Consider the following 56,919-nt stretch of genomic DNA (forward strand, 5'->3'; position numbering starts at 1 on the left):
TATAGGGAGTGAATTCGTTCTGGCAAGCGGATAATTGCAAAAAGATGGCTTTCGCCGCTCGTTCGCTCATAAAGCCACCAGTCAGCATATTTAACCGGCGAAATCAGCTTGCTACAGGCACCGCGATAGCAAAATCAGGCTATCTGCCACGGTTTATCACAGCACTCTCACTTCTTGCCCTTATCAACACATCGGTTTTAATTGAACATTTGAAAAGCCAATTTATAATTAACTTTTAAAATGTTCAATTAAGGTTTCGTCATGCATCAAATCCTGGATAGCCGTAAAGAGGAGAAAATTGTTCCTCTGTTCCGCCTCGGGTTTCGGCCTTTCTTCCTGCTCGGCGCCTTGTTCTCAACATTGGCAATGCTGGGCTGGCTTGGGCAGCTCAATGGCTGGTTCGTCCTGCCGGGGATTGACAATCCCGTCTGGTGGCATGCTCACGAGATGTTGTTTGGCTTCGGAGCAGCAATTGTTGCAGGATTTCTGCTGACCGCAGTGCAAAACTGGACAGCTCACCCCGGGGTTAGAAGCTGGCCGCTAGTGCTGATCGTAGTGCTGTGGGCATTGCCGAGAGCTTTGCTACCCTGGCTGGGCGAACACAATACCTTCTTGATGGCGGCAGACCTGCTCTGGCTGCCGCTTTGCGCTTGGTATCTGGCCAAACCTATCGTGCAGACTAAACAATGGCGCAACCTCTTCTTTGTGCCTCTGCTGGTTGTTCTGACCCTGCTCAACGCCGCCAGCTGGCTGTGGCAGGCACAGTGGCCAGATATGGAACATCTGTTCATTACCGCTGTGCTTTTGTTTACGAACCTGATCGCAGTGATGGGAGGACGAGTCATCCCCTTCTTTACCGCCAGAGCTACCGGGATGGAAAAAGCTGTTCCTATTCTCTGGTTGGAGCGTGCAGCCCTTGCCACGCTGTGGCTCACCCTGGTGAGCTGGCTGCTGCTACCCACACAGTGGACCACCAGCATCTATATGTTCCCTCTATATATAGTGGCGGCCGTTTTGCATCTGTGGCGCCAGTTGCGTTGGCGACTGCCGTCCACTCTTGGCCAGCCTCTCTTGTGGTCGCTGCACCTCGCCTACCTGTTTATCCCACTTGGATTGTTCGCACTTGGTGCTCTGGTAGCCGGCCTGCCCATCAGTCTGTCGCTGGCCAGCCATCTGCTCAGTGCTGGCTGCATGGGAACAATGATCCTGGGGATGATAGCCCGGGTCTCCCTTGGTCACAGTGGCCGGGCCTTGCAGGTGGGGCGCAGGATCCAGTACGCGTTCGCGCTGGTGATCATGGCCGCCCTACTCAGGGTCCTGATCCCGCTATTCTGGCCTGCCTATACCCTGCACGGTTGGAACCTGAGCGGCCTGGCATGGAGCCTGGCGTATGGTCTGTTTGTCTGGGTCTATGCCCCCATACTGACCAGCCCTCGTGCAGATGGGCGACCTGGCTGAGCCACCAGCTCAAGACCTGCTGGCCGGATAGTGGATCAGATTGTGGAAGATAGCCGGGGCCACCCCCTGATTGCGATAGCCATGAGGGCGATCAGCCGCAAAACGCACCGCCTCTCCCTGTGTCAAGGAACGCCACTCTCCATCCACCAGCACTTCCATCTGGCCGCTGATGACGATGACATGTTCGGTCACCCCGGGTTCATGGGGTTCTGATTCTCGCTGATAACCGGGCAACAGAGTCAGCTCAAACAGTTCGAATCCAAAGCGCCTCTCATAAGGAAAGAGAGGCGCAACCTGCATACCCTCTCCCGCCGGCTGCTGGCGAATCGCATCGGCGGTGCGGTAGAGCACCTCGTTCTGCGCAGCAGGCGCAGGCTCGATGAAACTGGAGAAGGAGACCCGAAATCCGGTCGCGATCTTCCACAAAGTGGCCACCGTCGGGCTCGATTCCCCTCGCTCAATCTGGCCCAGCATCGCCTTGCTGACGCCAGTCTCTCGCGCCGCTACATCCAGGCTCCAGCCCAGTTCACTGCGTAAACCCTTCAGACGTTGTGCCAGATGCTGATTCACCTCTTGCATGACTGCCTCTTTAATTGCGCCAGCATTAATTGCCTTGTGCGCTATAACGCACATCGATATAGTCTGGTGCAATATTGTACGTAATAACGCACAAACCGCCACAACCCCACAAGGACGTTATATGCCCTTTGCCCTTCCCCATCTGGTCGCCGGCTTCATCGCCGTGATGGTCGGTTATACCAGTTCGGTCATCCTGATCATTCAGGCAGCCACGGCAGCGGGGGCTGATGCAGCCCAGCTCGCATCCTGGCTATGGACGCTGGGTATCGGCATGGGCATCAGTTGCATCGGCCTCTCCCTCTATTACCGCATCCCCGTCTTGACCGCCTGGTCGACCCCGGGGGCCGCCCTGCTCATCACCAGCCTGGGCAACTTCACCCTGGCCGAGGCCATCGGCGCCTTCATTATCTCTTCCCTGCTGATCACCCTGTGCGGCATCAGCGGCTGGTTCGATCGGCTAATGCGTCATATCCCCGCCCAGCTGGCAGCGGCCATGCTTGCCGGGGTACTGCTCAAATTCGGGCTGGATCTGTTCAAAGTCGCCCCGGCAGATCCAATGCTGCTCGGCAGCCTGTTGTTGGCATTCCTGCTCGGCCGCCATCTCTGGCCACGCTATACCATGGTACTGGTGCTGGCAGTCGGCATCCTCATCTGCCTGTTGAGAGGAGAACTGCGGCTTGACACCATTCACTGGCAACTGGCCGGCCCGGTCATGACCTGGCCAGAGTTCTCCCTTGGTGCCATGTTCGGTATCGCTCTGCCACTGTTCATCGTCACCATGACCTCCCAGAACATGCCGGGCATTACCATTTTACGGGCCCACGGCTATCAACCCGCCACCTCATCTCTCATCACCTGGACCGGCCTGACCGGTCTGCTGCTGGCTCCATTCGGCGGTTACGCCTTCAACCTGGCGGCCATCACTGCTGCTATCTGCATGGGGAAAGAGGTGGATCCGGATGCCAACCGGCGCTGGCCCGCGGCAGTGTGGGCTGGCTGCTTCTATCTGCTGACCGGCTGTTTCGGGGCCACGGTGGCGGCGCTGTTCACTGCCTTCCCGGCGACACTGGTGACCTGTGTCGCCGGGTTGGCCCTGCTCGGCACTATCGGCAGCAGCCTGCACACCGCATTGCAACACGATGATGCCCGTGAGGCCGCCCTGCTGACCTTCATCATCACAGCTTCCGGTATCAACCTGCTCGGCATCGCTGCCGCCTGCTGGGGACTGCTCATCGGCATGGGGCTCTATGGCATCCAAATTTATCGACAAAGGAATCAATTGGATCACAAACCGTGAACCATTCCACACTCTCCGTACAAAATAGTTCACAACTGAAACTAATTTTAATCTAGTGGCATCAGGCGGCATCTTCTTCCCAATTTGCCGCCTGTCAGGTTCATATAACGGAGAATAAAAATGAAAAATCAGGCTGTCTTGTTATTGCTGGCCATACTGGGCGCCACGAGCGTCCAGGCTGCCGATACGGATCGGGAGCTGGCGCGCCAGCTCGCGCTACAACAGAAGAGTTTGCTGCCTCTGGTAAGCAATCCTCAGTACCAAAGCCCGCTACCAGAGTTGTTGAAGAAAGCGCCCACCCGCCTTAAACGGCAAGCAACCGATGCCAATCAGGCAGCGATCGCCCGACAAGGGCTCAACGGGGAAGTGAAGCAGTTGATGCAGCTGCGACTGGCCAACCCGGAACAGGCTGCCGCCTTGCAACAGGGGGTTGAACCGCTGGTCGCTTATGTCCCAAGCGGTGATGAGAAGAGCTGGAGTGCCATCGAAGCGTTCGACAGCGCCGGCAATCCGGTCTATCTGGATGTCGACAAGGCACCGGCCCGACCCGTGCTCGTGGTCGAAGCCGATCCGGTGAAAGCCAAAAATGCCGGTCTGCAGGTGATGCGCAAGGCGTTTGCCGCGGCCGATATGCAGGCAGCCCCCCAACCCAAGGCTTCTGCCAGCACTGCACCGCTCAAAACCAGCATCCTGAAAAAGATCAGACTGAAAGATGATCAGGAGCCATGGCTGCTCGGTGCTGCCGAGGTTTATGCCGTCGTCGCCGGGGTCAACCCCAGTCGGGATGAACCCGTGGTCGATATCGTCGATATGCCCTACCTCGACTATGACAATACCGACTACACCCCCAACCAGATCCTGGTTTACTGGGATCGCTACCGCTGGGGTGCGGTTGATATCGTGATGATGGAGCAGGATGACAACGTCAACTACAAGGAGCTGGCCGACCTGCTGATTGAGGCGCTCAAGCTCGGCTTTACCGCTGGCGGAGTGCCGGAGGGACTCCCCTTCCTCGATTTGGGCGGTCGTATCGTCAAGGCGCTGCCCGACTCCTGGATGACCAACGACGATGACTATCTGGATACCTTCTACACCCTGGAGCAGGACCAGAGTTATCACCAGTATCCGGGAGCGGCAGGCAATGCGGTGATCGATCTCGAGCCGAAAGAGATCGCTCCGACCAGACCCTGACGGGTCGCCATAACAAAAAAGCCAATGAGCAACTCATTGGCTTTTTTATCCCTCTGGCGGTTACGGCTGACCTTTCGGTCGCACCCCCAGGGTGTGGCAGATGGCATAAGTCAATTCGGATCGGTTCAGGGTATAGAAGTGGAAATCCTTGACCCCTTCCTGACTCAGCACCCGCACCTGATCGATGGCGATACTCGCACCTACCAGATTACGAGTCATCTGATCGTTCTCCAGCCCTTCAAAACGCTGATGCATCCAGCGCGGGATCTTCACGTTGGTGAAGCCGGCAAACTTGGCCAGGGTCTGGTAGTTGGAGACCGGCAAGATCCCCGGCACGATTTCGGCATCAATACCGATAGCGGCGCAGCGATCCCGAAAGCGCAGATAGGTCTCCACATCGAAGAAGAACTGGGTAATCGCTCGGTTGGCACCGGCATCGATCTTGCGCTTGAGGTTGAGCAGGTCCGACTGGGCGCTCTTCGCCTCCGGGTGGCCTTCCGGATAGGCCGCCACCGAGATATCGAAATCAGCTTCAGCCTTGAGCAGGGCAACCAGATCGGTGGCATACATCTCGGGCTTCTCCAGCCCCTGAGGCAGATCACCACGCAGTGCCACAATATGGCGGATACCGCTGTTCCAGTAGTCGCGGGCAATGGTACGCAACTCGTCGCGGCTGGCATCGATACAGGTCAGGTGGGGCGCGGCAATCAGGCCGGTGCGCTCCTTGATATCCTTGATCACCTTGTGAGTGCGATCCCGGGTACCTGAATTGGCGCCGTAGGTCACGGAGACAAACTTGGGTTCCAGCACTTTCAGTCGCTCAATGGACTGCCAGAGCGTGTTTTCCATCCCTTCACTGTTGGGCGGGAAAAACTCGAAACTGACCGATATATCGCCATTCAAATCTGCCAGACTCTGGTTGAGCGCTTCAACCTGACGTGCACTGTGAAATCCCATCTGCTCTTCTCCCTGTCCTGCAATCCATCTACGCACGCCAAAACGGATGTTTGGACGTCTAAACGTCTCTATATTTATGAGCAAAGCAATATAAAGTCAACTGTCATTTCACAAACACCGTCAGATGAAACTCATCGTTACAAATTAATCAACGACTAAGCGGAACTCATCATCCCAAAATTATCCCGAGCGAGTTATGATAGACGACGGATCGTCCTGGACGTTCTGAATCTGCGTGTGATTGTTTGGCCGGAGAATCAATTCTCCGGCCCCTTTTTATCTACTTCTTCCTGCACCTGCCGATAAAAGATTGAATCTTCGCAGGAGCACCATCATGGATACCCACCCCGGCTTTGCCACTGACTTGCTGTTTGATCGCTATCAGGGCGAGGTCACCCGGCACGAGCAGTTCTGGGCCGTGCACACTCCGGATGCTCCCGACTACTACTTTGGCAACTATCTGCTGCTTGCCTCTCCCCCCAGTGACAGGGATAAAGGATGGCTGGAAGCCGCATTCGATCAGCTGATTGGCCAGGATCCCAGGATCCAGCACCGAACTTTCCAGTGGCCACTGGCCGAAGGGCAGAACAGCCGGGTCGCCGGCTTCGTCACTACCGGATATCAGTATCTAGAGTGCGTTGTTCTGGCACTCGACAAGGATGGCTGGCAAATGTCCGATAGCGCTCTTTCCCATGCCGAAGTGCGTGCATTCAAGCCTGCTGACTGGCAGGAGTGGATCGACTTCGAGCTCCATGAGCGAGATGAAGCTCATTCAAAGGAGAGTTATCTCTCCTACCTTCACTCCCGCAGCGAGCTCTATCAGGCAATGATCGCCGATGGACTGGGTAACTGGTGGGGGGTCTGGCTGGATGAGCAACTGGTTGCCAGCTGCGGTCTCTTCTTTACCGATAAATTGGGGCGCTTTCAGTTGGTGAGAACTCACCGGAAATGGCGTAATCAGGGGCTCTGCCGCCAACTGCTGAGCCAGGTTGCCCAACACGGGCTGACTCGCGTCGAACAGCTAATCATAGTGGCCGACGAGCACTATCACGCACAGCGGATCTACCGCTCGCTGGGTTTCACTCCGGTCGCTCGCATCGGCAGCCTCTGCCGCTGGCCCCATGAAACCCGGTAGGATGGCAACAAAAACGGGAGGCTGATGCCTCCCGTTCCTTTTACAAACTCCGCTATTGCTGAGGCGCCTCCAGCTCTTTGGAGAGCGCCTGCTCCACCTCATGGGGGGGTGCAGGTTGTGGCGCGGCAGCAGACGACGCTGGCTGAGCAGGAGCAACCGATGCCACTGGTGCAGGTGCAGGTGCAGGTGCAGGTGCAGGTGCAGGTGCAGGTGCAGGTGCAGCAGGAGTGTCGGTCGTTGCAGGGGCCGCGGAAACTACCGCAGCCGGTGCGACAGCATCACACTGACAATCCTGCCCCTTGGCCTTGTTGCCCTGATGGGGCGCATACCATCCCTTGAGGCCATTCTCCAACCGCTCTGCGGCAGCCTTGGGCTCCAGCTTGCCGAGCAACACTGCCTGACTCACTTCCGCCAGCTCATCCCCCAGCTTGGGAGTACCACGAGAGAGGATCTGGGTCGCCACGCGAATGGTCGAGTCACACTGATCGCGCCACCCCATCATCTCCCTTGCCGCCGGATTGGTGACATCAAAGAAGTGGTTGGAGAGGGAGAAAAATCCCGGCAGCGAGTTGGTATAGAGCTCGGCAAACTGCGGGGTTGTCAGCCACTGCAGGAAAGCCATTGCCCCCTCTTTGTTCTTGCTGGCCGGATTCATCCCCATGCCGATGTCGGTGTGATCGGTAAAGAAGCAGCCATCTCCCTGTTTCGCCACTGGCGGACGCATCACGCCGAAATCAACCTTGCCGGTAAAAGGTGCAATCTCCCAAGAGCCTGCAACATAGAAAGCGGCCTTGCCGGAGGTAAACAGCTCGTTACTGGTCGCATAATCGCGACTCTCGGCCCCCTCGCCAAGATAGTCGTGCCAGCGAGCCAGCTCATCGAACACCTTCACGTATTGCGGGTTGTCGAGCCGCTCCTGTCCGCCAATCAGCGCCAGTCGCCCATCCTCACCCTTCCAGTAATTGGGACCGATGTTCTGGAAACCCAGTTCGGAGGCAACCCAACTCTCGGAGCCACTCATGGCAAGCGGCACATAGCGGCCATCCGCCTTCACCTTGTCGAGTACAGCAAAGAACTCATCACGAGTTTGCGGTACGGCCAGTCCCAGCTCGCTGAAAATCTTCTTGTTGTAGAAGAAGCCATGGATCACCGAGGCCATGGGTACGCAGAAGGTCTGGGCACCGGAGTCAGTCTGCCAGGGTGACTGGGCAAAACTCGGGAAGTTTTCCATTCCCGCCATCTCGGTCAGCTCGGCCAGATGACCCGCCTTGAATAGCGCCAGCGAATCATCAAACGGGCGGCAGGTGATGAGGTCACCGGCCTTGCCCCCTTTCAGATTCTCCCACAGGGTCGGCATGTAGTTGACGTTCTGAACAGGGTGAAAACTTACCTTGATACCGGGATGTGACGCTTCGAATGCCGGAATGATCTTCTGTTCCCACAATGCCTTGTCATCGGTACGCCAGCTCTCTATCACCAACTCACTGGCCATCAACTGGCCACACAACAGGAGACTCAGGGCTCCAATCCACTTTTTAGACATAAGCCCTCCTAGACCTTGAAATGTGCGATCAATTGCTGCTGTTTGGCGACCAGGTCGGCCAGCACTTCGCTGCTGCTGGCTGACTCACGCGCCTCGCGCTCCGTCTCGTACGCCACCTCGGCAATACCCGAGATATGGCGAGCCACCCCCTGGCTGACCGAGATTTGCTCCTGAGCGGCGTGCGCCACCTGATCCGCCATCGACTTGATGGCCCCCATCCGATCGGCGATGGATTGCAGTGCACTATCCATCTCACGAGTCTGCTCGACACAGTTCTGGGTCTGCTCCTGACTGCGCCCCATTACTTCGACAACATGCTTGCTGGAGCTCTGCAGGTTCTCGATCATCGCCTGGATCTCCTCGGTCGACGTCTGGGTGCGATTGGCCAACGCCCGCACTTCATCAGCTACCACCGCAAAGCCGCGACCGGCATCGCCAGCCCGGGCGGCTTCGATGGCGGCGTTCAGCGCCAGCAGGTTGGTCTGTTCGGCAATGCTGCGGATCACATCGAGAATGCTGCCAATATTGTTGCTGAACTCGCCCAGCTTGTAGGTGATGCCAACGGCCTCCTCCATGGCTCCGGCCAGTTGTTCGGTAATTCGGCGGGTAGTCGCCACTTTCTGGCGGCCACTGCGGGCCTCTTCATCCGCCAGATCCACCTCGCGCTTGGTACCATCAGTGGAGCGCGCAACCTCGGTCGCACTCACTTCAAGTTCGGTGATGGCTGCAGCGACCTGATCGGTCTGGCTCTTCTGCTCCTGCACCCGCGACATGGCGCGTTCGCTAATCTCGGCCGCCCGGCTCGCCTCATCCACCAGATGGCGGGAAGCCGCATTGATCTGGGAGAGCAGCTCCCCGGTCTTGCCCGCCAGCGTATCGATAGATCGGGAGAGGCTGCCAAACTCGCAACTGCTGCGATAGTTGATGCGGCGGGTCATATCACCGGCCGCCATGTAGCTCAGCTCCTTGTCGATCATCTGTAACGGCCGCTGAATACTGCGGGTGGTGGTATAACCAATCACCAGTGCTGCACCGGCAGAGATGGCAGCAACCACCAGGATCCAGAAACTGGCGCTGGTGACCGCCGCATCGGCATTGACCCGGCTTTCACTGGCAATTGCGCTCGCGGATTTACCCATCTCATCGAGCAGGTTCAGGCTGTTGATCAAGCTGGCATCTAGCTGCTGGTTCTGGCTTGCCAGTGACAACTCCAGCTGCTGGGCCTGACGCATGGTGGCCAGCAGGCCCTGCGGGCCAAGTGCCAGCTCCTGCATCCGATCCAGATTGGCGACGAAACGGGCTTTCACATCATCAGGTACCAGCACCCGATCCAGCCGCTTGCGGGCCATCTCGATATCCTTGCTCAGCACTTTCTCCAACTCGTTCAGGTCGGTCTTGGCATCGGCACGGCGAATGTTCTTCAAATCACGGGCAATACCAGAGGTAATCAGCTCAGCCTTGTTGCGCATGGAGCGTTTGCTGGCCGTCTGTTGCAGCAGCAAGTCGGCAGCCCACTGGTAGGTATCTTCGAGGCGGATAAACGCCATCTCCAGCTTGCGGCGCTGATCCAGCGCACTGACCCATTGGCCATGCTGGGCCAGCACTTGATCCGCCAGCGAGTAGAACTGGCGAGTTGCATTTTCGACCTGCTGAAAACGGGCTCGGGCATCCGCCACGTCGGTAAATTTGCCCATCTCCTGACTGAGCTGAGCAAAACGGTTCTGCTGCTCTTTGAACTGGCTGGCCAGCTGTGGCAGCTGACCTCCCTCTTCGCTGGTACGGTAGATCAGCACCCAACGGTTGCTATCCTGCAACGCCCCCTTGAGACCCGCGACGGCGACGACCAGTGGCGTTGCCCGATCGGAGACAGCCGATAGACCCTCGTTGATCCCTTTGATTTTGAAAGTACTGATCACGCCAAGCAGGATCAGCAACAGCAGCATCAACACGAATCCTGCGATGATCCGCTGCACAATAGATAAACCCATGGAGACATCCTCACTCATTGGGGAAAGGTAAAGTGAACATAGTCACTATCGGCGGGGGTGGCTAATTACTGAAACCAGGTTTGGGTATTTAATTGATTTGTATGGGGCTGGATCACAATCAGTGGCAATTGCGGGGACAAAAAAGCCCGACACAAGCCGGGCTGAAAGAGACGTACATTGCTATTTTCTACGGCCCCAGAGCAAAGGGCCGTCGGCATCAGATCATCAGAAACGGTAGCCTGCGCCAACCATAAAGACCATCGGGTCAATCTTAGCGCTGATAGTACCAACGGATTGAGTATGAACGTCGGTATCAATATCCATGATCCAGGCAGAACCGTTCACAAACCAGCGGTCAGTGATAGCCATATCGATCCCCACTTGCCCTGCAACACCCCAAGAGCTGTCCAGACTGATATCGTCATTTGCCAGTGGGCCACGGCCCTTCTCATCAAAGAAGGTTGTGTAGTTGACACCGACACCGACATACGGGCGTACCTTGCTCTGGGCATCGCCAAAGTAGTACTGCGCCATCAGAGTCGGCGGCAAGTGTTTGACCTTGGCCACTTCGGTATCACCCAGTTTCACAGAGTGGGAGAACGGAGTTGCAGCCAGCAGTTCAACACCGAAGTTATCGGTAGCCATATAGGTCAGTGTCAAACCAAGTTGCATATTGTCATTGATGGTCAGGTCAATCGGAGACGTGCTCTCTTGCGGAGAGACAAACGCGGCACCACCACGAACCAGAATGTCGCCAGCCTGGTGGGCCATGGCGAAAGGAGAGGTCACTGCAGCGGCAATCATCAGAGGAAGTAATTTTTTCATCACGTAATCCCTTTTTTTGTTTTCATTTGATGCTGTAAGCCTGCTGACTATAGATCCTTGTAAATGCAAAGTTATTGACTTGGAGCAAAGGTTGCACAGAAATAAATTGATTGCGCTGACATCTTTGCGGTTCGTTTCATCCCCCTCTCGGAAAGCCAAAAACCTCGATTGCGTCGCCTTGATGACAATACCGCTTTGATTAAGATGCATTTCAATCTCACCTTATCTGGGCAATTCCCCTCGGCGCCTTGTTGTTAATCAATGTAAAAAAGCGTATTTTTGCGGCGCACAAGTTATCAGGAAGTAATGGTTTATTTATGAAGAATCAGTCTCGGTGGCAAAAGGTGGGAGCCATACTTGCTGCCATCTGGGGAATAGGTTCCTTTCTCTTTATCCTGTTCGGTTTCATGTTCGCGATAGCCTACCTAGTGCTCGTTCGTCAGGGTTAACCGCGACTCTTTGACATCTGCTCGGTTAACAGCAAGCTATGCGCGAGCTGTTCAGCGGAGTGACCAACAACACCATCAGGCACTCTCCCCGAATAACCTCGCCACTGGTTGCGGCCCCCCTGTTTCGCCTGATAAAGCGCCATATCGGCCAGCTTGAAGCTATGGCTCCAGAATGAATTCAGCATCGCACCATGCAGCGGGTAACTGCAATATCCCGCGGAAACCGTCAACCACAGTGGCAGCTCCTCACGGCCAAAACGGTGCTGAGCAATGCGCTGGCGGATGTATTCGACACGCAGGGCCACCTCTTGTTCATCTTCTACCTGCAACAGCAGCAGAAACTCCTCTCCCCCCAACCTGACGAGAGGCTCACTCTCGCCAGCGACCAGTTTACGCAGCAACTCGGCCAGCTGACCCAGCACCAGATCACCGATATCGTGCCCCAGCTCATCGTTGATCCGTTTGAAGTGATCGAGATCGAGCAGTAGCAACAGGCAAGGGGTCGCAACATGGGATCGCAACCACTCATCCAGATAACGTCGGTTAAAACAGCGGGTCAACGGATCGGTGAAAGCGGCCGCTTCCATCCGGTTCGATCTCGCCAGCAGCTGATCATGCTGTTCACTCACCTTGCTGGCCATTTCTCGAAACTTGCCGCTCAGCATGGCCATCTCGACACTGCTGTCGATCTCCGGGATCAAGCCTGCATCCGGTTTATCGCCAAAGCGCTGCAACGTCGCAACCAACTGCTGCAGGGGAGTCAGTACGATAGCCTTCAAGCGGGACATGGCGATGGTGACGCAGATGAAGCTGATAACCAGCATGCCAACGAAGGTCCAGAGGGCCCCCTCAAGTACACCGCTCAAAACCGTCCGCTCCTCTTCGATTTGCAGAGTCAGCACAGGGTGACGCTCACTGCTCAACAGGCGAACCTCTCCCCGAAGACGCGCCAGACCCAGATTGGTCAGGCGATAGGTCATTTGTGGCCCCAGCGGCGTAAACGAAGCGGAGAGATCTGTATTGATATGGGTAATGGCCAGCGGCAGAGCGGTGCGATCCGATACCTCGCCAAGATAGCTCTTGTCGAGCCAACGCAAGAGCAGCAAAAAGCCGTTGAACGTGGATGCCCCCTTGCTATCCCGAATGGGCTGCCAGGCATACATCAGAGGCCCCCACTGGGAAGAGCGGATCCCGTGCAGATTGCCTCCGCCCAGCGCCAATGACTGCTCTCTCAGCTCTCTTTTCAACTCGTCTAGAAAGTAAGGAAACTGACCCGGATTGACACCGGGGGCATCGGGCAGCAGGGTGCGGGTCCAGACCTCATAACCATTGAGATCCATGAAGCTCATCAGATTGAGACTGAAGTCCTGCATCGTCATGTCATTGAGCAGATTGGATTCAATGTAAGCGCGCTTCTTGCTGGCCATAAAGCGGTAGCTATCATCCCAAAGCCCCCAGTCACGACTCAAGGCATTCAGCGAGGCCAGATCGGCCTGCACCACCCGACTAACCCGGAGTAAATGCTCTCTCATCCGCTGATCTTCAATGCGGTTGGCGGCTGGCACCTGAGCCCAAGCCACCACGATCAACAGCAACAAGATGGCGCCCAGCCAGACAGGAAACATGGAGTAAGCCAACTGATGATCGATGGTGCGCGAAGCCTGAGCCATAAACCGACATATCCATTGCAGTGATGCTGCGATGCCACGCACCGCCCGAAACCTCCACGCTCCCGATTTTCATCATAAAAAAGGGGCCCAAGGCCCCACGATTATAACGGTTTATCTCTCCAGCAGGGGCCGTAAAAAGCGTGCTGTATGAGACTCTTTATTGGTGCAAATCTCCTCTGGGGTCCCCGTCACCAGAATGCGGCCACCACCAGCGCCCCCCTCCGGACCCAGATCGACGATCCAGTCGGCGGTTTTGATGACGTCCAGGTTGTGCTCGATGATGACGATGGTATTGCCGCGATCCCGCAACTGGTGCAGCACCTTGAGTAGCTGCTGGATATCGTGGAAGTGCAGCCCGGTGGTCGGTTCGTCCAGAATGTAGAGGGTCTGGCCGGTATCCCGCTTGGAGAGCTCCCGCGCCAGCTTGACCCGCTGCGCCTCACCGCCCGACAGGGTGGTGGCCGACTGACCGAGGCGGATATAGGAGAGGCCCACATCCATCAGGGTCTGCAGCTTGCGCGCCACCGCCGGCACCGGATCGAAGAACTCGCGGGCATCTTCCACCGTCATCTCGAGGATTTCGTGGATGTTTTTGCCCTTGTACTTCACCTCCAGCGTCTCGCGGTTGTAGCGCTTGCCCTTGCAGACGTCGCACGGCACGTAGACATCGGGCAGGAAGTGCATCTCCACCTTGATGACCCCATCCCCCTGACAGGCCTCGCAGCGCCCCCCTTTCACGTTGAAGGAGAAGCGGCCCGGCTGATAGCCACGGGAACGCGCCTCCTGAGTGCCGGAGAGCAGCTCGCGGATCGGGGTAAACAGGCCGGTGTAGGTGGCCGGGTTGGAGCGCGGGGTGCGGCCGATAGGGCTCTGGTCGATATCCACCACCTTGTCCAGATGCTCCAGTCCTTCCACGCTGCGATAGGGCGCCGGGGTGGATTCGGTGGCCTTGTTCAACTCGCGGTGAGCGATGCGGAACAAGGTGTCGTTGATCAGGGTCGACTTACCAGAGCCGGAGACGCCGGTGACGCAAGTCATCACCCCAATCGGCAGATCCAGGTTGACGTTGCGCAGGTTGTTGCCGCTCGCCCCCTTGAGCTTCAACCACTTGCCGGTGAGCGGAGTCCGCTCGGCGGGAATGGCGATCTGCTTGCGACCGGAGAGGTAGTCACCGGTGAGTGACTCGGGATTATTGATGATCTCTTCCGGCGTGCCCTGGGCGACGATGGCACCGCCGTGCACCCCGGCTCCCGGGCCGATATCGAGCACATGGTCGGCGAGGCGGATAGCGTCCTCGTCGTGCTCCACCACGATCACCGTGTTGCCGAGATCACGCAGGTGAGTGAGGGTCTTGAGCAACCGCTCGTTGTCACGCTGGTGCAGGCCGATGGAGGGCTCGTCCAGCACATACATCACCCCCACCAGACCTGCACCGATCTGGCTGGCCAGTCGAATGCGTTGCGCTTCGCCGCCTGAGAGAGTCTCGGCACTGCGCGACAGGCTCAGGTAGTTGAGGCCCACGTTCACCAGGAAGCCAAGCCGCTCGACGATCTCTTTGAGGATCTTCTCGGCAATCTGGGCGCGCTGGCCGGTCAGATTCAACCCTTCGAAGAAGGCCAGCGCATCACCGATGGACTGCTCGGCGATGGCCGGCAGGTTGCGGTTGTCGACGAAGACGTGGCGCGCCTCCTCCCGCAGCCGGCTGCCACCGCAGCTGGTACAGGATTTGTTGGCTATGTATTTGGAGAGCTCTTCGCGCACCGAGTTGGACTCGGTCTCCCGGTAGCGCCGCTCCATGTTGTGCAGGATCCCCTCGAACGGGTGCTTGCGCACCACCACATCGCCGCGATCGTTCATGTAGCGGAACTCGATCTCGGTGCGACTGGAGCCGCGCAGGATCACCTCCTGGGTCTTGAGTGGCAGATCCTCCCACGGCGTCTCCAGATCGAACTTGTAGTGCTCGGAGAGGGATTTGAGCATCTGGAAGTAGTAGAAGCTGCGCTTGTCCCAGCCGCGGATAGCGCCATTGGCCAGACTGATGGCCGGATCGCCGATCACCTTGGCGGGATCGAAATATTGCTGCACCCCGAGGCCGTCGCAGGTTGGGCAGGCACCGGCCGGGTTGTTGAAGGAGAAGATGCGAGGCTCCAGCTCAGACATGGAGTAGCCGCACTCCGGACAGGCGAAGTTGGCGGAGAAGGTCATAGGGGCAACCCCCTCTTCACCGTCCATCGGCACTACCAGTACGATGCCGCCGGAGAGGGTCAGTGCCGTCTCGAACGACTCGGCCAAACGCAAGGCAAGGTCATCGCGCACTTTGAAGCGGTCCACCACCACCTCGATGGTGTGCTTCTTGTGCAACTCCAGAGTCGGAGGATCTGAGAGATCACACACCTCGCCGTCGATGCGGGCACGGATGTAACCCTGGGCCGCCAGATTTTCCAGCAGCTTGGTGTGTTCCCCCTTGCGATCGCGCACCACCGGAGCCAGCAGCATCAGCTTGCTCCCCTCCGGCTGAGCCAGCACCTGATCCACCATCTGGCTGATGGTCTGGGCGGCGAGCGGAATGGCGTGAGTCGGGCAGCGCGGCTCACCGACCCGGGCGAATAGCAGACGCAGGTAGTCGTAGATCTCGGTGATGGTGCCGACGGTCGAGCGCGGGTTGTGGGAAGTGGACTTCTGCTCGATGGAGATAGCGGGCGAGAGCCCCTCGATATGGTCGACGTCCGGCTTCTCCATCAGGGAGAGGAACTGGCGGGCATAAGCGGAGAGCGACTCCACATAGCGGCGCTGCCCCTCGGCATAGAGGGTATCGAACGCCAGAGAGGACTTGCCCGAGCCGGAGAGGCCGGTGACCACGATCAGCTTGTCGCGGGGCAGGGTCAGATTGATGTTCTTGAGGTTGTGGGTGCGAGCACCCCGGACCACGATCTTTTCCATCTTGTTGCACGCTCGATACAGAAACCTGAGCGAGTCAGTATGGCATAGAGACTACTGGATGAATAGACAGGCATTATCTATCGCCGTTATCCTTTTTTACGATGGATAGCCCCTTCGTCACACCCTGACCAAGGCGGCGAGTTTGCCCTCAATCCACACCAGCAAGCGCTCGCCCGCAGAGTGATCAACTGTTACTATTGGGGGCTAAACCTGAATCAGAACATGCGAAACGAGCACTCTGATTGCTGCAACGGTTATAGAAAAACCATGCTGTTCAATATGATAACGACATGGTCATGAAAAAAGCGCGGTAACTTATTTAGTGGGTCCAGGCCTTGCCTGACCGGAATATAAAGGTGGAAGAGAGATTATGGCCAGTCGAGGCATCAATAAAGTCATTCTGATCGGTAACCTCGGGCAAGACCCGGAAGTACGCTACATGCCGAGTGGCGGTGCTGTGACCAACATTACTCTGGCCACCTCTGAAACCTGGCGCGACAAGCAGACCGGTGAGCAGAAAGAGCGCACCGAGTGGCACCGCGTCGTCTTCATGGGCAAGCTGGCCGAAGTGGCTGGCGAGTACCTGAAGAAAGGCTCCCAAGTTTATGTCGAAGGCAAACTGCAGACTCGCAAATGGCAAGATCAGAGCGGTCAGGAGCGCTACACCACTGAAGTACTGGTCGACAGCTTCACCGGCGTCATGCAAATGCTGGGTGGCCGTCCGCAAGGCGGTCAGGGCATGGGCCAGAACATGGGTGGCCAGCAAGGTGGCTGGGGTCAGCCGCAGCAAGCCATGCAGCAGCCGATGAACCAGCAGCGTCCGGCCGCAGCCCCGCAGCAAAACATGCAGCAGCAGGGTGGCTACGGCCGTCCGGCCCAGCAGCCCCAGTCTGCCCCGCCGGTCTACAACGAGCCGCCGATGGATTTCGACGACGACATCCCCTTCTAAGTCGTCGCAAGATCAAAAAAGCCCTGATTAATCAGGGCTTTTTTATATCCATATCACAGCAGTCACTGTTCTGGAGAAAACCGATTTATTTCCCGTCAGGGATGGATACCAAAAGATTGCTGTTTCGGGGGGAATAATCACGGCATTGTCCGCGGGCCGGAAACATAAAAGCCAGCCCATCACAGGCTGGCTTTGTACTGGCTCCGAAGGAACAGCAGTAAGGGAGCGTTACTTCATTGCGCTGCCGTTTTTCAGTTCTGCTTTCTGACGTTTGGCTTCGCGTTTCTCTTTCAGTGACATCTGCGGTTTTTTCTTGGCATCTTTGCCGTTGTGATGTTCTTTGTTACTCATCATCAAACTCCAAAAATGTTACCCAGACAGTTGGTTCCTCAAAGGAGCCAGCATGTCATCCGAATCATCAACTTCAGTACGCTATATGCGATGGCACCTGACCATCACCAGACCCAGCATACCCCCCATATGCGTCCGGATCCAGCCTCATTCTCCGTCTCATAAAGCCCCTGTTCCAGGCAGGGGAATGAGGCTGGCATGAAAGACCAAAAAAGAGTTATTCGCATTATTAAATGTTGTTCCACTGATATTCTCAGAACAACCTCATGAAAAATGAGCGAATAATAAAATAAGGCAGAGAAGGAACTTGTTTATAAATATTCAATGCATTTAAGCGCCACAATTTTAATAAGCATTCTCAATATCACCGGAAACATGAAGTTACAACCCTGAATAGGTTATTTCCGAACAACTCTATATAATGGCCGGCCACATCGGAAAGTCAGCTATTTATTCAGGAAATAGTCTCATGAGCAGAAAAACCAGAGCAGCCATGGTATCGGTCTGTTCCAATATCAGCCTGATCACCATGAAACTGGTAGCCGGATTTGCCAGCGGCTCGGTCAGTATTATCTCGGAGGCCATCCACTCCGCCATGGATCTTGTGGCCGCCCTGATCGCCCTGTTCGCCGTGAAAAAGTCCGATCTGCCTCCCGATGATCGCCACCCCTATGGCCACGACAAGATAGAGAACGTCTCCGGCGTCATCGAAGCACTGCTGATCCTGCTCGCCGCGGGCTGGATCATCTTCGAGGCGGTCGACAAAATCCTGCAACCAACCGCCATCGAGAGCATCGGCTGGGGTGTGCTGGTGATGGTGATCTCGGCGCTGGTCAACAGCGGCGTCTCAGCCTACCTCTACAAGGTGGCCCGGGAAGAGGAATCGGTTGCACTGGCAGCTGACGCTCTGCATCTCAAGGCGGATGTGCTCACCTCTGCCGGTGTTGCGGTCGGCCTTGGCGGGATCTGGCTGGCCGGTCTGTTTGGCCACTCTCTCGCCATACTCGACCCGCTGGTCGCCATCGGGGTTGCCCTGTTTATCGTCAGAGAGGCGATCGGCATGCTCAATGAGGCCTTCCAGCCCCTGATCGACGAGAGCATGAGCCCGGAAGAGCTGGCTATGACCAGCCGCATCATCACCGAATGCTGTCCGAGCGCCAGCGGCTTCCACGACCTGCGCAGTCGCCGTGCCGGTCGTCGTCGTCATATCGACTTTCACCTAACCCTGCCGCCCGAGATGAGCATTGGTGAAGCCCACGATATCTGCGACCGGATCGAGCACGCCATCATGGCGGAGCTGCCCCACGCCATCGTGCTGATCCATGTCGAACCGGATGAGGCACTGACAGAAGCGCAGCTCACTCTCAGCTGAAATGCGGCAAACGGACAGGAAAAAGTCGCGAATATCCGGCGAAGTCACACAATCAAGTCTTTGTTCGGCGTAACGGCGATTGCATGGGGGTGTGATATGACAACTGTGTTAGGGTGGCTGACACCCTGCCGCAGGAGCGCACCATGAAAAAGCTGGAAATGAAAGATCTGACCGAGGCGGAAAAAGCCGAGATAGCCCTGATGCTGCAAAAGGCGCAAGCCAATGCCGATCACCAGCTGACCAATGGCGAGCGGAACAAGATCCGCGAAGAGGGTCGCCTGAAGATTGTGGCCGACCGCGCCGAAGCGGCCAAGGCAGCCTCCAAGCTGGCGCGGGAGAAAGCCAAAGAACGCGCCAAGAATCAGGCATTGCCAGAAACCTTCAGCTGGATAGATTCGGTCAGCAACAAATTTCGCAGCAAACGCTGAGCAATCCGGATTCTGATACAAGAGCCGCCTCGCCCTGTGCGAGGCGGTTTTTTTGTGTCTCGCAAGAGACTGATAATCCCCAAACGGGAATGTTATTTTTGAGCCCACCAGGAACCGTCGTTTTACACCGTTGCTTTGCTTACAACACCATCCCGGGAAAATTATTTCTTCATGGAAAAAGCGCAAAGCATGCGCCTATCCGATTGATATACATCACGTTTGTTTTTTACTGCATCAGGTTAAATTCACGATAAAACGTTAAGAACGAGATAACATTTGCTTTAAAAAAGAGTGCGTGTTCTAATCGTCAGCGATAGTTCGGCAGTTCAGTCCTGATTATGTTAGGCAGTCATTTTAGTAAAGCAGTGATTAGTGCAAGTATTATTTCGATGATGCTTGACGAATAATTCTCCTTCTTTAGTGCTTCCCATACGTATTGCTGACGAAAAATCAAATTTGCCATTTGATGGCATTTCTAACACTAAATTTAAGAGAAATTATTATGTCTAAAGTGACTGGTACCGTTAAGTTCTTCAACTCCGAGAAAGGTTTTGGTTTCATCTCCCCGGTTGATGGCAGCAAAGATGTGTTCGTTCACTTCTCCGCCATCCAGACCCCGGGTTTCAAAACCCTGGACGAAGGTCAGCGCGTTGAGTTCACCATCGAGCAAGGCCAGAAAGGCCCGGCTGCTGCTAACGTAGTAGCTCTGTAATTCACGCCCGGGCAACCGTCCGGTCTGAATGAAAAAACCCGCCAAGGCGGGTTTTTTGCTATCTGCTCACCGCTATCCCCTCCCCGTCCCTCACCAGCTCCGAGCTGTTTTTCGCTGCCTCTTATCAATTGAGTCTCTAAACAAGCTTCGAATGGCTTCTCATGCAGAGATCTTGAGGAAAAATTCCAGTTATCCGCTGCTTTTGTCACAGATTCTTGCTATTTTGCGCGCCACCAACGCAAACGATTTCCTTCACACTTTCAGGATTAGTTATGGCAAAGCAAGATATGGCCGCCCAAACAGGGACAGGCGGCTTTCTGGACTCTTATTTTTCCATTTCTGCGCGCGGCAGCAGCGTGCGTCAGGAGCTGGTCGCGGGGCTGACCACCTTCCTGGCGATGGTCTACAGCATCATAGTGGTGCCGAACATGCTGGGTGCTGCCGGCTTTGAGCAGGGCCCGGTGTTTGTGGCCACCTGTTTGATCGCCGCCTTCGGCTCCCTGCTGATGGGGCTGTGGGCCAAGCTGCCGATGGCCATCGGTTGCGCCATCTCCCTCACCGCCTTTACCGCCTTCAGTCTGGTACTGGGTCAGGGGCTGAGCATTCCGGTTGCCCTCGGCGCCATCTTCCTGATGGGAGTGCTGTTCACCCTGATCAGCGTCACCGGCGTGCGCCAGTGGATCCTGGATAACCTCCCCTCCGGCATCGCCCACGGCACAGGTATCGGTATCGGTCTGTTCCTGCTGCTGATCGCCACCAACGGCGTCGGCATGGTGATCAAGAACGAAGGGGCCGGTCTGCCGGTGCAACTGGGTGAAGTGACCGCCTTCCCGGTCATCATGACGGTGCTGGGTCTGGCTGCCATCTTCGGTCTGGAACGTCGCAAGGTGCCGGGCGGCATCCTGATGGTGATTATCGCCATCTCCATCCTCGGCCTTATCTTCGACCCGAAAGTGACCTGGCAGGGCTTCTTCGCCATGCCGAGCCTGACTGGCGAGAAGGGCTCGCTGGTAGGCAGCATGGATCTGCTGGGCGCCCTCAATCCGGTGGTCATTCCGACCGTACTGGCACTGGTGATGACCGCCGTGTTTGACGCCACCGGCACCATCCGTGCCGTGGCCGGTCAAGCGGGCCTCATCAACGAACGTGGCCACATCATCAGCGGCGGCAAGGCCCTGACTGCCGACTCCGTCAGCAGCATGGTGGCGGGCGCTGTCGGTGGCGCTCCGGCTGCCGTTTACATCGAATCTGCCGCAGGCACTGCGGCTGGCGGCAAGACCGGTCTGACCGCCGCGCTGGTCGGCGTGCTGTTCCTGCTGATGATCTTCCTCTCCCCGTTGAGCTATCTGGTACCGGCTTACGCCACCGCACCGGCCCTGATGTACGTCGGTCTGCTGATGCTGGGCAACGTCACCAAGCTGGACTTCAGCGACTCGGTCGATGCGCTCTCCGGCATGCTGTGCGCCGTCTTTATCGTGCTCACCTGCAACATCGTGACCGGCATCATGCTGGGCTTCGTGGCGCTGGTTATCGGTCGCCTGTTTGCAGCCGAGTGGAAGAAGCTGAACGTCGGCACCGTTATCATCGCCGTGGCACTGGTGGTCTTCTATGCCGGTGGCTGGGCCATCTAACCCGTCCGCATATTCCGGTTATAGCGAAGGGCCCTGCGGGGCCCTTTTTCATGGCTGTGAGTCAGCTAACAGTTTCCCGCCCGCTTGCCCTGCACCGTTTCAGATTGAAACACCCATCCCCCTTCTGCTGTTTCAAATCCGAACCAAATCGACCGTCATTTTTATCCCCTTTTCTGTCGTTAGACTGGCTCCATCAACCATTTGCCCACCCGAGCGGTGGCAAGCCAAGGAGTGAGCCATGAAGAAACTGATCAATGCCGTCGATGCCGTGGTCCGTGAACAACTGATGGGGATGGCAGCCGCCCACCCCGAGCTCAAGGTACGTATCGAACCCCACTACATCACCCGCGCCGACTCCCCCGTGATGGGCAAGGTGGCGCTGGTCTCCGGCGGTGGCAGCGGCCACGAGCCGATGCACGGCGGTCTGGTGGGCAAAGGGATGCTGGATGGCGCCTGCCCCGGCGAGATTTTTACCTCCCCGACCCCGGATCAGATGTACGAGTGCGGTCAGGCCGTGGATGGCGGCGCGGGCGTGCTGTTTCTGGTGAAGAACTATACCGGCGACGTACTCAACTTCGAAACTGCGGTCGAGCTGCTGCACGGCGACGGGGTCAAGGTGGGCTTTGCCCTGATCGATGACGACGTCGCGGTCAAAGACAGCCTCTACACCGCAGGTCGCCGTGGGGTTGCCACGACCGTACTCTGCGAGAAGCTGGTCGGCGCCGCCGCCGAGGCGGGCTACGACCTTGCCCGTTGCGAGGCGCTGGCTCGTCGCATCAACAACCAGAGCCGTACCATAGGCGTGGCCATGCATGCCTGCACCGTGCCTGCCGCTGGCAAGCCCTCCTTCACTCTGGCGGACAACGAGCTGGAGTTCGGCGTCGGTATCCACGGCGAACCGGGCATCGAACGTCGCCCCTTCACCGACCTCAATACCCTGGTGGACGACATGTTCAGCGAGCTGGCGGACAACACCCCCTATGGCCGCACCCTGCGCCACTGGGATCGCACCAGTGGCAGTTGGCAGGAGGAGCACACCTTTATCGAACCGCTCAACAAAGGCGATCGAGTCATCGCACTGGTCAACAGCCTGGGCGGTACCCCCATCTCCGAGCTCTATGGCGTCTATGGTCGCCTTGCCACCCTGTGCGAAGAGGCGGGCATCCATCTGGTGCGCAACCTGATCGGCCCCTACTGCACCTCTCTCGACATGACCGGCATCTCCATCACATTGCTCAAGGTGGATGATGAGCTGATGACCCTGTGGGATGCCCCCGTTCACACCCCCGCCCTGCGTCGCGGCTGCTAAGGAGTGCCGATAGCCATGCTAAGCAAACACCAAATCGTCAACTGGCTGCTCGACTGCGAACATATCTTTACCGAGCAGCGTGACTACCTCACCGCGCTGGATACCGATATCGGCGACGGCGACCATGGCCTCAACATGCAGCGCGGCTTCGCCAAGGTGGCCGAGAAGCTGCCGGCGGTAGCAGACAAGGATATCGGGCAGGTACTGAAAACCACCGGCATGACCCTGCTCTCCTCGGTCGGCGGTGCCAGCGGCCCGCTCTACGGCACCTTCTTTATCCGAGCCGCGGCCAGCAGCGATGCCTGCCAGAGCCTGAGTCTCAGCCAGCTGTGCAAGATGCTGAGTGACGGGGTGGAGGGGATCGTCTCCCGCGGCCGTGCCGAGCCGGGCGACAAGACCATGTGCGACGCCTGGTGGCCGGCACTGGCCGCCCTGCAACAGGCGCAGCAACAAGAGTTGCCCCTCAACGAAGCGCTGGACAAGGCAGTAGCGGCCGCAGCAGCCGGTACCGAGGCCACCATCCAGATGCAGGCCCGCAAGGGGCGCGCCAGCTATCTTGGCGAGCGCAGCATCGGCCATCAGGATGCCGGGGCCACCTCGACCCTGCTGCTGCTGACCGCCCTGCGTGACAGAGCGAGGTTGTGACATGATCGGAATCGTAGTTGTCTCTCACAGCGCCCTGCTGGCGGCCGGCTTGAAAGCGCTGGCCGACCAGCTCGGCAGCCCGGCCAGATTGCTACTGGCGGCCGGGGTCGATGACCCCGACCACCCCATCGGCACCGATGCCATCGCGGTGATGAGTGCGATTGAAGAAGCGGACGACGGCAGCGGCGTGCTGGTGCTGATGGACTTGGGCAGCGCCCTCCTGAGTGCCGAAACCGCCCTTGAGCTGTTGCCCCCGGAGCTGAGCGCGAGGGTGCGGCTCTGCCCCGCCCCGCTGGTCGAGGGTACTCTGGCCGCCGTGGTGGCGGCCGGTTACGGCCTGACGCTGGATGAGGTGGCCGCCGAGGCGCTCGGTGCCCTTGGCCCGAAACAGGCGATGCTGCCTGCCAGCGCGGCGCAGACCGCCACCGAGACGGCCCCCGTTGCTGACGACGGCTGGCTGCGCTGTGAGGTGGTGGTGGATAACCCCCACGGCCTGCATGTGCGCCCCGCCGCCCGACTGGTGGCCGCCCTCAAGCCCTTTGCCGCTGAGCTCAAGCTGCAAAAGGGGGATAAAGAGGCCAATCCCCGCAGCCTGACCCGGCTCGCCATGCTCAACGTGCGTCAGGGCGACCAGCTCACCCTGCTGGCACGCGGCGAGGATGCCGCCGCAGCACTGACCTGCTTCCAGCAGCTGGCCGACGAGCGCTTTGGCGACTGACGCCACTGTTTCAAGGGGCTGCACTCGCTCGCTGAGCCTGTGCAGCTTCATTCAAGACGAAGGAGTCCCCGGCACTGCCGCCCCTTCGCCCCGATTCTTAATTCATAAAGAGAGAGGGATAAAATATGGACCGCATCATCATCAGCCCCAGCAAATACGTACAAGGCAACGGGGCCCTCGCCAATATCGGCAACTACGTGAAAGCGCTCGGCAGCAAGCCGCTTATTCTGGCTGACGCCTTCGTCACCAAGCTGGTAGGCGATACCGTGGCCACCAGCTTCCACGGCGCCGGTATCAAGCCGGAGTTCGACTGCTTCAACGGCGAGTGCTCCCGCCCCGAGATCGACCGCCTGCTGGCCCGCTGCCAGCAGACCCCGTTTGACGTCATCATCGGCATCGGCGGCGGCAAAACCCTGGATACCGCCAAGTCGGTCGCCTTCTACCAGAAGGTGCCGGTGGTCATAGTGCCCACCATAGCCTCCACCGATGCCCCAACCAGCGCGCTGGCGGTCATCTACACCCCGGAAGGGCAGTTCAGCGAATACCTGATGATCCCGACCAACCCCAACATGGTCATCATGGATACCGGCGTGGTCTCCCGCGCTCCGGTACGGCTGTTGGTCTCCGGCATGGGGGATGCGCTCTCTACCTACTTCGAGGCGCGCGCCAACAAGGTCTCCGGCTGCCAGACCATGGCCGGTGGCGCCTCCACGCTGGCGGCGCAGGCCATTGCCGAGCTCTGCTACAAGACCCTGCTGGCCGATGGCTACAAGGCCAAGCTGGCGGTGGAACAGGGGCTCTGCACCAAGGCGGTGGAGAACATCATCGAGGCCAACACCTATCTGAGCGGTATCGGCTTCGAGAGCAGCGGTCTGGCCGCCGCCCACGCCATCCACAACGGCCTGACCCAGCTGGCCGAGTGTCACCACCTCTATCACGGTGAGAAAGTGGCGTTCGGTACCCTGGTGCAGCTGGTGCTGGAGAACGCCCCGATGGCGGAGATTGAAACCGTGCTGACCTTCTGCCGCTCGGTGGGCCTGCCGACCAACCTGCATATGATGGGGGTCAAGGAGCTGGATATGGCGCGCCTGATGGAGGTGGCCAAAGCCTCCACCGCCGAGGGCGAGACCATCCACAACATGCCGTTCAAGGTCACCGCCGAGGATGTGCTTGCGGCCATCGTCACCGCCCACCAGCTGGGGCTGTAACCACGCCACCGCTGACCTGCCATATAACAAGGCCCCGCAACTGCGGGGCCTTTTCATTTTCTGCGGGCCGGTTCGCAACGGCTCACCGTCAGCCGTGATAGTCGGAGGGATCGATCTCGAGCAGCTTGAGTCGCCGCCAGAGGGTGGTACGGCTGATACCCAGATGCTGAGCCATCTGGCTCACCTGCCCCTTGCAGGCGTGAGCGCAGCGCAAAATGGCTTGCCGCTCCAGCTCCGCCAGCGTGAGCAGCGGTTGCCCCACCACCTCGTCGGCCACCCGCTGATAGCCGTGCCGAATGGCAGCGGGCAGCGCCTCGGGCGGGATCGGCCCCTGACCGGAATGAAGCAGCGCATGCTCGACGGCGCTGCGCAGCTCCCCCAGATTGCCGGGCCAGGGATAGGCGAGCAGACAGTCGAGGGCCGCCGGACTGAACTGGCGTACCGGCTCGCGCCCCTGCGCCGCCAGCTGCTGGCTGATAAGGCCCGGCAGATCGGCCGCGCGCTCCCGCAGCCCCGGCAGCCACAGCTCGCACGCCTGCAAGGCATAGAGCAGCTGGCGGCCAAACAGCCCCTCCTGCACCAGCTGCTCCAGCGGGGCGCTGCTGGTGGCGATGATGCGCACCTTGAGCGGCAGAATGCGGGCCGAATCGAAGCGCTGGATGCGGCCGGTCTTGAGCAGTTGCAGCAGCGCCGCCTGCATGGGAGCAGAGAGGCACTCCACCTGCTCCAGTACCATGGTGCCACCGTGGGCCAGCTCGAACTTGCCCGCCCGCTCCTGCCCCGCCTCGTCGGAACCCATCAGCTCCAGCGCCATCCGCTCGCTCGGCAGCGCCTTGCAGTTGAGGGTAATGAGCGGTCCGGCGGCCCGTTCGCTGCCAAAATGAATGGCCTCCGCCAGCTGGGCCTTGCCCACCTCCTCCTCGCCGCGCAGCAGGATCGGCCCCTGACTCTGGGCCGCCTGCCGGGCGTAGCGCAGCAGCTTGCGCATTGCGCTCGATTCGCCCACCAGCGCCGACAGCTCGGGCACCGTCTGGTGCAGCTGGTGAATGGCCCGCAGCCGGTCGACCGGGTGCAGCAGGGCGATAAAGCTGACCCCCTCCGGCCCCGGCAGCGGCTTGAGGCTCACCAACGCATTGATAAACTCCCCCTCCTTAGCACCGAGCCGCTCCAGCGTCACCTCCACATGGCTGAGCGGCGTCTGCCCCCTGATGGCCAGTTGCAACCGCTGCGGCAACAGCAGATGCTGCTCCAGTGGCTGGCCGAGACAGAGTGCCGGATCGAGCCGCAGCCGGTTGGCCGCCAGCGCGTTGAGGTAGCGCAGCCGTCCCTGCGGGTCCCAGGCCAGCACGCCGTCATCCATGCCATCGAGCAGGGCGTAAAGTTCGCTCAGGTGATGCTGGGACTCCTGCATCAGGGTCTCCATCTGCAGCAGATGGGCCAGCTCGCGCCCGGCGCTGACGGTGAGCGCCAGATCGCCGGCGCTCGCCTCCTCCACCTTGCAGATCAAGGCGATGATGGCGACCTGACGGCCATTGCTGTTGTAGACCGGACTGGCGCAGCTGTGCCAAGGATGGAGGGTCTGGTTGAAGTGCTGGGTGCCGCTGACGCAGAGCGGCACTCCCTCCAGCGCCGCCAGATTGATGGCATTGGTGCCGATACGCCCCTCGCTGAAAAAGGCACCGGGGCCAAACCCCAGCGCCGCCAGCTCGCGCAGGGTGTCGGGGTGGCCGGTCTGGGCCAGCAGGCAGCCGCTCTCGTCGGTGAGCAGCAGGGCGCAGGGGCGCCCCTCCATAAATTCGTAGAGATCTTCGAGGGCCATCTCGCCGGTGGTGAGCAGGTCGCGCTTGCGCTGGCGCAGGCTCTGCAAGGTCTGCCCCTTGGCGCAGTGGGGCGGATGCCAGAGGGTGGCACTGGTCTGGTGGGCGCAGCGCAGCCAGGATGCCTGCAGATAGTCGGGCCAAGCGAGCAGCGGCTGAAGGTCAGATGGCATGGTCACAGCAATATCCGGCAAGATGTGAGCCGACCATTTAACCACGCCAGCGCCCCCGATTCAGTGACCTGCCTCAGAGGGTGGCAACCCCGCCCTCCTCCCGGTCGGGTTCACCGTCGGCAAATTGCTGGCCGAGCCAGTGGCAGAAGGCGCGGCACTCCGGCATTCCCTCGCTATCCTGATGCACCAGCAGATTCCACTGCGGCCCCTTGACCCGACGGGTGGAGAGCGGCAACAGCAACCCCTGCTGACGGGCGGAACGGGAGAGCAGTTCGCTCACCAGCGCCACACCGAGTCCGGCGCTGGCGGCCTCCAGCAGCAGGCCGGGATCGGAGAAGTTGAGCCCCCGGGTCTGCAGGTGCAGCTCCTCCCCTCCTCTCAGCGTCCAGTGATGCCAATCCAGCTCCCGCTCGCCGTGCAGGGTGGTGCGCTCCCCCGCGGGTCGGGACAGCACGGTTGCGGTGGCCACCGGCAGCAAGCGATCCGCCAGCAGGTGCTGATGGCGACACTCGGCCTGCGGCCCGAGATCCCAGCGCAGGGCAAGATCGACGGTCTGCTCCGCCATGTCGGGCTCTTCATCGCTGGTAAACAGCCAGAGATCGATGTCGGGATGGAGGCGATGAAACTCCCCCAGTCGCGGTAGCAGCCAGTGGCGAGCGATAGCGGTGCTGGTGTTGAGCACCAGCTGGTTCGGTTTGCGGTACTGCTCCAGCCGCTGGATCCCCATCGCCAGCTGCAACAGCACGCTCTGGGTGGTCTCCAGCAGATCCTGCCCCGCATCGGTCAGCGCGACCGAGCGCCCCTGCCGGTGAAACAGCGGCTGGCCGAGCAGCTCCTCCAGCGAGCGGATCTGCTGGCTGATGGCGGACTGGGTCAGGTGCAGCTCCTGCGCCGCCTGATGAAAACTGCCGAGTCTGGCCGCCGCCTCAAAGCCCCGCAGCACGTTGAGCGGGGGCCACTGCTTGAACACCATTGATTAGCTCCACTTATCACTTTTACGGAAAATTGATCGTTTGTTCGCCACCACCTGCGGGAATAGTCTATTCCCATCGTCAGCAATCTTAATAGTACCTAATCAGGGTGGTGATATGCGGGAACAGGGAATCATGGCAAAGGGCTGGTTTATGCCCGCCGAATGGTGTCAGCACGCAGCGACCTGGATGGTCTGGCCCCACAACAAGGCGCTGTGGGAGTCAGGTTGGGGCGTCACCCTCACCGGCGTGCAGCAGGACTTCGCCCGGGTGGTCAATACCATTGTCCGGTTCGAGCCGGTCAAGCTGGTGGTCGACCCTTCCGCGCTGGCCGAGGCGCGCGCGCTCTGTGACCAGCGGGTGACCCTTGTCCCCATTGCGGTGGATGACAGCTGGTGCCGCGACTCCGGCCCCACCTTTATCTGTCACCCGGAACTGGGCAGTGCCGGGGTGAGCTGGCGCTTCAACGCCTGGGGCGGCAAATCGGCCCACCCGCTCGATGAAGGGCTGGCTCGCCGCATCCTCAACAGTCTGGAGCTCGATACCATCGGCAGCTTTCTGGCCAACGAGGGGGGCGCCATCCATGTGGACGGCGAAGGCACCCTGATCACCACCGAATCGGTGCTGCTCAACAGCAATCGCAATCCGGGGATCAGCAAGGGCGAGATCGAGCAAATCTTCAGCCGCCTGCTCGGCATCGAGAAGACCATCTGGCTGCCGGGAGATCCCGACCATGTCACCGGCGACATGACCGATGGCCATGTGGACGGAGTCTGTGCCTTCAGTCGCCCCGGCCAGCTGCTGGTGGACGCCACCCGCGATACCAGCTCGACCTATGCCCGTATCGTCAGGGAGAACCGCCGTGCCCTGATGCTGGCCACCGATGCCAGAGGGCGCACGTTCGAGCTGCAGGATCTCTACGAGGCCAGCGAGGCCATCGATACAGAGGCCGAGGTCTTTTGTGCCTCCTACACCAACTTCTACATCGCCAACGGCGCCATCATCATGCCTGCCTATGGCGTGGCCAGCGACCGGGAAGCGGCAGCAGTGCTGCAGCGCGCCTTCCCGCAGCGGGAGGTGGTACCGGTGCAGATCAACCAGCTGGCACACGGCGGCGGCGGTATCCACTGCATCACCCAGCAACAGCCGGCATGGCCGGTACGAGGATAAGAGGATGGGCAACATCACCGTCGCAACCACCCAGTTTGCCTGCAGCTGGGATCTGCCACGCAATCTCGATATGGCGGAGAGTCTGGTGCGGGAAGCGGCCGCCAAAGGGGCGGGTCTTATCCTGCTGCAAGAGCTGTTTGCCACCCCCTACTTCTGCATCGAGCAGCACCACGGCCATCTGGCGCTGGCCGAGTCGTTCGAACAGAGCCGGGTGCTGCGCCGCTTCTCGGCACTGGCTCGCGAGCTTGGCGTGGTGCTGCCCATCAGCTGGTTCGAACGTGCCGGCAACGCCTTCTTCAATTCGCTGGCACTGGCGGATGCCGACGGCAAGCTGCTGGGGGTCTATCGCAAGACCCATATTCCCAATGCCATCGGCTATCAGGAGAAGGAGTACTTCAGCCCCGGCGATACCGGCTTTCGGGTCTGGGAGTGCGCGGCAGGGCGGATCGGCGTCGGCATCTGCTGGGATCAGTGGTTCCCCGAGGCGGCGCGCAGCATGGCCCTGCAGGGTGCTGAGCTGCTGCTCTATCCCACCGCCATCGGCTCGGAGCCAGGGGCGGCCCATCTCGACTCCCGCGATCACTGGCAGCTGACCCAGCGCGGTCATGCCGCCGCCAACATCCTGCCGGTGATAGCCGCCAACCGGATTGGCAGCGAGGTGGCCACCACGGATCCCGACCTGCAGATGACGTTCTACGGCTCCTCGTTCATCACCGACCACAAGGGAGCGCTGCTCGCCGAGGCGGACAGAACCACCCCGGGCGTGCTGGTGCAGGAGCTGGATCTCGCAGCCATGGCCGAGGAGCGCATGAGCTGGGGCATCTATCGGGATCGCCGCCCCGAGATGTATGGCACCTTGCAGAGTTTGGATGGCCACCAGAGCCGGAAGACAGGCAACCACAAAGGAGTGTTGGCATGACAGGCAGACTATCCCGCACGCTGGCGCTGCTCGCAGCCATGTTGTGCACCGGCGCCGCAGCCGCGCTCGACCAGGAGCAACCGGCCGACAAGGTGCTGCGCCTCTACAACTGGGCGGACTATTTCGCCCCCGATACCCTCAGCGCCTTTACCAAAGAGACCGGGATCCGGGTCATCTATGACGTCATGGACAGCAGCGAAACCCTCGAAGCCAAGCTGATGGCTGGTCACAGCGGTTATGACCTGATCTTCCCCGGCGACACGGTAGCGGAGCGGCTGATGCGTGCCGGCAGCCTGCAACCGCTCGACAAGAGCAAGTTGCAGCATCTGGCCGATATCGAGCCGGGTTTGCAGCGGATCCAGCAAGCCTATCCCCATTCACGGGATGCGGTGGTCCCCTACACCTGGGGCACCATAGGGCTCACCTACAACGCCGGGATGATCAAACAGAGGATGGCGGATGCCCCGACTGACAGTCTCGACATGCTGTTCAAGCCCGAGCTGGCGGCCAGGTTTGCCGACTGCGGCATCTCCATCATCGACTCCCCCGACGAGGTGCTGGCGGTAGTGCTCCACTATCTGGGACGTGAACCCCGCAGTGGCAAAGCGGCGGATCTGGATGCGGCCCTGGCCCTGCTCAAGGGGATCAAACCCTATATCCGCAAATTCCAGTCCCAGCCGGCCACCCAGCTGGTCAACGGCGACATATGCCTCTCCCTCGGATACAGCGGCGACATGACCCAAGCGCGTCGCAGCGCCGCCGAGGCTGGCAAGAAGGATCAATTCGAGTACCGTTTACCCAAGGAAGGGAGCACTATCTGGATGGATACCATGGCGATCCCGGCGGATGCCGCCCATCCTGAATACGCCTACGCCTTTATCAATTTCGTGATGCGCCCGGCCAACATGGCGGCCATCAGCAACAGCACCGGTTATCCCACTGCCAGTGCCAAAGCAAAATCCATGGTTGATGCGGCCATGACCGGCAACCCGGATATCTATCTGGATGACGCCACCTATCAGCGGCTCATCCCGGGCCAGGATATCGCGCAATCCGCCATGCGAGCGCGCATGCGGGCCTGGACTCGCTTCAAGAGCAGCCTATGAATCATAAGGAGTTTTTCATGCCATCCCGACGCAACGTATTGAAACAGCTGGCGGCCATCGGTGCGCTGGCAGGGCTCGGCAATCTGCCCGGCAAAGCCTTCGCGGCCGACGGCGCTAACCCGGAAGAGAGCGCATTGGCGGCTGCCAACACGCCCTTTCATATGCCGGAAGAGTCGACGTTCCAGACCTGGGTCTGGGTCGCCTTTGCCGCAAGCGCGGCCATCTGGGGTCGCGATTACAAGGAGGTGCAGGCAACCATCGGCCGGCTGGTGCAGGCCATGGTGCCCTATACCCAGGTCAACGTGCTCTGCCGCGAAGCCGAACAGGCGCTGGCCCGCCAACTCTGTGGCGAACAGAACACCCGCTTTATCGTCGCCGAGCTGGACGATATCTGGCTGCGCGATACCGGCGGCGTCTTCGTCCAGAACGGCGAAGGGGAGCTGGGGCTGGTGGATTTCAACTTCAACGGCTGGGGCGACAAGCAGGAGTACGAACAGGATGCGGGCGTAGCCGAGCTGGTCAGCAAGCAGGCGGATGCTCACTATCTGCAGAGCAAACTGACTGGCGAGGGGGGCGGCATCGAGGTGGATGGCAACGGCACCGCCATCCTGACCGAGAGCTGCTGGCTCAACAGCAACCGCAATCCGGGGGTGAGCAAGGCACAGCTGGAGGCGGAGCTGAAAGCCAATCTGGGGCTGCGCAAAATCATCTGGCTGCCGGGCATCAAGGGCAAGGACATCACAGATGCCCACGTCGACTTCTACGCCCGCTTTGTCCGCCCCGGGGTGGTGGTGGTCAATCTGGACAACGATCCGGAGTCCCACGACTACGAGGTGACCCGCCAGCATATGGCCATCCTCAAGCAGGCCACCGATGCCGACGGCAACAAGCTGGAGCTGCATGTGTTGCCACCCCCGCTCGATGGGCGGGACAACCGCTTTAGCCGCAGCCGCGATTTTGCCGCCGGCTACATCAACTATCTGCCGATCAATGGCGCGGTGATCGCCCCCGAGTTTGGCGACAAGGCCGCCGACAGCTACTGCCACGAGCTGCTGACCCGCCTCTACCCGGGTCGCGAAATCGTGCAGATCAATATTGATCCGGTCGCCGCCGGTGGCGGCGGCATTCACTGCATCACCCTGCACCAGCCGGCCTGACCCTCTCCTACCCACTGATAACTCAGGGCGTTGCGACGCCCCGGGTTATTTATCCATGCTCATTTCCGTTGATCACAAGCCCCTGACCCGCCGCCGTTCCACATCTTGACCAGCTATGTCATATGGGGTGTCATTTCGATCACACTCCCGAGTTATTCATGCAGCTGAGACGGGATGGCGCTTTCCATTGCCGCCCCAGAAGTGTATTTTTGCCCAGAGTGAAAGTAGAGCCAAAAGAGTAAATCGCTAGTGTTGTTTAGATTTATGTGAAAGGCTCTATCAACGAATTATTACCAACCTCCATCTAATCACTGTCAGAGGTCAATTGTGTTAGAGACAATCATTGCAGTCGTCAGTGCGTTTACTGCACTTGGCAGTTTCTGGTTTACATGGAAAGAGTGGCGAAAAATAAATAAAAAAATTGCAATGCTATCTGACTCAGGGGCTGCAATCGAAATTTTACCTGCTTGGTATACAGAAAGAATGATGCTTGACCACTGGTATTTTGGGATTAGAACTACAGATGGTCATGTAATTGCAATTAGTCAAATTAAAGCAATTTCAGATGATGGTAAATGGATGGATGTTCATCTTTTAACTGAAGATGAAATCCCAAATAACAAAAACGAAAAATATGTTACAGCAGTAGCGGATGATAGAAGGTTAGCGTCAATTCAAATTGACAAGATTGTCATCGCATATGACCTTACCTCAAGCTGAATGAAATTTAACAATTAGTTATAGGCCTCACGGCCTCCATTGGGCGTTGCTGACGCGACGCGCCTCAACAAATCGTTAGGTAAATATCATAAATGACCGGTCCACTTGAAATTATCAAAGCAATGCCAGAGGTAACTAAAGCAATTTACTCTGACGCCGCGTCCAAGACGCTTCAAGAAATAGGAAAGATAGGTGTCGATGCGGTTAAAACCTTTCGTCTAGCTCTATTTCCTTTGCAATTCTCGGCGGCATATCAAGATCGTCTCGCGGCTTACATTGATTCAGCCATTCGAGGGATTCCAGAAGAGAGAAGAATCCCCCCACAGCAGTCACTGGCACTCTCTATTTGTGAACGTTTGAAGTTTTGTGAAGAAACAGAAGAAATTTCACAGTTATACGTTGAGTTACTGGCTCTGGCGATGGACAAGGAGCGTGTCGGAGAAGCACATCCTGCGTTTATCAATATAATTTCTCAACTTGCACCAGATGAAATATTGGTCATGCGCCAACTAGGTGAAGCCAGCCCAGTTGGAGAGGATGGTGCCTTCAAGATATATTTCCGTGAAATACATGGAACAAAACAAGTAATGTCGAGCAAAGCCAAAGAAGAAGTGCTCGATACTTCAAATCTTTCTCCCGAAATCAGAAACCTAGTTTCCTCAATTTCCGTCAATATAGAGGAGTTAGCACAACCAAATCTCTACTCCACGTTTCTCGAACATCTCACATCTCTAGGTATCGTTTCGTACACAAATGATCCAGTAAATGACGGTGTTATTAAAGGAGTGCTGCATGGGTCTAAGTTAGCCCAAATGCTATGCATAAAGCTCAGTGAATTCGGAGACCTGTTTTTCAGAGCTTGCGTGAAAAAACATAACGAATCATCCAATCCCACCCATAGTTCGCGTCAATCCATTTCCCCGCGATAACGAGCTCCCGCATTTCCCCTCTGCCAAATGCCGCTGATTCACGGAAATACCGGAACAGCGGCATCTCGATCCTCCAATCTGGCTTCGCTAATCAAACCGGTATAGACGGTAACACGAGTTGCATACGAGTTGGCACAAATCGGCCATTGCCTGTGGCAGGCCTGTTTCGAGCCAAATCGTGGCGCAGGGGTTGGATTAGGTGTCGGTATAAGAAAGAATTGGGTCATTTAACACAAATCCATAAATTCAGCTTATACCGCTTGCCCGCTCTGCTTTACCGCCATAAGTCACCCGCATTTCTCTCGGACAGATGCCGCTGATTCATGGAAACACCGGGACAGCGGCATCTCGATCGTCCGATTACGCTTCGCTAATCGAACCTACATGAGACGGTCATATGTGGGATATGGAGGTTGGCGAGGATCAACCAATCTGACTCGATCGCCATAAACCACGATCACCACAAACAAAAGAGCCGCCCAGTTCACACCGAGCGGCTCTTTGCACCAGCGATGGAGACTGAATCGTCTTGTTACCGAACCATCACTCGGCCTTGGGCGCTTCAACCGCCGCAGTCGCCGGTTGGTCATCTTCCTTGATCCAGGCATCCAGCAGGGTGTAACCCACCGCCAGCACCACCGGGCCGATAAACAGACCGATGATCCCCATCGCCAGCAAGCCGCCGATAACCCCCACCAGAATGAGGATGAGCGGCAGATTGGCGCCGCGTTTGATGAGGAAGGGGCGCAGAAAGTTGTCCATGGTGCCCGCAAACAGTGACCAGACCAGCAGGAAGGTGCCCCAGGTGGTGTCGCCACTCCAGTAGAGGTAGCCGATACAGGCCAGCAGCACCGGGAAGGGGCCGATCTGGGCGACGATCAGCAGGAACATCACCACCACCAGCACCATGGCGTAGGGGATACCGGCAATCAGCAGGCCAATACCGGCTACCGAGGATTGCACCAGCGCGGTCACCACCACGCCCATGGCCACGGCTCGGATCGCCTGTGAAGCGAGCACTGTGGCGTTGTCGCCCCGTTGCCCGGCCAGACGGTGGGCAAAGCGGCGAATGCCGGTCGCCACCACTTCACCGGAGTGGTAGAGCAGGCCGCAGATGCCGACAGTCAGCAGGAAGTGAACGAACAGCAGCCCCAGATTGCCCGCCTGAGCGGCGAGCCAGCGGGCGGTCTGGCCAAAGTAGGGAGCCAGCTTGGCAAACAGCACCTGACCACCGCTCGCCAGAATTTGCTGCCAGAAGCCGTAGAGCTTGTCACCTACCAGCGGAATTTGTTGCAGCCAGAGCAGCTCGGGCGGCGGCGACTGGCTGATATTGGTGCCCAGCTCGATCAGCATGGGCGCTTTCTCCGCCACATTGGCCAGCGTCATAAAGAGCGGGATAACGAACATCAGCAGCAGCAGCAGCGTCATGAAGAGGGCCGCCAGCGACCGCTTGCCCCACAACACCCGCTGCACCATCAGCATCAGCGGCCAGGTAGCGATGGTGATCATGGTGGCCCACACCAGTGCAGGCAGGAACGGCTGCAGCACCAGGAAACAGGAGATAATCAGGATGCTGAGAAACAGCACCCCCAGGGTTATCTTGGCCAAATCCACTTTTTTCATGTTCATAGGGTTTCCCTGTCAGGGCATCCGCCCCTGGGTCGAGAGTCTTGTTTCAAGAGAGATAGTATCCACCAGAGGCCAGCGCTCAACCAGAGCCCCAGCCCGAAAAAGAGCGCAAACTGACCAAGCAGGATAGTGAGCGAACTACTGGTCAATAGCGGCAATGCCCACGCGCACGCCACCATCAGCAGCATGCCCGCCAGCACCACGGCACCGGTCAGCCACGGGCAATAACCGTCGCGCACCAGCGTGACCCGCCCCCCAAGCCAGAGGCCCAGCGCCGCCAGCCCGATCCCGGCCAGATGGGCCGACTGGCTCAGGCCAGCGCAACCCAGTGCGGCGACGATCAGCAATCCCCAGGCAGATGAACGCTGATCCAGCCGCCAGTAGGGGCGAACCGCCAGCAGCAAGGCGCCGATCAGCAGGCCAACCGCCACATCGGAGATAAAGTGCACCCCGAGCCAGACCCGCGCCAGACCTGTGGTCAGCGCCAGCAGCAAGGCCAGCGAATAGGCCAGCCCGCGCCGGGCAGGCCAGAGCCAGCCAAGCAGCGCGCCCCAGAACAGCAGGGCCGATGCGGTGTGACCGCTCGGCATGCCAAAGCCCTGGGCGCTGTGAGTCGCCAGTTCAGGTTGCAGATGGAAGGGGCGCGGCCAGCCGATCCCCTCCTTGCTCGCCTGCACCAGCAGCCCGAGCCAGAGCATGGCAAAGAGCAGCTGGCGCAGCCGCGGCCACCCCAGCAGCGGGAGCAGCAAAGGTATCAGGGCAAGCTGAAAGCCGCCTGAACCAAACAGATTGCTGACCGACAGCCACCAGACATCGGGCCCCAGCCACTGTTTCAGGCGCATCATCAGCGGGATCTCGGCCTGATGCAGTGCATTGCCCTGCGCCACGAAATCGGCCTGCCAGCGCACCTCGCTCTCGGGCAGCTCGCCAAGCCGGGCTTGCAGCCAGTCGAGCTGATCCGGGAAGCGGCGCTGCGCGCGGGGCAGCTTGTCCACCGCGATCAAGCGGGCGTTGAGGATCTCCCCGCCCAGATTGGGGGCCTGCAGCAGCGAGACAAAATCGGAATCTTGCTGGGCGACAATAGGCTCCAGAGTGCGGCAGGCAAAAACCTGCGCCTTCTGCCAGCGACCAAGATCCGCGACGACTTCGCCGCGCAGGCCGGTCTCTTCATACAGCTCGCGCAGGGCCGCCTGTTCGGGGCGCTCGTCGCCATCTATGTAGCCGCCGCTCAGGCTGTAGCGGGAGGAGATGCGATCCTGCACCAGCAGCAGTTGATCCTGATGGCGGATGGCGCAGACTGCCGCCGTCGGTGCCGCCGGTTCGGCGCTCAGGGCTGGCAGAGCGGCAAACAGCGCCAGCAACAGTAAAAAGAGGGTTCTCGACATCAATTTGCTTTCCCTATGCACAATGGCGACAAGCCTCCCAGAAATCAGATAGTTGGGCAATGCTGGCGGCCTGTTCAGCGCTGATCCGGCCATGATGGCCGCACCGGGAAGATTGCGATGAGCGAGGGCACTCCCTACTATTGGCGGCTATCTTCAATGTCATGCAGCAACCGCTGGAGCCCTTCATGAGACAGTTCGGCTTTTTCCTCGGCATCGCCATCGGTGTCATCCTGATCCTGTTCGGCAGCATCGTCATCTTTCAGGCCCTGCCTGCGGCACTGGACGTGCTGGAGATGCCAAGCCGCATCCCGTTCGTACGCGAGGTCTACACCTGGCTGATGACCAGCGCCAACGGCCTGACCGCCCAGCTGGAGCAGAACTTCCTGGAAGCGTTCCAGACCGTGCTCAAGCTGATCCTGCTCATCACCTTCATGTGGGTCTGCGTCAAGCTGGTCAACATGGGGGTGCTGATTATCCGTGCCGGGGTTGACCTGATCCGCACCGCCATCGCCCACAGCGAAGGCAAGGAGGAGAAGAAAGTCGAAACGCAGGATCGCTTCTGAGCACCGACCTGACCGGCCAATTGCACTGAACGATGGCGCCCCGCGAGGGGCGACATCTTTTATGCAACATATGGCAGGCAATCTACCCCTTACGGCCAGATCCCCCGCTTTTCCCTTGTTAATCAGCAAACTGCCCATATGTTGCGTGGTCAGGACAGCAGCGGGGCACGCCTTCGCTGCCGGCCGGTTTCTATCCAGCGGTCCGCCTCTGGTATAATCGACCACCCCTTTTCCCCGTTATGGAGCCGGTTCATGGCCAATCATCCGGAAAGCGCCCTTGAGGTTCGTCTCGACAAGTGGTTGTGGGCGGCCCGTTTCTACAAGACCCGCTCGCTGGCGCGGGATCAGATTGACGGCGGCAAGGTGCACTACAATGGTCAGCGCAGCAAGCCGGGCAAACAGGTGGAAGTGGGTGCGCTGATCCGCTTCTGGCAGGGGCAGGATGAGCGGGAAGTGCGGGTGCTGGCCATCAGCGATCAGCGCAAATCGGCACCGCTCGCCCAGCAGCTCTATGAAGAGACTGCCGAAAGCCTGAAAAAGCGGGCTGAAAACAGCGAAGCGCGCCGCTTCAACAGCCAGTTTGCACCGAGCCCGGAGCGTCGCCCCGACAAGCAGGAGCGGCGCCAGCTGCTCAAGGTCAAACAGTACTGACCGACCCCGATTTGATACCGGGCTGGCCTCACCCCCAGCCCGCCCGATTTACCTCACCGAAGAACCCAGGAACATATGATGAGCAACCAAGATCTGCTGTATCGCTATCTGTTTGAAGAGTACGAAGTACGTGGCGAGCTGGTCCAGCTGGATCACACCTACCGCCATGTGGTGGAAGCCCAGAACTACCCGGTGCAGGTGCAAAAACTGCTGGGCGAGCTGCTGGTCGCCACCAGCCTGCTGACCGCCACCCTCAAGTTTGAAGGTTCCATCACCGTTCAGCTGCAGGGCGATGGCCCGGTGCGTCTGGCCGTCATCAACGGTGACCACAACCAGCAGCTGCGCGGCGTGGCCCGCTTTGAAGGCGAACTGCCGAGCGACAACAAGCTGCAGAGCCTGATCGGCAACGGCCAGCTGGTCATCACCATCACGCCGGATCAGGGCGAACGCTATCAGGGCATCATCGCGCTGGACGCCGACACCCTGGCTGGCTGTCTGGAGCACTACTTTGCCCAGTCCGAGCAGCTGGCGACCAAGCTGTGGATCCGCACCGGTTACCACGAGGGCGAACCGCGCGCCGCCGGCATCATGCTGCAGGAGCTGCCCGCCCAAAGCGAGGATCACAGCAACGACTTCGAGCACCTGACCCAGCTCACCAGCACCATCAAGGATGAAGAGCTGTTCGGTCTGGAAGCCGAGGAGATCCTCTACCGTCTCTACCATCAGGACAAGGTGCGGGTGTTCGATCCGCAGGCGGTCGAGTTCCGCTGCACCTGCTCCCGCGAGCGCTGCGAAGGGGCCCTGCTGCAGATAGAAAAGGAAGAGGTGATGGATATGGTGCAGGAGCTCGGCAAGATCGACATGCACTGTGATTATTGCGGCGCCCAGTACCAATTTAATGGGATCGATGTCGAAACCCTGTTCAGCAGGGCTCCCGGCAATGATGCAAACAAGTTACACTAATTAAAGGCGGGCAAAACCCGCCTTTAACTTTAATAACAAAAAAACACCCTATTTTATAAAGTTTGATGGCGATCGCTAAACTCTACCACCTAAGTGATAGGATGAACGTCAGATAGAACCCTACAAACCTCTGAACCCAGGAGAATACAATGACAATCGTGGCAGAACCCACCCTGGCCCAACAATTAGGACTGGACCAGTACGGCATCAAAAACAGCCAGGAAATCGTTCGCAACCCCTCGTACGAGCAGCTTTTCGCGGAAGAGACTCGCCCTGACCTGGAAGGGTTCGAGCGCGGCGTCGTCACCGAACTTGGCGCCGTCAACGTCAACACCGGTATCTTCACCGGCCGCTCTCCGAAAGATAAATATATCGTCAAAGATGCCACTACCCAGGATACTGTGTGGTGGTCTGACCAGGGTAAAAACGATAACAAAGCGATTACCCCCGAAGTGTGGTCACATCTGAAAGGACTGGTCACCAAACAGCTCTCCGGCAAGCGCCTGTTTGTGGTCGACGGCTTCTGCGGCGCCAACCCGGATACCCGCCTGGCTGTACGCATCATCACCGAGGTGGCCTGGCAGGCACACTTCGTGAAAAACATGTTCATCCGCCCGAGCGATGAAGAGCTGAAAACCTTCAAGCCTGACTTCGTGGTGATGAACGGTGCCAAGTGCACCAACCCGAACTGGAAGGAGCAGGGTCTCAACTCCGAGAACTTCGTTGCCTTCAACATGACCGAGAAGATGCAGCTCATCGGTGGCACCTGGTACGGTGGCGAGATGAAGAAGGGCATGTTCTCCATGATGAACTACTTCCTGCCCCTGCGCGGCATTGCCTCCATGCACTGCTCCGCCAACGTGGGTCAGGACGGCGACGTGGCCATCTTCTTCGGCCTCTCCGGCACCGGCAAGACCACCCTCTCCACCGATCCCAAGCGTCAGCTGATCGGCGATGACGAGCACGGCTGGGATGACCACGGCGTGTTCAACTTCGAAGGTGGCTGCTACGCCAAGACCATCAAGCTCTCCGAAGAGGCCGAGCCGGACATCTACCACGCCATCCGCCGCGATGCGCTGCTGGAGAACGTGACCGTTGCTGCCGATGGCACCATCGACTTCGATGATGGCTCCCGTACCGAGAACACCCGCGTCTCCTACCCGATCTATCACATCGAGAACATCGTCAAGCCGGTATCCAAGGCAGGACACGCCACCAAGGTGATCTTCCTGACTGCCGACGCCTTCGGCGTGCTGCCCCCGGTCTCCAAGCTGACCAAGGAGCAGACCAAGTACCACTTCCTCTCTGGCTTCACCGCCAAACTGGCTGGTACCGAGCGCGGCATCACCGAGCCGACTCCGACCTTCTCCTCCTGCTTCGGCGCAGCCTTCCTCTCCCTGCATCCGACCAAATACGGTCAGGAGCTGGTGAAACGGATGGAAGCGGCAGGTGCAGAGGCCTATCTGGTCAACACCGGCTGGAACGGTACCGGCAAGCGCATCTCCATCAAGGATACCCGCGCCATCATCGACGCCATCCTGGATGGCTCCATCGAGAAGGCCGAAACCAAGGTGCTGCCGATCTTCAATCTGGAAGTGCCGACTGCACTGCACGACGTGAACCCGGCCATCCTCGACCCGCGCGACACTTACGCCAACAAGGCCGAGTGGGATGCCAAGGCGCAGGATCTGGCCCAGCGCTTCATCAAGAACTTCGAGCGCTTCACCGATAACGACGAGGGCAAACGTCTGGTAGCGGCAGGTCCGCAGCTGTAACAGACCCCTTCGCATCAACGATGATGATGCCGGTCAGCCACGCTGACCGGCATTTTTGTTTTTGTGGAGTTCCGAACGCCGCCAGCCACGCAGCGGCGAGCCCCTAAACCTTGCCATGCCGGGTGTGACGGGGTAGATTCAGCCAAACTTTATACAATATACAATTTTGTAACGCCCAATCGTGACCCGACCATGACCCCACCCTACAAGACCCGAACCCAGATGGTGATGGAAAACCTCCGCGGCCGGATCCTCCGTGGGGAGTTCCCCGCCGGCGCCCCTCTGCGTCAGGATGCCATCGCCAAAGAGCTGGCCGTGAGCCGCATTCCGGTGCGGGAAGCCCTGATGCAGCTGGAAGCGCAGGGGCTGGTGAAATTCGAGGCCCACCGCGGCGCCGTCGTCACCATGCTGGACGCCGCAGCCATCGACGAGCTCTTTTATTTGCGAGCGCTGCTGGAAGCCGATACCCTGTTCCACGCCGTCGACAAGATGACGGAAGCCACCTTCGCCGAGGCGGAGGCCATCCTCGCCCAGTTTGATCACGCCCTGGAGTCAGGCACCCAGATCGAACACTGGGCCGAGTTGAACCACAGCTTTCACGCCACCCTCTATCAGGCAGCCGGTCGCCCCCAGGCACTCGAACTGATCGCCCAGATCAATCTGAGCTGTGACCGCTATGTCCGCTTCGAGCTGCTCTTTGCCACCGATGGCGTGGACAAGGCGGAGCGTGAACACGCCCAACTGCTGGAGCTGTGCCGCGCCCGGCGCAAGCACGAGGCAGTGGTGCTGCTCAGGCAGCATATCGAGGCAGCAGGCCAGTCGATCAAGCGGATCCTGGCTGGCGGCCACAAGAAATGAACACTCATAAAGCAACCATCTGGCACTAACGACATGAATAATTTCGAGATAATTGAAACCCGCGTCGCCCAAGTCAGGGCCGAGCTGGCCATGCAGGAGTTGGACGCCTTTATCGTCCCCCATGATGATGAGCACCTCGGCGAGTACATCCCCGCCTACGCCGAGCGGCTGGACTGGATCACCGGGTTCAATGGCTCCGCCGGCGTCGCCATCATCATGGCCCAGCGTGCCGCCCTCTTCGTCGATGGTCGCTACACGGTGCAGGCCCGCATGCAGGCGCCGTCCGAGCTGTTCGAATTTCTCCACCTCATTGAAGATCCCCATGTGCAGTGGCTGGCCGAGCAGCTGCCCTCCGGCACCCGGGTCGGTTTCGACGCCCGTCTGCACAGCCTGACCTGGTACAAGAACGCAAAAGCGGTGCTGGCCGAGCGCGGTATCGAGCTGGTGCGGGTCGAGCAGAACCCCATCGACCTGAACTGGAGCGATCGTCCCGAGCCGACCAAGACGCCGGTCATCCTCTACAGCGAAGAGCTGGCGGGCCAGTCGAGCCAGGCCAAGCGCGAACAGCTGGCCGCCGACCTGCGCAAGCGCGGACTCGATGCCGTGCTGCTGACCCAGGCCGAGCCCATCAACTGGCTGCTCAACCTGCGTGGTCGCGATATCGAGCGGCTGCCGGTAGTGCTCGGTTTTGCCGTGCTCTACGCCAATACCACCATGGATTTCTTCGTCGATACCGACAAGATCGACTGCTTCGCCTTCAGCCAGCACGTGGGGCAGGATGTCTCCGTCTACCCCATCGACAAGCTGGGCGACGTGCTGCAGCGCATCGGTGAAGATCAACAGAAGGTGCTGGCCGATCCGGACAGCGCCAACGCCTGGACCCAGCTCATCATGGAAGAGGCGGGCGCCATTCTGGTGGCAGGCCAAGACCCGACCATGCTGCCGAAAGCATGCAAGAACGAGGTCGAGCTGACCGGCATGCGCGCCGCTCATCTGCGCGACGGCGTGGCCATGACCCGCTTCCTCGCCTGGCTGGATCGGCTGATCACCTCCGGCGAGTTCGAGGGTGTGGATGAAGGCACCCTGGCCGATCAGGTGGAAGCGTTCCGCCGCGAGCAGGAGCACTACGTCGAGCCGAGCTTTGACACCATCTCCGCACTTGGCCCCAACGCCGCCATGTGCCACTACCATCACACCAATGGCACTCCGCGTGCGTTTGGTCAGGACAGCCTCTACCTGCTCGACTCCGGTGGCCAATACATGGATGGCACCACCGACATCACCCGCACCATCAAGGTGGGTGAGGTGACCGACGAGCAGAAAGCGATGTTTACCCGGGTGCTGCAGGGTCATATCGCGCTGGATCAGGCCCGCTTCCCGCGCGGCACCGCCGGGATCCAGCTCGACGTGCTGGCCCGCATGCCGCTGTGGCAAGCCGGTTACAACTACGACCACGGCACCGGTCACGGCGTCGGCCACTTCCTGAGCGTCCACGAAGGGCCCCAGCGCATCGCCCCGAAAGGGAACATGGTGGCGCTGCAACCGGGCATGGTGCTCTCCAACGAGCCGGGCTACTACCGGGAAGATGGTTTTGGCATCCGATGCGAAAACCTGGTGGTAGTGAGCGAGCTGGAGCAGATCGGCGAGCTGCCGATGCTGGGCTTCGAGCGTCTGACCTATGTACCGTTCGATACCCGCCTGATCGACCGCAGCCTGCTGAGCCCGGCCGAATTCCGCTGGATCAACGAATACCACGCCGAGGTGTTCCGCCGCCTGAGCCCGCTGCTCGAGGGAGAGGATCTCGCCTGGCTGGAGCAGGCAACCAGCCTCATCTGATGACACAGGGCCTGCGGGCCCTGTTTTTTTGCCCCCCCTTTTGACCTGTATCAACACCCTGCCCGGGCTGGTCAGGAAAATGGCGACCATGAAAATTCATCAAGCCAACCCAGCAAGGGGCGCACACGCCAGCACCGGCAAAGCGGCGACTCTTCACCCCAGACTGGTGCGCGAGCAGCGGACAGTCAGTGCCATGATCCGCCTCTACTGCCTGCACCACCATCAGGATCCCCACTGCCGTCACTGTCGCAAGCTGCGGGATTTCGCCCACCAGCGGCTCACCCGCTGCCGTTACGGCCACGGTCACAAGCCCACCTGTGCCAACTGCAACATCCACTGCTATGCGCCAGCGATGCGCAAACAGATCCAGCAGGTGATGTGCTGGAGTGGCCCCCGCATGTTGCTGCGCCACCCCTGGCTGGCCATCCGCCATCTGCTTGATGGCTGGCGCAAGGCCCCCAAACTGCCCCACAGCCGCCCGCTTCCCCCCTGATCGCTCATGCAGGATTCAGAAATCAATCGCTAGGATCTTGCTGTCTGGCGCAGACCCCCTGTCTGCCCTGAACAGTGGAGAAACAAGATGAGCTGGTTTACCCGTTTTCGTGAGCGTCGGGCCCTGCGCCGCTATCTGGCGATGTCGGCGATCCTGGCCAAAGAGTATGGCGCCTGCGAGCAATACAGCGCAGGACAGTTGCTGACCCAGGCCAGGATCCATAAACTGCCGACCCGCTGGCTTGGTTACTACTTCGCGCTCTATCGCCACGAAAGCGCGCCCGAACTGGTCAGCGGCTGGCAACTCGACGATGCGCGGCTGCTAGCCCTGCGCCAGTCGCTCGCCGAGAGCCTGTTTCACCACGACATTGCCTATACCGCTCTGGATGTCCGCGAGCTGGCCCGCCCCGCCCAATGGCGCGGTGGCAGCGATCGCAAGGTACAGACCCAGGGCATCACCTTTCGCCAATATTGACCAGAGACGCCTTGATGCACCACAACCCGCCCCTGCTGCGCCCCGCGACCCATACCGACATGCACGCCATCTGGCAGATCGATGCCAAGGTCTTTGGCGAAGATGTCTATCCCGCCTTCTTCTTCCGTCAGGCGATGGATTTGTGGCCCGAGCTGCTGCTGGTAGCCGAGTACGAAGGGCATCTGGTGGGCTATGTGCTGGGTGGTTTCGGTCAGGAGCGGTCGCAAGGCTGGGTACTCTCGCTGGCGGTGCTGCCGGAAGCGCGTGGTTTCGGGCTGGCCGAGCGGATGATGCGTCAGATGGAGACCAACATGGAAGGACTGCAGATCAGCGAATTGCAGCTCACGGTCGATCCCGCCAATCCGGCCCAGCGCCTCTACTACCGGCTCGGTTATCAGCTGGTCGAAGAGGTGGCCGACTACTTCGGCCCCGGCGAGGATCGGCTGGTGCTGGTCAAAAAGCTCACCGATACAGCTGCGATTCAAGGATAAAAGCGGTTACAGAACGCATAATTGGTTACATTTTGCCGATTTCATGTCCCGCTTGCTTGGAGTAAAGTTCAATTCATCGAACTGATTGTTTGAATTCTATTCAGCCTTGGAGGCCTATCATGTTGAAACGAATGACCATTATTGCCCTGCTGGCCGCCACCACCATGACTGGTTGCGCCAATAGCGATGTCTACTCTGGCGATGTCTACACCAAAGACCGCGCCAAGCAGGTTCAGACCGTCAGCTACGGCACCATCATCTCTACCCGCCCGGTCAAGATCCAGGCCGATGAGAACTCCCTGATGGGTACCATCGGCGGCGCCGTGGTCGGTGGCCTGCTGGGCAGCACCGTTGGTGGTGGTACCGGTCGCGATATCGCAGCCGCAGGCGGCGCCATCGCCGGTGCCGCAGCCGGTAACGCCATCGGCAACAAGATGAATCAGGTCGACGGCGTCGAGCTGGAGATCAAGAAAGAGAACGGCGAAGCCATCGTGGTAGTGCAGAAAGCCAGCCCCACTTTCAGACCGGGTGCCCGTGTTCGCATGACCCAGGGTAACGGCAGCATCAACGTGGCCGTCGTGAACTAAAAGCGCCACCGCGCTTGCACCATAAAAAAAACCGCCGGAACCGGCGGTTTTTTGTTGTCTGACGTTCGGGATTACATGCTGTAGGCCTTCTCGCCGTGGGTGGTCACATCCAGCCCTTCCCGCTCGGCATCGCCGTTCACCCGCAGACCCACCACCAGGTCAACCAGCTTGAAGGAGATCGCCGCCACGGCACCGGACCAGAGGATGGTCACGCCAACCCCGATGGCCTGGATCTTCACTTGACCAAGGATGGAGTAACCTTCGGCGACCTGATTGGTTACATAGTCCCACACCCCGGTGCCGCCCAGATCCGGGCTGGCAAAGACGCCGGTCAGCAGGGCACCGAGAATACCGCACACCCCGTGCACACCAAACACATCCAGACTGTCGTCGGCACCCAGCAGACGCTTGAGACCGTGGACACCCCACAGACCCGCCACGCCACTGATAAGACCCATCACCAGACCACCGCCAACGCCGACCAGACCGGCTGCCGGAGTGATCACCACCAGACCGGAGACGGCGCCGGAGGCCGCACCCAGCAGGGAGGGACGTCCCTTCATCACCCACTCGGCCAGCGTCCATGACAGGGCTGCCGCAGCCGGAGCGACCCAGGTGTTGATAAAGGCCAGCGCAGCAACACCGTTGGCTTCCAGCGCGGAGCCGGCGTTAAAGCCGAACCAGCCGAACCAGAGCAGGGATGCGCCGATCATGGTCATGGTCAGGCTGTGGGGCGTCATGGGATCACGACCGTAGCCCAGACGTTTGCCCACCAGATAGGCACCCACCAGACCCGCCACGGCGGCGTTGATATGTACTACGGTGCCGCCTGCAAAGTCCAGCGCACCATGCTGGAACAGATAACCGGCGGTGGCGGTTGCAGCGGCAGCCGCATCGGCGCTGGTGTAGGCATCAGGCCCGGCCCAGTACCACACCATATGGGCCAGCGGAATGTAGGCGAAGGTGAACCAGATGACCGAGAAGAGCAGCACGGCGGCAAACTTGATGCGCTCGGCAAAGGCGCCGACGATCAGACCGCAGGTGATGGCGGCAAAGGCCCCCTGAAACACCACATAGATGAACTCGCTGATACCGACCCCCTTGCTGAAGGTGGCCGCGATGGAGTCAGGAGTGACCCCCTTGAGCAACACCTTGCTGAAGGAGCCGAACACGCTGTTGCCCTCGGTAAAGGCGAGCGAGTAGCCGTAGATGACCCAGAGCACGCAGATGAGACAGAACAGGGTAAAGACCTGCATCAGCACGCTCAGCATGTTTTTGGCGCGCACCAGCCCGCCGTAGAAGAGCGCCAGACCGGGGATCGACATCAGGATCACCAGTGCAGCCGAGAGCAGCATCCAGGTGTTGTCGCCCTTGTTGATCGTCACGCTGGCAACCGGTGCCACCGCAGCCTGAACCTGAGAGACCTCATCGGCCCAACTTGGGGTCACCAGCAACGCCGTCAATATCGGCAGACCCGCCATCATCCATTTTTTGACCATAGAGCACTCTCCTTCCCTGTCGTACCGGTATAAACCGGCTCCGTTTCCTTGATTGAACTTGTGGCCACTGCTCGCGAGCCTCGATTCGCCGGGCGCAGATGGCCAGAAATGACCGCCTGATGGTAAAAAGCATAAAGTGGGCCAAAAGTTAAAACTCATTTAAATCATAAGATTAGATATAAACAAACTCCTTTTTGCACCAAAATGGCGCGTGCGTTGCGCTAAGCCACGGCCGGTCGCCCTGTGACAGGGCAAGCGGTCTCCCTCGCACCAGAAATGCACAAAATCAGGTGCAACCCCACAGGCTGGAGTGATGATCATCGCGCCCGGCCGGCTCGCCGTTTACACTGGCTGAACGCCATGTCGCCACAAACGGCACGACAGATTCATGATGAGGGCCATTTTCGACACTCTGATGGCAGGCCCAATCCGAGGAACACCATGCAGTCCGATCGTCTCGACCTCAGCGTCAACCGCTATCGTCACTTTGACGCAGAACACCGCGCCCATAGCGCCCTGCTGGGGATACTGGTGCTGACCATCATCTCCACCCATCTCACCCTGCTGCCCCACTACCCCGCCGAGCGGATCCATATCAGCAGCCTGGGGTTCGAGCTGGTCAACTGGCTCACCATGATCTTTCTGTTCTGGGTGGTGCAGTGCGCCCATCTGCCACCCAAAACCTATCGCCTGCTCTCCTGCGGCCTGATGCTGTGGATCTTGGGGGCGACCGCAGACATCATGGACGAGCTGGTCGCCCAGCCGCTCTGGATCGCCATCTATGCCGAGGATCTGCTGCGATCCAGCGGTATCCTGCTGAGCAGCATCGGTATCCTGAGCACCATGCATCACCTCTTTCATATCAATAGCCAGCTCAGACAACAGGCGCTGTTTGACGATCTGACCCGACTGCCAAACCGGCGCTACTTTCATCAGCAGCTGTTTTTGGGGCAGGGGGAGTATCAGGTGCTGCTCCTGCTGGACCTCGATCACTTCAAATGGATCAACGACAACTTCGGCCACGACATGGGGGACAAGGTGTTGCAGCAGTTTGGCGCCCTGCTGCAACAGCACTGCCCGGCCGGAGGGCTGGCAGCCCGCGTCGGTGGTGAGGAGTTCGCAATACTGCGGCCCGACGCCAACCAGACAGAGCTGGAGCAGCTGGCAGCGACCCTGCTGGCGGCAACCCGCACCATAGCCCCCGATCCGGCCCATCCTCTGACAGTCAGCATCGGGTTCGGCATCCGCGGGCCGCAGGAGCCGGCGGTCTCGCTGTTCAAACGGGTGGATCAGGCGCTCTACAGTGCCAAGGAGGCAGGCAGAGACCGCTATGTGTCGGCTATCCCTGCCAATAACGGAGAGTGAACCCACTCTGGAGCACGACCAGGTGATGGATGACCTGGCCATAACGTGGCTGATAGAAAAGGGGCCTTATGGCCCCTTCTCCATCCGTGACATTCCCCCCGCCTAAAAGCGGAAAGTGAGCCCGATATTGGCCTGCCACTGGGTCACCAAATCCCCCTTCACCTTGAACAGGCACTGATCCGGGTTGCAGAGAAACTCGCTGCTGTCGTTGGCAAGTGACCCGTAGCCCCGCACCTCGGCCCGCAGGGCCAGATGCTCGGACAGGCGGGGCTGAACGCCGAGCGCCAGCGACATGGAGGGCATCACCTCGCTGTCGTAAGCGGCAAAGCGCGTGACCCCGATACCGGCACCGATATAGGGCGCCATCAGGTTGTCGGCGAGGGTCAGTGCACCGGCAAAGTGCAGGGTATCTACCGTCAGGCGATCCGGCTGATCGGGGGAGAGGGTGGTGGACTGGTGGCTGTAGAGCAGCTCGATCATGCCGGGGTCATCCACCTCCTTGCTGATGAAGAGCCCCCAGCTGCCGGAGGCCTGCCCCTTCAGCTCGTCAATGCTGGTCGACACCGGCGCAGGCTGTGGATCCTCGCTGCGTTTGAAATCGATGGCGGAGCTGTAGCCGTAAAATGGCGTCACCTGCCAGCCCAATCCAGCCCCGGCCTCCCCCTCACCGCTCCACGCCTGCCCAAAGGGCAGCAGTGCCCCCATCATCACCATCCCGACTCGTCTCATCCTCACCTCCGGCCAATCCATTTTGCTCAAAAAGCATACCAGAGCCATCCCGTCGCCATCCTAAATGGCACCTGTACCGGCTCATTTTCCGTGGCGTTAAAAGCGCCTGTGTCATTCATCGGCCATTAACCCCGGCCACGTATGCTGGCGCCCAATCCGGGTCATGGTGGCCCGGCACAAGCCGACAGCAGAAGGATGCCGGAGATGGCGACAGCCCCCCTCAACGACCCGCAACACACCCTCGCCAATACCCTGCGGGCCACCGCCCACGCCATCGAAGAGAGCCATATCAGCCTGCGCCAGATGCTCGCGCTGGTCGGCGAGCAGGGGATGCTGCTCTTCTGCGTGCTGCTCACCGTCCCCTTTCTGCTGCCGGTCTCCATCCCCGGCGTCAGCACCCCGTTTGGCCTCTTGATCCTCTTTATCGGTATCGGCATAACCCTCAACCGGGTGCCCTGGCTGCCCGCCATCCTGATGGAGCGCCGTTTCGCCGCCGACCAGCTCAAGCCAACTCTGCACAAGGGGGCGGATCTGCTGGCCCGCATCGACCGCTACATCCGCCCGCGCCTGCTTGCCCTGACCGCCAGCACCACCATCAACCGCTGCAACGGCCTGCTGATCATGCTGGCCGCCCTGCTGCTGATGCTGCCCCTTGGCGCCATTCCCTTCACCAATGCCCTGCCCGCCTGGGCCATTCTGCTGCTGGCTACCGGCATGCTGCAGCGGGATGGTCTGTTTGTCGCCGGTGGCTATCTGCTGGTGAGCGCGACCCTGATCTGGTTCAGCGTACTGGCAGCCGGCCTGCTGATGGCGGGCCAGAGCGCCACCAGTTTGCTCGGCTAAATGAGAGGCAAAGAAAAAGGGCGACCATATGGTCGCCCTTTTTGACTTGTGCGGGATCCGCCGTTACAGCAGATCGTAGATAAGGGCCGAGATGGCCAGCAGCCCGATCACCAGCACGAAGAGGGTACTCGCCCCGCGATAACGCTTGAGGGCAGGCAGACGATAGATGGAGCAGGCCGGCAGCAGGAACAGGATCACCGCAATGAGCGGCCCGCTCACCTTCTCGATGATCTCCAGCACGTTCGGGTTCAGGTAGGTAATCACCCCGGTCACCACGAACAGAATCACCGACGAGACCCGCGCGATGGTCGTTTCACGCAGGGAAAGTCCCAGCCCCTGACAGGCGCCGCTCACCATGCTCACCGTCCCCTCGCTCACCCCCATGGAGGTGCCGAGGAAGGATTTGGACATGGCCAGAATGGCGATAAGCGGCCCCACATAGGCGATCAGCGGATTGGAGAACTTGTTCGCCAGCGCCGACAGCACCGAGATATTGTCGATGCGCGCCTGCGCCATCTCGGCCTGACTCAGGCTCATCACGCAGCTCACCACGAAGAAGAGCACGCTGCCGCAAATCAGCAGGCTGCTGCACTTGATGATCCGCTTGGCACGCAGGTCGGCGCTCTCCTGACAACGCTTCTTCTGCGCAGCACTGAAGGAGGAGATGATGGGCGCATGGCTGAAGGAGAACACCATCACCGGCACGATCAGCCAGAGGGATTTCCAGAACGCCGGATCACGCCAGTCCACCGCCTGACTCTCGCTGAAGTAGGAGAGGCTCCACTGGGGCAGCAGATAGATGGAGAGGCCGATCAGAAAGGCAACCATGGGCAGCGCCAGCACGCTGATGGCCGACACCACGATCTGCTTGCCCGCCAGCAGCACCAGATGCAGACCCAGCATCACCCCCAGCACCAGCAGACCACGCGGGCTCTCGGCATCCCCCAGCTGGTGCACCACAAAGCTCTGGATCGCGTTGGTGATGGAGATGCTGTAGACCAGAATGATGGGGTAGAAAGCGGTCAGATAGACCAGCATCAGCAGCTTGCCCGCCCGCGCCCCGAAGTGCTCCTCCACCACGTGGGTGATATCCCCCTCCTTGTGGGAGCTGGAGAGCACAAAGCGGCTCAACGCCCGATGGGAATAATAAGAGAGCGGAAATGCGAGCAGCAAAATAAACAATAAAATAACCGGCGAATTACTGCCGACGGTAATTGGGAGAAATAGCGTACCGGCACCGACCGCAGTGGCATATAAGCCCATGGTCCATACCGAATCACTTTTCTCCCATTTCAATTTTGAAACCGGGTTACTCTTTTCAGCAATAGAAACACTCATTGCAATATATACCTTATTAATCTGTCATCATTATTTTTATTGGCCCGAATAACAGGCTGGCAATATCAGGCGGCATTTGGCCGCAGGTGCAGAAAAAGCAAATCCGCCAGCGGCCAACAGGGCCACCGGAGTGAAATGGAGATGCCACGCTACCATCGTTGAAATCGCCATCCGGGTCAAGGTTAATAATTCATGACCGTTTGAATCGGATTGTTTCAAAACGGGGCGAGATGTATCGCATTCGTCACCAGCGCACCCATTTATCCCCGTTTGATAACATACCGATAAACCCTTGTTCTGTTGCCCAACAACACAAATAAGAACAGCGATCGGGCAGCCAATATTACCACCATAGTCCGCGAGATATCAGTGAAATAATATGGCGAACTTTTCATCCAATTAATGTTTACATCAACAAGGGTTTGTTCATTAATTTTCGGGGGCGGCCGGACAGTGCGCCACCCGATTGCGCCCCGTCCGCTTGGCCTCGTAGAGCCACTCGTCGGCCCGGGCCAGCGCCAGATTGATATCCTCTCCGGGCTGCACCAGCGTGGCCCCCAGACTGACCGTCATGCCAACCGGTTCGGCGGGCAGCGCCTCGACTGCCGCGCGGATCTGCTCGGCCATCTGCAACAACCCGACCTCATCAATCCGTGGCAGCAGGATCACGAACTCCTCGCCACCGCTGCGCACAAACAGATCCTCTGCCCGCAGCCGACCATCGACGCAGGCGGCAAAGCGTTGCAGTGCCAGATCCCCCTGCTGATGGCCGAAGCGATCGTTGATCTGCTTGAAGTGATCGATATCGAGCATAAGCAGGCCGCAGGGGGCTTCGCTGCCCCTCACCTGCTGGCAATGCTCGAAGAAGTAGCGGCGGTTATGGAGGCCAGTCAGCTGGTCGGTCTCGCTCTGGCGCTGCAGGCGCTGCTGCAACTCGAACTGGCGGGTGATATTGCGGGTCACCCAGGCCACCGCCCGCTTGCCGTCATAGAGGGAGGGGAGCGGTGCAATCTTGCCCTCGAAACGCTGCACGCCTTGCGGCCCGACACCGGCATTGATGCCACCCACCTCGCTGGCCGCCAACTCATACTCCACCACCCGCACCAGACCGCTGTTGAGCGCCAGTGCGACTTGCTCCATCACCCAGAGGGACATCGCCTCCGGCAGCACATCCAGCAGCCGCTTGCCAGCCAGCGGATTGCCGTCCTGATAGGATTGGTGCTCCATGCCTCCTATGTATTCCACGTAATAGCCATCTTCACTCAGGATGAAGACCGGATCTGGCAACTGCGCCATCACCTCGTAAAGCTGCGATACCGAAAGAGTCATGGATGCTCCTGTACTTCTGTGGCCAACAGGGACTGGCTATTGTGCCCCAACTCGACAGCCCGCCAACCATCACCATATGGGACAGATTTCCAGCAGTGCCAAGATTCCTTTACAGCAAGTTTATCCCGTTTGGTGAAACAACCCGACGCAACCCGCAATCCCGCAGTTCGCCACCCATATCCCATTGTTTCAAAAAGAGGCTTCGTTTAGGCTCCTGTGGCTCGCCCCCATTTTGATCCCTCCATGGAGACGCAGCCTGATGCAGCAGGAGGGGAATCGCACAAGGAGTTGCAGGATGAAGAATGCCATCGTCAAAGTCCGTTTCGAGGCGGTCAGCCTCGAAGGGGAACAGCTCACCCTCAAGATCGCCATCAAGGCCCCCGAGCCGGATCCACGCTCGGCTGGCGGTGACTGGCGCTGCAAGGTGAAGCTGGCGGGGCTGAGCGACAAGACCTTTATCTACGGCATCGACAGCCTGCAGGCCCTGAGCCTCGCCATCAAGTTTGTCGAGACCGAGCTGCGCGCCTTCTCCGATGCGGGCTGGCAGTTCTATCTGCCCGATTGCCCCGATCACCCCATCGACATGAGCGCCTGCTACTTCCCGGCGCTCTAGCCCGGCCCATCCAAGGAGACCAGATGCACGGACCCGATCCCGCCAATCCCCACCCCATGAACGGCTTCCCCCAGGTGTGCTTTATCAAGAACACCATCAAGGGGCCCAATATCGAGGTGGGTGACTACACCTATTACGACGACCCGGAGGATTCGGCGGGCTTCGAGCGCAACGTCCTCTACCACTTCCCCTTCATCGGCGACAAGCTCATCATCGGCAAGTTCTGCGCCATCGCTCGCGGGGTGAAGTTCATCATGAACGGCGCCAACCACCAGACCTCCGGCTTCTCCACCTACCCCTTCTTTATCTTCGGCAACGGCTGGGAGAGCGCCGCCCCCGCCCCGGGCAGCCTCCCCTACAAGGGCGATACCGTCATCGGCAACGATGTCTGGATTGGCTATGACGCCCTGATCATGCCGGGAGTAAAAGTCGGCAACGGCGCCATTATCGCCGCCCGCTCCGTGGTCACCGGCGACGTGCCCGCCTATGCCGTGGTCGGCGGCAACCCGGCCAAGGTGATCCGCTACCGCTTCGACGACGACACCATCGCCCGTCTCAACGCCATCGCCTGGTGGGACTGGCCGGTGGAGCAGATCAGCCGCAACCTGCCGCTTATCAGCGGCGGCGAGATAGCCGCGCTGGAAGCGGCAACCCCATAGAGACAACCACCATCAAGCAGGAAGCACTATGCAACTCACCCCACCCCAACCGCCTCAGGACGATGATGTTGAAGCGCTGCGCATTGGTCTCTCTGGCTTCAACACAGGTCACGCCGGCACCCATCTGCGAGAACGGATCGCCAGCTTTATCAAGGATGAAGAGGGCAAGGTACATGGCGGTATCATCGCCGACATCAAGTGGGGCTGGCTGCACGTCGACTGGCTCTGGATCGACGAAAGCATCCGCCGCGATGGCTGGGGCGGCCGCCTGCTCGGCGCCATGGAGCAGTACGCCCAAAGCAAGGGCATCAGCAACTACCATCTGGAAACCACCAGTTTTCAGGCCCTCCCCTTCTACCAGAAGCAGGGTTACGAAGTCTTTGGCCAGCTGCCCGATATGCCGCCGGGGCATATCAGTTACTTCCTGAAAAAGCAGGACAAGTGATGACATTCCAGCGCCTTGCCAATGCCAATATCGTGATCCGCCCGTTCGAACCAGCCGATGCCGATGAGTTTGTCCGCGCAGCCCACGAATCGATCGAGACGGCAGCCAGAATGTAGGGTGCAATGAACGAAGTGAATTGCACCTCTATCTTCAACACTTTTTAAAAACCCGCATGTAAATCGGACATAAATAATGAAAAAGTCATATGTGGCATTTTATCCTTCAAAAAAATACTGGGCCGTATCATCTATTGACGTAGATGACCCGGTAATTCAGAAAAACCTCCATGAGCATATGGGCGAAATAGTTTTCCAGCATCATCATGAAGCGTTTGAACTAGCAATTTGCCGCGATGGTAGAATTATGCTCAGTTTAAAAGAAACCGGAGAGCAAGACGATTATGATTTTGCAGGCCATATTTTACGATGGAATACATATCTGAAATTTATAAATTCATTTTATTTAATTCTATACTCTGTCATATCAGAGCAATTGCATCACGAGATAATATCTTTACATGAAGTAACAAACCGAGATGCGTTTTCAACAACATTTTCAAATGGAAACTTCCAATCAGAAAGTATGGCAACCGAAAGCCTTGCTTCATACTTTCAAATGGCAAGGTATTTCCCATATCAAAACATTAATATGCCATTACGTCTTCATGATTATTTTAGAGATCGAGAAGTAATAGATGAACGTGTATTCAATCTAGCCTCGATAAAATTCGAACGTTTATTTTATAGGCCCGGCCTCGAAAAACTAACATTCTTAATATCAAAAAGCATTGGTGAACATAAAGTTGGCAACTTTGACAACTCAATAATTCTATCATGGTTTTGTTCTGAAAAAATTCTATCCAACGTGTGGAGAACCCCTTTGCCAAACGGGAAATCAAAGGATGCTATTAAAAATTCCACCTCGAAGGTCATTAATAAACCACGTGTTCGATATGATACTATCAGCTCAATAATTAAGAATCTAAAATCTGACAACCTTTTATCATTAGAACTATATAAAAAATTGGAAATAACACGAGTAGCCAGAAACAAAATCGCGCACGGTGACTACAAATACCAACCATCTATGGATGATTCTGCTTTGGCAATTATTTCTGCTCTAGAGTTACTTGCATTATGTGATGACATTCATTTATCACCCAGTCTTTCTTTGCAAATAACATGTATTAACTAAATGTCAAACAAGCCGTTTTTATAATAGGTGCAATGCGCTCCGCTTATTGCACCCTACGTTAAGGCTGATTATTTATTGTTGTGTGGCACTTCATATTCTAGCGTGGCGGTGTCTCCCCAAGATAATGGATACCGGCCCTGTTGTACCCAGCGATGGAAGGTGGAATATGGCCAATCTTTCGGGGCTGTTACCAATCCATGTTTGACGGGATTGATATGGATGTAATCGAGATGATGATTGAAATCTTCCTGATCGCGGATCAAATGCTCCCAGTAACGTCGCTGCCAAATACCCCGCTCACCACGCTGCCAACGAGATTCTGAGCGAGCCTCCGAATTGGGGATTGCTCGTGAAAACTTGCTTTTTATTTGGCGCCAGCGCAACGGAAAATTGGTATCCCCTTCCGGCAATTCCAGCAAGGCATGCAGATGTTCGGGCAAGACAACCCAGCCATGGATCCGGAATGGATGATTCTCTTGCACCTCCCTGACAACCTTCCTCAACAGATCGATCCGTTCGACCAGTAGATGGTTGTTCTGGCGTTCAGCCAGCACGACCGTAAAAAACCAGGTTCCCCCCGGTCGCCATGCCCGTATGTAATTCGCCATGCCTTGCCCAACCGACAATCAACCATGTTGTTAAATGTGGTCCAAACAAAGCAAAACATGGGGTGCAATGAACGAAGTGAAGTGCACCTCTCGTCACAATAGCGGTGCAATGCGCTCCGCTTATTGCACCCTACGCAGGCTACATAGCCGCCACCGGCCACCCCTTTCCCCCAAATCGGCCATTGCTTATGGGCGCAATGGCCCATTCGATAAGCTGAGCAGCAGCCACGATTTTTGCACTGGCGAAACGATATCAAGAGCAATCGTCGCACCAA

General features: G+C 58.7%; 52 protein-coding genes and 1 pseudogene. 36 read left to right on the top strand and 17 right to left on the bottom strand.

Annotation, left to right across the window (positions count from 1 at the left end; all coding sequences use genetic code 11):
* Positions 1 to 261 precede the first annotated feature (261 nt).
* Positions 262 to 1,458 (top strand): NnrS family protein, encoded by a 1,197-nt coding sequence (locus AAHA39_RS16250; protein ID WP_201968264.1) that lies wholly within the window; start codon positions 262 to 264, stop codon positions 1,456 to 1,458.
* A 9-nt stretch (positions 1,459 to 1,467) separates the two neighbouring features.
* On the opposite strand, the gene AAHA39_RS16255 is transcribed toward AAHA39_RS16250, so the two are convergent.
* Positions 1,468 to 2,037, bottom strand: a complete 570-nt coding sequence (locus AAHA39_RS16255; protein ID WP_201968263.1) for a helix-turn-helix domain-containing protein — start codon at positions 2,035 to 2,037, stop codon at positions 1,468 to 1,470.
* Positions 2,038 to 2,158: 121 nt separating this feature from the next.
* Between AAHA39_RS16255 and AAHA39_RS16260 the strand changes: the two genes are divergently transcribed.
* Positions 2,159 to 3,334 (top strand): benzoate/H(+) symporter BenE family transporter, encoded by a 1,176-nt coding sequence (locus AAHA39_RS16260; RefSeq protein WP_320655845.1) that lies wholly within the window; start codon positions 2,159 to 2,161, stop codon positions 3,332 to 3,334.
* Between the two features lie 120 nt (positions 3,335 to 3,454).
* On the top strand, positions 3,455 to 4,525 hold the full coding sequence (locus AAHA39_RS16265; RefSeq protein WP_201968261.1) for a DUF3103 family protein: 1,071 nt from the start codon (positions 3,455 to 3,457) through the stop codon (positions 4,523 to 4,525).
* Positions 4,526 to 4,585: 60 nt separating this feature from the next.
* On the opposite strand, the gene metF is transcribed toward AAHA39_RS16265, so the two are convergent.
* Positions 4,586 to 5,482 (bottom strand): methylenetetrahydrofolate reductase, encoded by an 897-nt coding sequence (gene metF, locus AAHA39_RS16270; RefSeq protein WP_005341548.1) that lies wholly within the window; start codon positions 5,480 to 5,482, stop codon positions 4,586 to 4,588.
* A gap of 334 nt (positions 5,483 to 5,816) precedes the next feature.
* Here metF and AAHA39_RS16275 point away from each other — a divergent pair, with 334 nt between their 5' ends.
* Positions 5,817 to 6,617, top strand: a complete 801-nt coding sequence (locus AAHA39_RS16275; protein ID WP_320655844.1) for a GNAT family N-acetyltransferase — start codon at positions 5,817 to 5,819, stop codon at positions 6,615 to 6,617.
* A gap of 52 nt (positions 6,618 to 6,669) precedes the next feature.
* Here AAHA39_RS16275 and AAHA39_RS16280 read toward each other — a convergent pair whose 3' ends face one another.
* The 5 genes from AAHA39_RS16280 to uvrA form a co-directional block, all read right to left on the bottom strand.
* Positions 6,670 to 8,160 carry an ABC transporter substrate-binding protein gene (locus AAHA39_RS16280; protein WP_320655843.1) on the bottom strand — a complete coding sequence of 497 codons (1,491 nt, stop codon included), beginning with the start codon at positions 8,158 to 8,160 and terminating at the stop codon, positions 6,670 to 6,672.
* Between the two features lie 8 nt (positions 8,161 to 8,168).
* Positions 8,169 to 10,148, bottom strand: a complete 1,980-nt coding sequence (locus AAHA39_RS16285; RefSeq protein ID WP_320655842.1) for a HAMP domain-containing methyl-accepting chemotaxis protein — start codon at positions 10,146 to 10,148, stop codon at positions 8,169 to 8,171.
* A gap of 225 nt (positions 10,149 to 10,373) precedes the next feature.
* A complete protein-coding gene (locus AAHA39_RS16290) occupies positions 10,374 to 10,973 on the bottom strand; it encodes an OmpW family outer membrane protein (RefSeq protein ID WP_201909204.1) in 600 nt (199 codons plus the stop codon).
* 445 nt (positions 10,974 to 11,418) lie between these two features.
* Positions 11,419 to 13,092: a sensor domain-containing diguanylate cyclase gene (locus AAHA39_RS16295; protein WP_320655841.1), complete on the bottom strand. Its 1,674-nt coding sequence runs from the start codon at positions 13,090 to 13,092 to the stop codon at positions 11,419 to 11,421.
* 111 nt (positions 13,093 to 13,203) lie between these two features.
* Positions 13,204 to 16,032, bottom strand: a complete 2,829-nt coding sequence (gene uvrA / locus AAHA39_RS16300) for an excinuclease ABC subunit UvrA (RefSeq protein ID WP_320655840.1) — start codon at positions 16,030 to 16,032, stop codon at positions 13,204 to 13,206.
* A 370-nt stretch (positions 16,033 to 16,402) separates the two neighbouring features.
* On the opposite strand from uvrA, the gene AAHA39_RS16305 reads away from it, so the two are divergent.
* Complete coding sequence (locus AAHA39_RS16305) at positions 16,403 to 16,981, top strand: single-stranded DNA-binding protein (protein ID WP_033116044.1); 579 nt, start codon at positions 16,403 to 16,405, stop codon at positions 16,979 to 16,981.
* A gap of 228 nt (positions 16,982 to 17,209) precedes the next feature.
* Here AAHA39_RS16305 and AAHA39_RS16310 read toward each other — a convergent pair whose 3' ends face one another.
* Positions 17,210 to 17,335, bottom strand: coding sequence for a hypothetical protein (locus AAHA39_RS16310; RefSeq protein WP_019445191.1), 126 nt, complete (start codon positions 17,333 to 17,335; stop codon positions 17,210 to 17,212).
* Between the two features lie 466 nt (positions 17,336 to 17,801).
* Between AAHA39_RS16310 and AAHA39_RS16315 the strand changes: the two genes are divergently transcribed.
* From AAHA39_RS16315 to AAHA39_RS16350, 8 genes are all read left to right on the top strand, one after another.
* Positions 17,802 to 18,704 carry a cation diffusion facilitator family transporter gene (locus AAHA39_RS16315; RefSeq protein ID WP_043851622.1) on the top strand — a complete coding sequence of 301 codons (903 nt, stop codon included), beginning with the start codon at positions 17,802 to 17,804 and terminating at the stop codon, positions 18,702 to 18,704.
* Positions 18,705 to 18,847: 143 nt separating this feature from the next.
* The gene (gene yjbD / locus AAHA39_RS16320; protein WP_042032196.1) at positions 18,848 to 19,132 is read left to right on the top strand and encodes a DUF3811 domain-containing protein; all 285 of its coding nucleotides are present in this window, start codon (positions 18,848 to 18,850) and stop codon (positions 19,130 to 19,132) included.
* Between the two features lie 502 nt (positions 19,133 to 19,634).
* Entirely contained in the window at positions 19,635 to 19,844 is a 210-nt protein-coding gene (gene cspE / locus AAHA39_RS16325) for a transcription antiterminator/RNA stability regulator CspE (protein WP_156854046.1), read from the top strand.
* 272 nt (positions 19,845 to 20,116) lie between these two features.
* Complete coding sequence (locus tag AAHA39_RS16330) at positions 20,117 to 21,475, top strand: NCS2 family permease (RefSeq protein WP_042032197.1); 1,359 nt, start codon at positions 20,117 to 20,119, stop codon at positions 21,473 to 21,475.
* Between the two features lie 238 nt (positions 21,476 to 21,713).
* Positions 21,714 to 22,784, top strand: a complete 1,071-nt coding sequence (gene dhaK, locus AAHA39_RS16335; protein ID WP_005340163.1) for a dihydroxyacetone kinase subunit DhaK — start codon at positions 21,714 to 21,716, stop codon at positions 22,782 to 22,784.
* Positions 22,785 to 22,799: 15 nt separating this feature from the next.
* A complete protein-coding gene (gene dhaL, locus AAHA39_RS16340) occupies positions 22,800 to 23,429 on the top strand; it encodes a dihydroxyacetone kinase subunit DhaL (RefSeq protein WP_005341571.1) in 630 nt (209 codons plus the stop codon).
* A gap of 1 nt (position 23,430) precedes the next feature.
* Complete coding sequence (dhaM, locus tag AAHA39_RS16345; protein WP_320655839.1) at positions 23,431 to 24,147, top strand: dihydroxyacetone kinase phosphoryl donor subunit DhaM; 717 nt, start codon at positions 23,431 to 23,433, stop codon at positions 24,145 to 24,147.
* Between the two features lie 125 nt (positions 24,148 to 24,272).
* Entirely contained in the window at positions 24,273 to 25,355 is a 1,083-nt protein-coding gene (locus tag AAHA39_RS16350; RefSeq protein ID WP_139461570.1) for a glycerol dehydrogenase, read from the top strand.
* A gap of 88 nt (positions 25,356 to 25,443) precedes the next feature.
* Here AAHA39_RS16350 and dhaR read toward each other — a convergent pair whose 3' ends face one another.
* Positions 25,444 to 27,345 carry a dihydroxyacetone kinase operon transcriptional regulator DhaR gene (gene dhaR, locus AAHA39_RS16355; protein ID WP_320655838.1) on the bottom strand — a complete coding sequence of 634 codons (1,902 nt, stop codon included), beginning with the start codon at positions 27,343 to 27,345 and terminating at the stop codon, positions 25,444 to 25,446.
* Positions 27,346 to 27,418: 73 nt separating this feature from the next.
* Positions 27,419 to 28,318, bottom strand: coding sequence for a LysR family transcriptional regulator (locus tag AAHA39_RS16360; protein WP_320655837.1), 900 nt, complete (start codon positions 28,316 to 28,318; stop codon positions 27,419 to 27,421).
* 133 nt (positions 28,319 to 28,451) lie between these two features.
* Between AAHA39_RS16360 and AAHA39_RS16365 the strand changes: the two genes are divergently transcribed.
* The 6 genes from AAHA39_RS16365 (at position 28,452) to AAHA39_RS16390 (ending at position 34,317) form a co-directional block, all read left to right on the top strand.
* Positions 28,452 to 29,486: an agmatine deiminase family protein gene (locus tag AAHA39_RS16365; protein ID WP_320655836.1), complete on the top strand. Its 1,035-nt coding sequence runs from the start codon at positions 28,452 to 28,454 to the stop codon at positions 29,484 to 29,486.
* A 4-nt stretch (positions 29,487 to 29,490) separates the two neighbouring features.
* The gene (gene aguB / locus AAHA39_RS16370) at positions 29,491 to 30,405 is read left to right on the top strand and encodes an N-carbamoylputrescine amidase (protein ID WP_320655835.1); all 915 of its coding nucleotides are present in this window, start codon (positions 29,491 to 29,493) and stop codon (positions 30,403 to 30,405) included.
* The gene (locus tag AAHA39_RS16375) at positions 30,402 to 31,511 is read left to right on the top strand and encodes an extracellular solute-binding protein (protein WP_320655834.1); all 1,110 of its coding nucleotides are present in this window, start codon (positions 30,402 to 30,404) and stop codon (positions 31,509 to 31,511) included. The genes aguB and AAHA39_RS16375 overlap by 4 nt, the downstream gene beginning before the upstream one ends.
* Positions 31,512 to 31,528: 17 nt before the next feature.
* Positions 31,529 to 32,668 (top strand): agmatine deiminase family protein, encoded by a 1,140-nt coding sequence (locus AAHA39_RS16380; protein ID WP_320655833.1) that lies wholly within the window; start codon positions 31,529 to 31,531, stop codon positions 32,666 to 32,668.
* Positions 32,669 to 32,995: 327 nt separating this feature from the next.
* Positions 32,996 to 33,388: a hypothetical protein gene (locus AAHA39_RS16385; RefSeq protein ID WP_320655832.1), complete on the top strand. Its 393-nt coding sequence runs from the start codon at positions 32,996 to 32,998 to the stop codon at positions 33,386 to 33,388.
* 92 nt (positions 33,389 to 33,480) lie between these two features.
* The gene (locus AAHA39_RS16390) at positions 33,481 to 34,317 is read left to right on the top strand and encodes an Abi-alpha family protein (protein ID WP_320655831.1); all 837 of its coding nucleotides are present in this window, start codon (positions 33,481 to 33,483) and stop codon (positions 34,315 to 34,317) included.
* Positions 34,318 to 34,860: 543 nt separating this feature from the next.
* On the opposite strand, the gene ydiK is transcribed toward AAHA39_RS16390, so the two are convergent.
* Both ydiK and AAHA39_RS16400 read right to left on the bottom strand, forming a co-directional pair.
* The gene (ydiK, locus tag AAHA39_RS16395) at positions 34,861 to 35,946 is read right to left on the bottom strand and encodes an AI-2E family transporter YdiK (RefSeq protein ID WP_320655830.1); all 1,086 of its coding nucleotides are present in this window, start codon (positions 35,944 to 35,946) and stop codon (positions 34,861 to 34,863) included.
* Complete coding sequence (locus AAHA39_RS16400; protein ID WP_320655829.1) at positions 35,943 to 37,331, bottom strand: phosphatase PAP2 family protein; 1,389 nt, start codon at positions 37,329 to 37,331, stop codon at positions 35,943 to 35,945. The genes ydiK and AAHA39_RS16400 overlap by 4 nt, the downstream gene beginning before the upstream one ends.
* Positions 37,332 to 37,516: 185 nt before the next feature.
* On the opposite strand from AAHA39_RS16400, the gene AAHA39_RS16405 reads away from it, so the two are divergent.
* The 10 genes from AAHA39_RS16405 (at position 37,517) to AAHA39_RS16450 (ending at position 46,022) form a co-directional block, all read left to right on the top strand.
* Positions 37,517 to 37,894, top strand: coding sequence for a hypothetical protein (locus AAHA39_RS16405; protein ID WP_104015952.1), 378 nt, complete (start codon positions 37,517 to 37,519; stop codon positions 37,892 to 37,894).
* Between the two features lie 252 nt (positions 37,895 to 38,146).
* Positions 38,147 to 38,545, top strand: a complete 399-nt coding sequence (hslR, locus tag AAHA39_RS16410) for a ribosome-associated heat shock protein Hsp15 (RefSeq protein ID WP_033113739.1) — start codon at positions 38,147 to 38,149, stop codon at positions 38,543 to 38,545.
* A gap of 78 nt (positions 38,546 to 38,623) precedes the next feature.
* Positions 38,624 to 39,508 (top strand): Hsp33 family molecular chaperone HslO, encoded by an 885-nt coding sequence (gene hslO / locus AAHA39_RS16415; RefSeq protein ID WP_033113738.1) that lies wholly within the window; start codon positions 38,624 to 38,626, stop codon positions 39,506 to 39,508.
* A 149-nt stretch (positions 39,509 to 39,657) separates the two neighbouring features.
* On the top strand, positions 39,658 to 41,283 hold the full coding sequence (gene pckA, locus AAHA39_RS16420) for a phosphoenolpyruvate carboxykinase (ATP) (protein ID WP_041209673.1): 1,626 nt from the start codon (positions 39,658 to 39,660) through the stop codon (positions 41,281 to 41,283).
* Between the two features lie 192 nt (positions 41,284 to 41,475).
* Positions 41,476 to 42,141 carry a GntR family transcriptional regulator gene (locus AAHA39_RS16425; RefSeq protein WP_033113736.1) on the top strand — a complete coding sequence of 222 codons (666 nt, stop codon included), beginning with the start codon at positions 41,476 to 41,478 and terminating at the stop codon, positions 42,139 to 42,141.
* A 33-nt stretch (positions 42,142 to 42,174) separates the two neighbouring features.
* Positions 42,175 to 43,977, top strand: coding sequence for an aminopeptidase P family protein (locus AAHA39_RS16430; protein ID WP_320655828.1), 1,803 nt, complete (start codon positions 42,175 to 42,177; stop codon positions 43,975 to 43,977).
* Between the two features lie 88 nt (positions 43,978 to 44,065).
* Positions 44,066 to 44,470 carry a nitrous oxide-stimulated promoter family protein gene (locus AAHA39_RS16435; protein ID WP_320655827.1) on the top strand — a complete coding sequence of 135 codons (405 nt, stop codon included), beginning with the start codon at positions 44,066 to 44,068 and terminating at the stop codon, positions 44,468 to 44,470.
* 87 nt (positions 44,471 to 44,557) lie between these two features.
* On the top strand, positions 44,558 to 44,944 hold the full coding sequence (locus tag AAHA39_RS16440) for a DUF6559 family protein (protein WP_042032206.1): 387 nt from the start codon (positions 44,558 to 44,560) through the stop codon (positions 44,942 to 44,944).
* A gap of 14 nt (positions 44,945 to 44,958) precedes the next feature.
* On the top strand, positions 44,959 to 45,435 hold the full coding sequence (locus tag AAHA39_RS16445) for a GNAT family N-acetyltransferase (protein WP_124243598.1): 477 nt from the start codon (positions 44,959 to 44,961) through the stop codon (positions 45,433 to 45,435).
* Positions 45,436 to 45,554: 119 nt separating this feature from the next.
* Positions 45,555 to 46,022, top strand: coding sequence for a glycine zipper 2TM domain-containing protein (locus AAHA39_RS16450; RefSeq protein ID WP_320655826.1), 468 nt, complete (start codon positions 45,555 to 45,557; stop codon positions 46,020 to 46,022).
* A 71-nt stretch (positions 46,023 to 46,093) separates the two neighbouring features.
* On the opposite strand, the gene amt is transcribed toward AAHA39_RS16450, so the two are convergent.
* On the bottom strand, positions 46,094 to 47,521 hold the full coding sequence (gene amt / locus AAHA39_RS16455; RefSeq protein WP_033113730.1) for an ammonium transporter: 1,428 nt from the start codon (positions 47,519 to 47,521) through the stop codon (positions 46,094 to 46,096).
* 441 nt (positions 47,522 to 47,962) lie between these two features.
* On the opposite strand from amt, the gene AAHA39_RS16460 reads away from it, so the two are divergent.
* On the top strand, positions 47,963 to 48,886 hold the full coding sequence (locus tag AAHA39_RS16460; protein WP_320655825.1) for a GGDEF domain-containing protein: 924 nt from the start codon (positions 47,963 to 47,965) through the stop codon (positions 48,884 to 48,886).
* A 102-nt stretch (positions 48,887 to 48,988) separates the two neighbouring features.
* On the opposite strand, the gene AAHA39_RS16465 is transcribed toward AAHA39_RS16460, so the two are convergent.
* Entirely contained in the window at positions 48,989 to 49,615 is a 627-nt protein-coding gene (locus tag AAHA39_RS16465) for an outer membrane beta-barrel protein (protein WP_320655824.1), read from the bottom strand.
* 204 nt (positions 49,616 to 49,819) lie between these two features.
* Between AAHA39_RS16465 and AAHA39_RS16470 the strand changes: the two genes are divergently transcribed.
* Positions 49,820 to 50,458 carry an exopolysaccharide biosynthesis protein gene (locus AAHA39_RS16470; RefSeq protein ID WP_320655823.1) on the top strand — a complete coding sequence of 213 codons (639 nt, stop codon included), beginning with the start codon at positions 49,820 to 49,822 and terminating at the stop codon, positions 50,456 to 50,458.
* Positions 50,459 to 50,521: 63 nt separating this feature from the next.
* Here AAHA39_RS16470 and AAHA39_RS16475 read toward each other — a convergent pair whose 3' ends face one another.
* Together AAHA39_RS16475 and AAHA39_RS16480 are read right to left on the bottom strand one after the other, a co-directional pair.
* Complete coding sequence (locus AAHA39_RS16475) at positions 50,522 to 51,796, bottom strand: amino acid permease (protein ID WP_320655822.1); 1,275 nt, start codon at positions 51,794 to 51,796, stop codon at positions 50,522 to 50,524.
* Between the two features lie 429 nt (positions 51,797 to 52,225).
* On the bottom strand, positions 52,226 to 53,125 hold the full coding sequence (locus AAHA39_RS16480) for a GGDEF domain-containing protein (RefSeq protein WP_320655821.1): 900 nt from the start codon (positions 53,123 to 53,125) through the stop codon (positions 52,226 to 52,228).
* Between the two features lie 295 nt (positions 53,126 to 53,420).
* Between AAHA39_RS16480 and AAHA39_RS16485 the strand changes: the two genes are divergently transcribed.
* The 5 genes and pseudogenes from AAHA39_RS16485 to AAHA39_RS16505 all read left to right on the top strand — a co-directional run bounded on the left by AAHA39_RS16485 (position 53,421) and on the right by AAHA39_RS16505 (position 56,036).
* A complete protein-coding gene (locus AAHA39_RS16485) occupies positions 53,421 to 53,738 on the top strand; it encodes a DUF6968 family protein (RefSeq protein WP_320655820.1) in 318 nt (105 codons plus the stop codon).
* Between the two features lie 23 nt (positions 53,739 to 53,761).
* On the top strand, positions 53,762 to 54,397 hold the full coding sequence (locus AAHA39_RS16490) for a Vat family streptogramin A O-acetyltransferase (protein ID WP_042079715.1): 636 nt from the start codon (positions 53,762 to 53,764) through the stop codon (positions 54,395 to 54,397).
* A gap of 28 nt (positions 54,398 to 54,425) precedes the next feature.
* The gene (locus AAHA39_RS16495; protein ID WP_156854027.1) at positions 54,426 to 54,842 is read left to right on the top strand and encodes a GNAT family N-acetyltransferase; all 417 of its coding nucleotides are present in this window, start codon (positions 54,426 to 54,428) and stop codon (positions 54,840 to 54,842) included.
* Positions 54,842 to 54,943: pseudogene (locus AAHA39_RS16500) on the top strand (GNAT family N-acetyltransferase); the annotation flags it as partial. The gene AAHA39_RS16495 and the pseudogene AAHA39_RS16500, both read left to right, overlap by 1 nt.
* 91 nt (positions 54,944 to 55,034) lie before the next feature.
* Positions 55,035 to 56,036, top strand: a complete 1,002-nt coding sequence (locus AAHA39_RS16505; protein WP_320655819.1) for a hypothetical protein — start codon at positions 55,035 to 55,037, stop codon at positions 56,034 to 56,036.
* Between the two features lie 68 nt (positions 56,037 to 56,104).
* Here AAHA39_RS16505 and AAHA39_RS16510 read toward each other — a convergent pair whose 3' ends face one another.
* Complete coding sequence (locus AAHA39_RS16510; RefSeq protein ID WP_320655818.1) at positions 56,105 to 56,644, bottom strand: REP-associated tyrosine transposase; 540 nt, start codon at positions 56,642 to 56,644, stop codon at positions 56,105 to 56,107.
* Between the last annotated feature and the right edge of the window lie 275 nt (positions 56,645 to 56,919).

The organism is Aeromonas sp. SE22, from assembly GCF_038739755.1.
In the GTDB taxonomy this organism is placed as follows: Bacteria; Pseudomonadota; Gammaproteobacteria; order Enterobacterales; family Aeromonadaceae; genus Aeromonas; species Aeromonas jandaei.

Bases quoted from the DNA above. Each gene is read 5' to 3' on its own strand.
- AAHA39_RS16250 (WP_201968264.1), top strand. From the start codon at position 262: ATGCATCAAATCCTGGATAGCCGTAAAGAGGAGAAAATTGTTCCTCTG.
- AAHA39_RS16255 (WP_201968263.1), bottom strand. From the start codon at position 2,037: ATGCAAGAGGTGAATCAGCATCTGGCACAACGTCTGAAGGGTTTACGC.
- AAHA39_RS16260 (WP_320655845.1), top strand. From the start codon at position 2,159: ATGCCCTTTGCCCTTCCCCATCTGGTCGCCGGCTTCATCGCCGTGATG.
- AAHA39_RS16265 (WP_201968261.1), top strand. From the start codon at position 3,455: ATGAAAAATCAGGCTGTCTTGTTATTGCTGGCCATACTGGGCGCCACG.
- metF (WP_005341548.1), bottom strand. From the start codon at position 5,482: ATGGGATTTCACAGTGCACGTCAGGTTGAAGCGCTCAACCAGAGTCTG.
- AAHA39_RS16275 (WP_320655844.1), top strand. From the start codon at position 5,817: ATGGATACCCACCCCGGCTTTGCCACTGACTTGCTGTTTGATCGCTAT.
- AAHA39_RS16280 (WP_320655843.1), bottom strand. From the start codon at position 8,160: ATGTCTAAAAAGTGGATTGGAGCCCTGAGTCTCCTGTTGTGTGGCCAG.
- AAHA39_RS16285 (WP_320655842.1), bottom strand. From the start codon at position 10,148: ATGGGTTTATCTATTGTGCAGCGGATCATCGCAGGATTCGTGTTGATG.
- AAHA39_RS16290 (WP_201909204.1), bottom strand. From the start codon at position 10,973: ATGAAAAAATTACTTCCTCTGATGATTGCCGCTGCAGTGACCTCTCCT.
- AAHA39_RS16295 (WP_320655841.1), bottom strand. From the start codon at position 13,092: ATGGCTCAGGCTTCGCGCACCATCGATCATCAGTTGGCTTACTCCATG.
- uvrA (WP_320655840.1), bottom strand. From the start codon at position 16,032: ATGGAAAAGATCGTGGTCCGGGGTGCTCGCACCCACAACCTCAAGAAC.
- AAHA39_RS16305 (WP_033116044.1), top strand. From the start codon at position 16,403: ATGGCCAGTCGAGGCATCAATAAAGTCATTCTGATCGGTAACCTCGGG.
- AAHA39_RS16310 (WP_019445191.1), bottom strand. From the start codon at position 17,335: ATGATGAGTAACAAAGAACATCACAACGGCAAAGATGCCAAGAAAAAA.
- AAHA39_RS16315 (WP_043851622.1), top strand. From the start codon at position 17,802: ATGAGCAGAAAAACCAGAGCAGCCATGGTATCGGTCTGTTCCAATATC.
- yjbD (WP_042032196.1), top strand. From the start codon at position 18,848: ATGAAAAAGCTGGAAATGAAAGATCTGACCGAGGCGGAAAAAGCCGAG.
- cspE (WP_156854046.1), top strand. From the start codon at position 19,635: ATGTCTAAAGTGACTGGTACCGTTAAGTTCTTCAACTCCGAGAAAGGT.
- AAHA39_RS16330 (WP_042032197.1), top strand. From the start codon at position 20,117: ATGGCAAAGCAAGATATGGCCGCCCAAACAGGGACAGGCGGCTTTCTG.
- dhaK (WP_005340163.1), top strand. From the start codon at position 21,714: ATGAAGAAACTGATCAATGCCGTCGATGCCGTGGTCCGTGAACAACTG.
- dhaL (WP_005341571.1), top strand. From the start codon at position 22,800: ATGCTAAGCAAACACCAAATCGTCAACTGGCTGCTCGACTGCGAACAT.
- dhaM (WP_320655839.1), top strand. From the start codon at position 23,431: ATGATCGGAATCGTAGTTGTCTCTCACAGCGCCCTGCTGGCGGCCGGC.
- AAHA39_RS16350 (WP_139461570.1), top strand. From the start codon at position 24,273: ATGGACCGCATCATCATCAGCCCCAGCAAATACGTACAAGGCAACGGG.
- dhaR (WP_320655838.1), bottom strand. From the start codon at position 27,345: ATGCCATCTGACCTTCAGCCGCTGCTCGCTTGGCCCGACTATCTGCAG.
- AAHA39_RS16360 (WP_320655837.1), bottom strand. From the start codon at position 28,318: ATGGTGTTCAAGCAGTGGCCCCCGCTCAACGTGCTGCGGGGCTTTGAG.
- AAHA39_RS16365 (WP_320655836.1), top strand. From the start codon at position 28,452: ATGGCAAAGGGCTGGTTTATGCCCGCCGAATGGTGTCAGCACGCAGCG.
- aguB (WP_320655835.1), top strand. From the start codon at position 29,491: ATGGGCAACATCACCGTCGCAACCACCCAGTTTGCCTGCAGCTGGGAT.
- AAHA39_RS16375 (WP_320655834.1), top strand. From the start codon at position 30,402: ATGACAGGCAGACTATCCCGCACGCTGGCGCTGCTCGCAGCCATGTTG.
- AAHA39_RS16380 (WP_320655833.1), top strand. From the start codon at position 31,529: ATGCCATCCCGACGCAACGTATTGAAACAGCTGGCGGCCATCGGTGCG.
- AAHA39_RS16390 (WP_320655831.1), top strand. From the start codon at position 33,481: ATGACCGGTCCACTTGAAATTATCAAAGCAATGCCAGAGGTAACTAAA.
- ydiK (WP_320655830.1), bottom strand. From the start codon at position 35,946: ATGAACATGAAAAAAGTGGATTTGGCCAAGATAACCCTGGGGGTGCTG.
- AAHA39_RS16400 (WP_320655829.1), bottom strand. From the start codon at position 37,331: ATGTCGAGAACCCTCTTTTTACTGTTGCTGGCGCTGTTTGCCGCTCTG.
- AAHA39_RS16405 (WP_104015952.1), top strand. From the start codon at position 37,517: ATGAGACAGTTCGGCTTTTTCCTCGGCATCGCCATCGGTGTCATCCTG.
- hslR (WP_033113739.1), top strand. From the start codon at position 38,147: ATGGCCAATCATCCGGAAAGCGCCCTTGAGGTTCGTCTCGACAAGTGG.
- hslO (WP_033113738.1), top strand. From the start codon at position 38,624: ATGAGCAACCAAGATCTGCTGTATCGCTATCTGTTTGAAGAGTACGAA.
- pckA (WP_041209673.1), top strand. From the start codon at position 39,658: ATGACAATCGTGGCAGAACCCACCCTGGCCCAACAATTAGGACTGGAC.
- AAHA39_RS16425 (WP_033113736.1), top strand. From the start codon at position 41,476: ATGACCCCACCCTACAAGACCCGAACCCAGATGGTGATGGAAAACCTC.
- AAHA39_RS16430 (WP_320655828.1), top strand. From the start codon at position 42,175: ATGAATAATTTCGAGATAATTGAAACCCGCGTCGCCCAAGTCAGGGCC.
- AAHA39_RS16435 (WP_320655827.1), top strand. From the start codon at position 44,066: ATGAAAATTCATCAAGCCAACCCAGCAAGGGGCGCACACGCCAGCACC.
- AAHA39_RS16440 (WP_042032206.1), top strand. From the start codon at position 44,558: ATGAGCTGGTTTACCCGTTTTCGTGAGCGTCGGGCCCTGCGCCGCTAT.
- AAHA39_RS16445 (WP_124243598.1), top strand. From the start codon at position 44,959: ATGCACCACAACCCGCCCCTGCTGCGCCCCGCGACCCATACCGACATG.
- AAHA39_RS16450 (WP_320655826.1), top strand. From the start codon at position 45,555: ATGTTGAAACGAATGACCATTATTGCCCTGCTGGCCGCCACCACCATG.
- amt (WP_033113730.1), bottom strand. From the start codon at position 47,521: ATGGTCAAAAAATGGATGATGGCGGGTCTGCCGATATTGACGGCGTTG.
- AAHA39_RS16460 (WP_320655825.1), top strand. From the start codon at position 47,963: ATGCAGTCCGATCGTCTCGACCTCAGCGTCAACCGCTATCGTCACTTT.
- AAHA39_RS16465 (WP_320655824.1), bottom strand. From the start codon at position 49,615: ATGAGACGAGTCGGGATGGTGATGATGGGGGCACTGCTGCCCTTTGGG.
- AAHA39_RS16470 (WP_320655823.1), top strand. From the start codon at position 49,820: ATGGCGACAGCCCCCCTCAACGACCCGCAACACACCCTCGCCAATACC.
- AAHA39_RS16475 (WP_320655822.1), bottom strand. From the start codon at position 51,796: ATGAGTGTTTCTATTGCTGAAAAGAGTAACCCGGTTTCAAAATTGAAA.
- AAHA39_RS16480 (WP_320655821.1), bottom strand. From the start codon at position 53,125: ATGACTCTTTCGGTATCGCAGCTTTACGAGGTGATGGCGCAGTTGCCA.
- AAHA39_RS16485 (WP_320655820.1), top strand. From the start codon at position 53,421: ATGAAGAATGCCATCGTCAAAGTCCGTTTCGAGGCGGTCAGCCTCGAA.
- AAHA39_RS16490 (WP_042079715.1), top strand. From the start codon at position 53,762: ATGCACGGACCCGATCCCGCCAATCCCCACCCCATGAACGGCTTCCCC.
- AAHA39_RS16495 (WP_156854027.1), top strand. From the start codon at position 54,426: ATGCAACTCACCCCACCCCAACCGCCTCAGGACGATGATGTTGAAGCG.
- AAHA39_RS16505 (WP_320655819.1), top strand. From the start codon at position 55,035: ATGAAAAAGTCATATGTGGCATTTTATCCTTCAAAAAAATACTGGGCC.
- AAHA39_RS16510 (WP_320655818.1), bottom strand. From the start codon at position 56,644: ATGGCGAATTACATACGGGCATGGCGACCGGGGGGAACCTGGTTTTTT.